The following is a 57,671-nucleotide window of genomic DNA, read 5'->3' as shown; positions in this document are numbered from 1 at the left end:
TTACGGCCACATCCGGCACAATGTGAAGGCGATCTATCAGAAATATCTCGGCTGGTATGATGCCAACCCCGCCAACCTCGATCCTTTGCCGCCGGTCGAGGCCGGGCGGAAATATGTCGAATACATGGGCGGCGCGGCAAGCCTGCTGGCGCGGGCGCGCGAGGATTTTGCAAGAGGCGAGTTCCGCTTCGTAGCGCAGGCGGTCAGTCATCTCGTCTTTGCCGAGCCCGACAATGCCGCGGCGCGCGCGCTGCTGGCCGATACGCTGGAGCAGCTCGGCTACGCGGCCGAAAGCGCAACCTGGCGCAATGCCTATTTGTTCGGTGCGCAGGAGCTGCGCCACGGCATGCCGGACGTCCCGGCGCGCCCGGGCATGCCGCGCGAGACCCTGGCGGCCTTGCGCACGGAGCAATTATGGGACGTGCTCGGCGTCCGGCTGAACGGGCCGAAGGCCGAGGGCAAGCACATCGTGCTGAACTGGACCTTCACCGATACCGGCGAGCGCTTCGTGCTGACCCTGCAGAACTGCGCGCTGACCTATGCGGTGGGCGTGCAGGCCTCTACGGCGGACGCGGGATTTACGCTGGCGCGCTCCACGCTCGACGACATCATCGCGAAAGCTGTGACCTTTCCGGACGCGGTCGCGGCCGGAAAGATCAGCTTCGCTGGCAATCCGATGCGGCTTGCCGAGCTGATGTCCTTGATGGACGAGTTCCCGCGCATGTTTGAGATCGTCGCGCCGAAACGGACGAAGGTGACTTAGGAAGCCTGAATTAGATCGAGGCGGAGACCGGGGGCAATCGCCCGGTCTCCATGCTGCTATTCCGCGCTGCTGACCAGCCTGATGCGCGGCTCGGCGCGGTCGATCAGGCCGCGATAGGCGGCGAGATAGTCGAGCGCCATGCGCCGCGCGGTGAAGCGCCTCTCGAATTGCTCACGCACGCGGGCGCGGCTGAGACCGGCGAGACGATTGACCGCGGCGACGGCGCTGAGCTCGTCCTCGACGATGAAACCGGTGATGCCGTCATCGATCACTTCGGGGACCGAGCCGCGATTATAGGCGATCACGGGCGTTCCGCAGGCCATCGCTTCGATCATCACGAGGCCGAACGGCTCCGGCCAGTCGATCGGCAGCAACAGGCCGACCGCGCCCGATAGGAACTCCGGCTTTTCATCGTCGCCGATCTCGCCGATATATTCGACCAGCGGGTTGCCATTGATCAAGGGATAGATCAGCTGATCGTAATAGTCCTGGTCGGCGCGATCGACCTTGGCCGCGATCTTGAGCGGCACGCCGCAGCGCATGGCGATCTTGATGGCGCGGTCGACGCCCTTCTCTGGCGCGATCCGCCCGAGCACAGCGAGATAGCTCGGCGTTACCGGCTTCGGCATCAGCAGCTTTCCGGGCAATCCGTGCAGGACGGTGCGGACCCAGTTGGCATTCGGAACGGGACGGCGCTGCGCGTCCGAAATCGAGACGACGGGAACATCCTTGAACATGGAGAACACCGGCTGGTGCTCGGGCAGATCGAGGCGGCCGTGCAACGTGGTCAGGAACGGCGTCGGCTGGCGCTGGAAGAGGGAGAACGGATAATAGTCCAGATGGAAATGGAGGATGTCGAACTCCTCATCGTCGCATTTCCGCCGTACGCCTTCCAGCATCACCATGTGCAGCGCGTTGGGATCGCGCACCGAACCATCGAGGCGCAGCGCCTTCGGCCACGTCGGCGAGAGCTTTGCCGAGGTCTGGGAATCGCCGCTGGCGAACAGCGTGACGTCGTGTCCGAGGGCAACGAGCTCTTCGGTCAACCAGTGCACGACCCGCTCAGTGCCGCCGTAGAGCTTCGGAGGCACGGCCTCCGTCAATGGAGCAACCTGCGCAATGCGCATCTCATCGTCTCCTATTTGTGATGTTCGCTGACGTCCCCGATCGAAGGCACCGGCACAGCCGTAGCTGGAACGTTGTCGCATCTGCGAAGTTCCCCTCAGGCGATCACTCTTTATTCGAGACAACGTGTTCCTCCGCGTCTCAATGATGCCATCCACGATCTCCAACGCTGTCACCGCATGAACTTGACGGCCGGTATGCCGGAACCGGAGAAACCGTTCATCGTTCATTGGCCGCAACAGGTGTCGCCACCACCAGCTCACTGCACAGGAAGACAATGGATCAGCTCTCAGGCTACGCGCACCGGCCGTTTCCGTTCGTCATGCGCTATCTGCGCATGCGTCCGGTATCCCATCTCGTCATTCTCTTATCCGTGATCGGCGCAGTGGCCTGCTCGGTGGGCACGCAATACGGCGTCAAGGCGCTGGTCGACAGCCTTTCCGCGGGACCAGGTGGCAATGGCCGCGTCTGGGCGGCATTCGCCTTGTTGATGGCGCTGATCGCGACCGACAACATCCTCTGGCGTGTCGCCAGCTGGATCGCGAGCTTCACTTTCGTGCGCGTCACAGGCGATCTTCGGCGCGATATCTTCCGGCATCTCACCGGCCATTCGCCGAGCTATTTCGGCGACCGTCTGCCGGGCATGCTGTCGAGCCGCATCACGGCGACATCGAATGCGGTGTTCACGGTCGAGAACATGTTCGTCTGGAACGTGCTGCCGCCATGCCTCGCGACGGTGGCGGCGATCGCCCTGATCGGAACCGTCAGCGGAGCGATGGCGATCGCGCTGCTGCTGATCGCGGCCATGATGGTGCTGGCGATGTTCCGGCTTGCGGCGGCGGGCAAACCGCTGCACGATGATTTCGCAGACAAGGCAGCGATGGTCGACGGTGAGATGGTCGATGTGATCTCGAACATGCCGCTGGTCCGCGCATTCTGCGGTCTGCGTCACGAGCACGACCGATTCGACGCGACCGTGAACAAGGAGCTCGAGGCCCGCGGGCGCAGCCTGCGTTATCTCGAGAAGCTGCGGATCCTGCACGCCACGGTGACGATCGTGCTGACCGTGGCGCTGATGGCCTGGGCGATCTCGCTGTGGCAGCGGGGCGGGGCGACCACCGGCGACGTCGTTCTGGTGTGCACGCTCGGCCTGAGCATTCTCAACGCCACCCGCGATCTGGCGGTGGCGCTGGTCGATGTCACCCAGCATGTCGCGCGCATGAGCGAGGCGATTGCGACTTTGCTGCAGCCGCATGAGCTGCGCGATCACCCGGACGCCGAGCCGCTGGTCAAGAGCGGTGCGGCCATCGCCTTCGACAACATCACCTTCCACTATCCCGGCGGCAACAAGCTGTTCGAGAACTTCTCGCTGCGGCTGCAGCCGGGCCAGCGCGTCGGCCTCGTCGGACAGTCCGGCGGCGGCAAGTCGAGCCTGTTCACCCTGCTGCAACGGTTCTATGATCCGCAAGCGGGCCGCATCATGATCGACGGCCAGGACATTGCCCGGGTGACGCAGCAGAGCCTGCGTGAGGCGATCTCGGTGGTTCCGCAGGACATCTCGCTGTTCCACCGCTCCATCCTGGAAAACATCCGCTACGGCCGTCCCAGCGCGACCGATGACGAGGTGTTGCGGGCCGCGATCGCTGCGCGTTGCGATTTCGTCGAGACGCTGCCGGAGGGACTGCAGACCATGGTCGGCGATCGCGGCGTCAAGCTCTCTGGCGGCCAGCGCCAGCGCATCGCGATTGCGCGCGCGTTCCTCAAGGACGCGCCGATCCTGCTGCTCGACGAGGCGACCGCCGCGCTCGACAGCGAGTCGGAAGAGGCGATCCGCGAGGCGCTGAGCCGGCTGATGCGCGGGCGCACGGTGATCGCGATCGCGCATCGGCTCGCGACGTTGCGGAATTTCGATCGCGTGGTGGTGCTCAGATCGGGCAGGATCATCGAGGACGGCGCGCCCGACCGGCTCATGCAGGGAGAGGGACCCTATCGGGACCTCGTCACCCAGGAGATGAACCGGCTGGCCAAGGTCGCGGCCTGATCGTTGCGTCGCTTCCCGCGCCGGCCATGGCCGGCCGCGCGGACACTCCAACATCGCACGAGGTCAACATGTCGGCCGAACCCGCAACCGCATTCGCATCGAGCGCCCGAACCGACGAGCCCGCCGAGCAGCCATTCTACATTCCGATGACGGGACCGGCGGCGCGGCCACGGCGCTCGCTCAAGCACGACGACACCTTCATCGTGCTCGACGGCCATGGCGACATCGGCGCGTCGGCCGGCGGGCCGGACGGCCTGTTCAATGCCGATACGCGCTATCTCGCGCGGCTGGAACTGACGCTCGACGAGGTCCAGCCGCTGCTGCTCGGTTCCAGCCTGCGCGACGACAATTCGGGGTTGACCGTCGACCTTACCAATCCCGACATCTATGAGCAGGGCCGGCTGGTGCTGCCGAAGGACGTGCTGCACATCGTGCGCACGATCTTCCTGTGGCGCGGGACCGCCTATCAGCGCATCGGCGTGCAGAACCATGGCGACCGGCGCGCCAGCTTCGATCTCAAGCTCGCTTTCGATAATGATTTCGCTGATCTGTTCGAGGTGCGCGGCGCCGTCAGGACGCGGCGCGGCAAGGGCGCCAGCCGGCTGATCGGTCCGTCCGATGTCGTGCTGGACTATCGCGGGCTCGACAATGTCACGCGCACGACGGCGTTGCATTTCGATCCGCGACCGACATCGCTTGCGGTCGATGTCGCGACCTATCATTTCGATCTCGCGCCGCAGGAATCGACGTCGCTGTTCGTGGCCGTGAGCTGCAATGCGAAGGCCGGCGAACGGCCGGGCCGCTTCTTCCGCAGCCTGCTCGCGCATCGCCGCGAGATGCGCCGCTGCACCCATGGTGCGACCACGATCGAGACCTCCAACGACATCCTCAACGAGGTGCTGTGCCAAGCTGCGGCCGACCTCAACATCCTGATGACCGACACGCCGGAGGGGCGTTATCCCTATGCCGGCATTCCCTGGTATTCGACCACGTTCGGCCGCGACGGGCTGATCACGGCGATGCAGATGCTGTGGGTCGATCCGCGCATCGCTCGCGGCGTGCTGCGCCGGCTCGCCTCGCATCAGGCGGACGCCACCGATCCGCTCGCCGACGCCGAGCCGGGCAAGATCCTGCACGAGATGCGCGGCGGTGAGATGGCGGCGCTGCGCGAGGTGCCGTTCGCCTGCTACTATGGTAGCGTCGACTCGACGCCGCTGTTCGTGCTGCTCGCCGGCCTCTATGTCGAGCGGACCGGCGACATCGACACGCTGCGCGAGCTGTGGCCGGCGATCGAGGCGGCGCTGCACTGGATCGACGGTCCCGGCGATCCCGATCGCGACGGCTTTGTCGAATATCAGCGCGCCTCGGAGCAGGGTCTTGCCAATCAGGGCTGGAAGGATTCCTACGATGCCGTGTTCCATGCCGACGGACGGCTGGCCGAGGGTTACATCGCGCTCGCCGAGGTGCAGGGCTACGTCTTCGCCGGCAAGCAGCTGGCGGCGCGGTGCGCCCGCCGGCTCGGCAAGGCCGATTTGGCCGAACGGCTGCAGGCGGAGGCCACGCGGCTGGCGCAGCAGTTCGAGGACGCCTTCTGGTGCGAGGATCTCAACACCTATGCGCTCGCGCTCGACGGCAGCAAGCAGCCGTGCCGGGTGCGCACCTCGAATGCGGGGCAGTTGCTGTTCAGCGGCATGGTGCGCGAGGACCGCGCCCGCAGGGTCGCCGCCGATCTGTTGCGGCCGCACTTCTTCTCCGGCTGGGGCATCCGCACCGTCGCCTCTGGCGAGGTGCGCTACAATCCGATGTCCTATCACGACGGCTCGATCTGGCCGCACGACAATGCGCTGATTGCGCTCGGCCTGTCGCGCTACGGCCTGAAGCACGCGGTGGAGCAGGTGTTCGGGGGCCTGTTCGAGGCGGCGTCCTACATGGATCTGCGCCGGCTGCCGGAGCTGTTCTGCGGCTTCCGCCGTGAGAAGCATCGCGGGCCGACGCTGTATCCGGTCGCCTGCGCGCCGCAGGCCTGGGCGAGCGCGACGCCGTTCACCCTGCTCGAGGCGGCCCTCGGGCTCGAGTTCGACGCCGCTCGCGGTGAGATCCGCCTGCGCAATCCGCGGCTGCCGGCATTCCTGGACTGGGTGGTGCTGCGCGACCTCCGGCTCGGCAACTCTACGATCGATCTGCGCATCCGCCGCCACGACGAGGACATCTCGATGGAGGTGCTGCGGCGGCGCGGCCAGATCCAGGTCTCGCTGGTGCTGGCGCAATGACGCGGACTGTGCATCGGTTCCGCAACGCTCGCGCGCTCGGCGGCCTCGTTGGGTTGTCGCTGCTCGCGGGCCTGCAGATGAATGCCGGCCATGCCCAGCAGGCGTCGCCGACGCCGCCCACGAAGGAGCCGGCGCCGCCGCCTTCGGTGACGATCCTCGGCGCGCGCGATGCGCATGGCGTGCTCGGCCGCGACGTGCGCAGTTCGACCGGCGAGGACATGGGTCACATCGTCGACGTCATCGTCGATCTCACCGGCACGGTGCGGGCGGCGGTGATCGATTTCGGTGGTTTTCTCGGCGTCGGCAGCCGCAAGATCGTCGTCGATTGGACTGCGCTCGATTTCAAGCACATCGCCGACAAGAGCGACCAGGTCACGCTGGATCTCACCAAGGAGCAGGTGAAGGCCGCGCCCGAATACAAGGAGGACAAACCCGTCGTCGTGCTCGGCGCCGCCGGCAAGCTGTCCCCCTGGATTTTCGATCATTGAGTTGATGCGTGAGCCCGCCGGTCCGGCACGTCAGCGTGCTCCGGACAAGGTGGGCCTATTCTGTCCCGCGACCGTCATGAATTGAGACCGTGAGAGCGATGCCGATTGCACGGCCGTCCCTACCGCCCGACCGCGAGCCCGAGCCAGATGGCACGGACGCCGGCGCGCGCGCCGGCACCGCGCAAGAGCACGGCCCTTCTGGGAAGCCGTCGCCGTCGCAGCAGAGCCTGCGCGGGCTCGACTGGTTCATCTTCTTCCTGGCCGACGTACAGACCGGCTTCGGTCCGTTCATCGCCGTCTATCTCACGACGCAGAAATGGACCCAGGCGCAGATCGGCCTGGTGCTCTCGATCGGCGGCATTGTCGGCCTGATCGGACAGATGCCGGGCGGCGCGATCATCGATGCGGCGAAATCCGAGCGGCGCGTGGCGGGGCTCGCCGTCGCCGCCATCGGATGCTGCGCGCTGGCTTATGCGGTCTGGCCGATCTTTCCGGTCGTCGCAGGCGCGGCGACCCTGCATGCGGCCGCAAGCTGCGTGCTGGGGCCCGCGATCGCCGCGATCAGTCTCGGTCTGGTCGGTCCGCGCGGCATGGCCGAGCGTCTCGGCCGCAACGCGCGCTTCGCCTCGCTCGGCAACGGCGTCGCCGCCGCCATCATGGGAACGTGCGGCTATCTGCTCTCGAGCCGTGCGGTGTTTCTCGTCACTTTCATTCTCGCTTTTCCGACCCTGATCGCTTTGTCGCGGATCCGCGAGCGCGAGATCGACATCGCGCGGGCGCATGGCCACGCCGTGCAGGAGGACAGGGAGGTCGCGCGGCTGTCGAATCTGCTCGGCCTGCTGCGCCAACGGGCGCTGCTGGTGTTCGCGTTCGGCGTGTTCCTGTTGCAATTCGCCAATGCAGCGATGCTGCCGCTGATGGCAGGGGTGGTGACCACAAAATCCAGCGAATGGGCGCCGATGCTGATCGCATTCTGCATCGTCGTGCCGCAGGCCATCGTCGCGCTGACCTCGCCGTCCGTCGGTGCGGTGGCACAACAATATGGCCGCCGGCCACTCCTGATGCTGGGATTTTCGGCGCTCGCGATTCGCGGCGCGCTGTTCGCGGTGGTGCACGACCCCTACATCCTGGTGGCTGTGCAGATCTTCGATGGCATGACTGCCGCGGTGTTCGCCGTGATGATCCCGCTGACCGTGGCCGATGTCGCCTTCGGCAGCGGTCACTTCAATCTGGCGCAGGGGATCGTGGGGACCGCGACCGGAATCGGCGCGTCGCTGTCGACCGTGGTGGCCGGATTCGTCAGCGACAGGTTTGGCAGCGCCACGGCCTTTCTGGGATTATCGGGCGTGGCGCTCACGGGGCTGGTCCTGATCGCGCTGCTGATGCCCGAGACCGGGCAGCACGCGCGCAGGGCTTGAGGCAAGGCTTAAGGGAGGGCTTGAGTCCGCTGGGCGCCTCAGGCGTCCATGCTGCGCAGGCGCTGGCGGTTGCGCAGCACGATCTGGCGGGCACCGGAGAAGCCGAGAACACCCTGGCTGTGCAGTTGCGACAGCGCGCGGGAGACGGTCTCCAGCGTCAGGCCGAGATAGTCGCCGATGTCGCGGCGGCACATCGGCAGCGCCATCATGCCGGCCACGGCCAAGCGGCGGTCCATTTCCAGCAGGAAGGTCGCGACCCGCTCCATCGCGGTCTTGCGGCCCAGCAGCAGCATGTGGTCTTCCGCATGGCGGAGGTCGCCGGCGGTCATCGTCCACAGCTTGCGGGCGACGGCCACGTCGACGCTGGCGGCCTGTTCGAGGCTGCGACGCTTTACCAAGCGCACATTGGTGTCGATGATGGCTTCGGCGGCCAGACGGTGAGAGGAGCCGAATTCCAGGCCGAACACGTCGCCCGGCAGATGGAAGGCGCCGATCTGGCGGCGACCGTCGGACAGCAGCTTGTAGCTGCGCACGGCGCCGGAGATGACCTGGTAGACATATTCGGCCGGCTCGTCCTCGCCGTAGATCTCCTCGTCCTTCTTGTACGAGAACTCGCTGGCGATCAGCCCGGCATGGCCGGTGATCTCGGCAAACGGATTGGCGGCAGGAGAGGGAAGGACGGTGGCGGTGGGGGTGACGACCGAATGTGTAACCGGCTGATTGAGCATGACCATCTCCTTGCGGCGGATGGCGATGTGGTACACGGCGGCTCCCGTTAAGGACATTTCGGCCGTTATCTTAAGGACGTTCCCTTACGTAGATATACGTAGATCGGCCCCTCAGGAGGCGCGCTGGGCGGTAGTCGAATGCTCGTTCGCGATCGCCTTGCGGATGCGCTTGACCAGATTATCGTCGAGCAACGGCTTGAGCAGGAAATCCTGGATGCCGACGGCTGCTGCGCGCGCCTCCAGCCGGTCGTCATAATGGCCGGTGATCAGCACCACTGGTGCGGTCGCACCCTGCTTGCGCAACCGTTCGGCGAGCTCGACGCCGTTGAGCTCGGGCATCTTGTAATCGACGACGAAGCAGTCGACCGGCGCATGATCCGATGCGTTGAGCAGCGCGATGCCGCTGCGGAACGTGCGGACGTCAAACCCGTCGGCCTCGAGCAGGAAGCGGAGCGAGCCGAGGACGTCGGCATCGTCATCGGCGACGTAGACCTTGGGTTTGGTGTGAACCGACATGGCACGTGCCGCGAGAATGTAATGTTGAACCGAGACACAACATTACAATCGATTCCGTCAAGGCCGCTTGATCTAGCTCAATCCTTCAAAGCGCCAGCGCGCATCGCCAGCCGCACCAGCTCGGAGAGGCTGTTCGCGCCCATCTTGGTCATCACGTTCGCGCGGTAGACCTCGATGGTGCGCGGACTGATGTCGTACTCGCGCGCGATCAATTTGTTGGAGAGGCCGGCCATCAATCCGTCCATCACCTGCCGCTCCCTGGGGCTCAGGCTGGCGATGCGGCCGAGGATGTCTTGCGTGATCGATTCGTTCTTCGCCGCCGGCTCGGCCTGCCGGATTGCCGTCTCGATCATCGCCACGAGCCGCTCGTCCTCGAACGGCTTTTCGAGGAAGTCCACCGCGCCGAGTTTCATCGCCTCGACCGCGAGCGGGACGTCGCCATGGCCGGTCATCACCAGAATCGGGAAGCTGCTGCCAGCCGCCTTCATGCGCTTCAGCAGTTCGATGCCGTCAATGCCGGGCATCCGTACGTCCGACACCACGCAACCGAAGCTGAGCGAGGGCAGGTGCTCGAGAAACGACTGCGCGTGCTCGAACAGAACCACCTCGAAGCCGGAGGAATCGAGCAGGAAGTTGAGCGAATCCCGCATCGCCTCGTCGTCATCGATCACATAGACCTTGGCCCGTTCAGCCATCATGCTCAACCCTGGTTGGAGCCGCCGGCAGGGTGAAGCGGAATGTCGCGCCACCCGCCTCGTTGTTCTCGGCCCACATGCGCCCGCCATGGGCCTCGATGATGGAACGGCTGATGGAAAGCCCGACTCCCATTCCGGTGTCTTTGGTTGTGAAGAAGGTCTTGAAAAGGTTGGGCATGACGTCGTCGTGGAAGCCTGTTCCCGTATCGGACACCGCGACCTCGATCAAGTCGTCGCTGATCCGGCGGTTTGTCGCGGCCAGTTCCCGTCGTGGAGCGTTCGACATGGCCTCCAGGGCGTTGCGGAACAGGTTCACGAGCACCTGCTGGATCTGCACGCGGTCGGCCAGAACCAGATCGGCATCCGGGTTGAGCTGGAAGCGCAATTGGACGTTCTGTTCGCGGGCGCCGGCGAGTCCGAGCGCGCCGGCCTCCTCGATCAGCTTGGACAGGCTCTCGACCCGCTTTTCCGATTCGCCGCGCGAGACGAAGTCGCGGAGCCGGCGGATGATCTGGCCGGCGCGAATCGCCTGCTCGGCAGCGCGGTCCATGGCGCTTTCGATCTTGCCGGTGTTCGGGTCGCTGCTGCCGGCGAGCAGCCGGCGCGAGCCCTTCATGTAGTTGCTGATGGCCGCCAGCGGCTGGTTCAGCTCATGCGCTAGCGCCGAGGCCATCTCGCCCATGGCGCTCAGCCGCGACACATGAACCAGCTCGGACTGCAATTCGCGTAAGCGTGCCTGGGTCTGCTGGTGCTCGGTGAGGTCATGGGCGAAGCCGGTGAAATAGGGCTTGCCGCCGGATTGCATCTCGCCGATCGACAGATGCATCGGGAAGGTCGTGCCGTCGCGGCGCCGGCCGGTCACGATCCGGCCGATGCCGATGATGTGGCGCTCGCGGGTCGAATGATAGCGGGTGAGATAGCCCGCATGACGCGACCGGTCCGGCTCCGGCATCAATTCGCTGACGTCGAGGCCGGCCGCCTCTTTCTCGGTGTAGCCGAACATGCGCTCGGCGGCGGTGCTGAAGAACTGGATGATGCCGCTGCCGTCGATCACGATCATCGCGTCGGGCACCGTGTCCAGGATCGAGCGGAAATGCTGTTCCCGCAGCCGCAGCGCCTCTTCCAGTCGCTTCTCCTGGTCGATATCGAGCGCGATGCCGCGAAGATGTCGCGGCTTGTCGGCCGCGTCGGGCACCACGCCGGCCAGCACGCGAATCCAGTGATCGCCGCCGGGCACTTTGAACGACATGTCGAAGCCGGTGCCCTGCTGGCGGGAATGCTCGATCGCCGCTTCGACAGCCGCACGATCTTCCGGCGCGAGCAGCGCAAGAAAGACCGCGAACGTGACCGGGTCATCGGCCCCCACTCCGAACAGCTTCCGGGTGGTGGCCGACCAATAGAAATCGCCGGTGGCCAGGTCGAGATCCCAGGCGCCGAAGCCGAGCGCATTGGCGTCCTCTGGCCGGGCCGCCGCATCGGGAAAAGGTTGGGTGACGCCGCGCACTTCTAGACTTTCAATCGATTCGCCATAATGGCCGAAGCTGGATTGCCGTGAACAGGCGGTGCGGGGAGGGGCCGCACCGGTATTCTACACGAGATTTAGCAGCCGCAACGCAGGGTTGGCGTAAACTTTGGATCGACAATTCAAGGGTTTCCCCGGTTTTCCGCAAGTTCCACGGTTCACCTCGACCGGCGGGCTCCGCAGCCGCACATTGATCTATCTCATCACGGCGGGGGATTTCACCTCTATGAGCTGCATGGAAGCAATGTTTGGAGACGCGGGATGACGTTCGCGACTGTCATGGTGAGCCTAGCGCTCAGCCAGCCGAATGAAGCCCGTCTCCAGGTCGCCGGCGACTTGGCGGCGCGCTTCGAGGCCGGGGTGATCGGCGTGGCGGCCGCGGAATTTACCCCGCCGCTGTATTTCACCACCGGGGAGCAGGCCCAGGATCTGATCGAGCAAGGCGAGGCCGCGCTGCAGACGCGGCTTGGTGAGCTTGAGCAGCACTTCCGCTCGGTGGTCGGGGGGCGCGCGGCGCCATTGAGCTGGCGTGCGGCGCTGGATTTCCCGGTCCGCTACGTTCTGGCGCAGGCCCGCGCCGCCGACATCCTGGTGACCGGGAGCATTCCTCCCGGGGTGTCCGATGCATTCGCGGTCGCCAGCCCCAAGGATCTCGTGATGCAAGCGGGGCGACCGCTGCTCGTGGTTCCGGACAATGCGACCTGGCTCGACCTCTCGACGGTCCTCGTCGCCTGGAAGGAGACCCCCGAGGCCCGTCGCGCGCTGGTCGATGCGCTGCCGCTGCTCGCCAAGGCGACCGACGTCGTCGTAACCGAGATCCTCGAAAACACATCAGAATACGATGCCTGCGAGGCGCGCCTGGATGACGTGGTCGCTTGGCTCGGCCGTCATCAGATCGTCGCATCGGCCCGGGTCGAGCAGCCGGGGCAGGGGCGCAACGTCGCGGCCAAGCTCGATGCCGTTGCCGCCGATGTCTCGGCCGGCCTCGTCGTTGCCGGCGCCTACGGTCATTCGCGCTTCCGCGAGCTCGTGCTCGGCGGCGTCACCGAGCATCTGGTGACGCGCACCGAGCGTTGCGTGCTGCTGTCGCACTGAAACTCAACCGCTTCATCCGAGAACAGGATCGCCGCCTTGTACAGATTTCTCGAGGAAACCGCCGGCACCTACATGACGCGGAACGTCACGACCGTGACCCGGGACACGACGATCCGCGAGCTGAGTGACATGTTCGACCGGGACGATTTCAACACCTATCCCGTCGTCGAGAACGACGAGGTGATCGGCATCGTCACCAAGTTCGACATCCTGAGATGCTTCGCGTTCACGCCGAATCAGATGCTGCCCCGCTACAGCGATCTGATGGACCGCACCGTCGCCACCGTAATGACGTCCGAGTTCATCTATGTCCGGCCGGATACGAAGCTGACGCGGGTGCTGCAATTGATGGTGGAGCATCGCATCCGCAGTCTTCCAGTGACCGACGGCAACAACCGCCTGGTCGGGATCGTCGCCCGCGAGGACATAGTTCGGGCGCTCGCGGCGGCCGCGAAGGACTGACGGCGGCCGCTCGGCTGGAACTGATACGGAAGTCTAAGACCACATCGTCCCGCACGCATGACGGCGCGCGGGACGATGCGTTTGCGTGCTTCATGCGTGCTTAATCGGTCCGCGCGCGGCCTGTTGTCGGCGAACCGGTCGCAAACTTGATTTCGATCAATTCCACGTGTGAACGATTATGGTTGCTGGGCTCGTGTTCTTTCAGCGAGATTCCGCATGAGCGCGTCCTCACCCACAAAATCAATGACCATCGGCGAAAGCGGCTTGTCGCTGACTTTCGCCGTCACCGCCTTCTTGTGCGTCTTCGCTGCGGCGAAGGCGCTGGATACGGCCTTCGCGTTCCACGCCTCGCTCGCGGCTGCCGCCAGCGCGGCGTCCGTCTTCTTCATTCTCAACCGCTATTTCGAGCGTGGCGAGCTGCCGCCGCAGGAGATCAACGGCCGGCCGAACTACAATCTCGGGCCGATCAAGTTCTCCTCCTTCATGGCCATGTTCTGGGGCATCGCCGGCTTTGCCGTCGGCCTCATCATCGCCTCGCAGCTCGCCTGGCCGGCATTGAACTTTGACCTGCCCTGGACCAGCTTCGGCCGCCTGCGGCCGCTGCACACCTCGGCGGTGATCTTCGCGTTCGGCGGCAATGTGCTGCTGGCGACGTCGTTCTACGTCGTGCAGCGCACCTGCCGCGTCCGGCTCGCCGGCGATCTCGCCCCTTGGTTCGTGGTGATCGGCTACAACTTCTTCATCCTGATCGCGGGCACCGGCTACCTGCTCGGCGTCACCGAGGGCAAGGAGTACGCCGAGCCCGAATGGTATTCGGATCTGTGGCTGACGATCGTCTGGGTGGTCTACCTGCTGGTGTTCCTGGTGACGGTCATCAAGCGCAAGGAGCCGCACATCTTCGTGGCGAACTGGTTCTATCTGGCCTTCATCGTCACGATCGCGGTGCTGCATCTCGGCAACAACCCGGCGCTTCCGGTGTCGTTCTTCGGTTCGAAGTCCTACATCGCCTGGGGCGGCGTGCAGGATGCGATGTTCCAGTGGTGGTACGGCCACAACGCGGTCGGCTTCTTCCTGACCGCCGGCTTCCTCGCCATCATGTACTACTTCATCCCGAAGCGGGCGGAGCGTCCGGTCTATTCGTACCGGCTGTCGATCATCCACTTCTGGGCGCTGATCTTCCTCTACATCTGGGCCGGCCCGCACCACTTGCACTATACGGCGCTGCCGGACTGGACCCAGACGCTGGGCATGACCTTCTCGATCATGCTGTGGATGCCCTCCTGGGGCGGCATGATCAACGGCCTCATGACCCTGTCGGGGGCGTGGGACAAGCTGCGGACTGACCCCGTGCTGCGCATGCTGGTCGTGTCGGTCGCCTTCTACGGCATGTCGACCTTCGAAGGTCCGATGATGTCGATCAAGGTGGTCAACTCGCTCAGCCACTACACCGACTGGACCATCGGTCATGTGCATTCCGGTGCGCTCGGCTGGGTCGGCTTCGTGTCCTTCGGCGCGCTGTACTGCCTCGTGCCCTGGATCTGGAACCGCAAGGGTCTCTACAGCCTCAAGCTCGTGAACTGGCACTTCTGGACGGCCACGCTCGGCATCGTGCTCTACATCTCGGCGATGTGGGTCTCGGGCATCCTGCAGGGTCTGATGTGGCGGTCCTACACGGCGCTCGGCTTCCTCGAATACTCCTTCATCGAGACCGTCGAGGCGATGCATCCCTTCTACATTATCCGTGCCGCTGGTGGCGCGCTGTTCCTGATCGGCTCACTCATCATGGCCTACAATCTCTGGATGACGGTCCGTGTCGGTGAGGAAGAGGTTCAGTCGCCCGTCGCCCTTCAGCCGGCGGAGTGAGGTATCCAACCATGTCATTCTGGCAACGACACCAAGTCTTCGAGAAGAACTCGATCATCCTGGTCATCGGCATCCTGCTGGTGATCGCGATCGGCGGCCTCGTCGAGATCACTCCGCTCTTCTACCTGAAGAGCACGATCGAGGCGGTCGACGGCGTGCGTCCTTACACGCCGCTCGAGCTGGCCGGCCGCAACATCTATGTCCGCGAGGGCTGCTATCTCTGCCACTCGCAGATGGTGCGTCCGCTGCGTGACGAAGTGGAGCGCTACGGCCACTTCTCGCTTGCCGCGGAGAGCATGTACGACCACCCGTTCCAGTGGGGCTCCAAGCGCACCGGTCCTGACCTCGCCCGCGTCGGCAACAAATACTCCGACGACTGGCATGTCACCCACCTGACCAACCCGCGCGCCATCGTTCCGCAGTCGATCATGCCCGGCTATCCCTTCCTGAAGGAGACCGAGCTGAACGCCGACAACGTCGCCGATCACTTGAAGACGTTGCGGGCGGTGGGCGTGCCCTACACCGACGACCAGATCGCCAACGCCGCCGCCGACCTGAAGGCGCAGGTCGATCCGGACGGTGCCGGTGCGGAGGCGCTCACCAAGCGCTATCCGAAGGCCGTGGTGCGCAACTTCGATGGCAAGGCGGGAGCGCCGACGGAAATGGATGCGCTGGTGGCCTACCTGCAGATGCTCGGCACGCTCGTCGACTTCAAGATCTACAACGAAAAAGCCAATCTGCGCTGAGATCGAGAGGCGAGCATCATGAAGCCCATCATTGCAGTCGAAAACATCGCGTCGTCACTCGTGACGACGCTGTGGACCCCAATCTTCTTCGCGATCTTCATTGCGATCGTGACCTATGCCCTCTGGCCTCGCAACAAGGCCGCTTTCGATGAGGCGGCGAGCATGCCGTTGCGGGAGGAGTAAACTCATCATGGCTGACCATACCGAAGTCGACAGCGTCTCCGGCACCGCCACGACGGGCCACGCCTGGGACGGCATCAAGGAGCTCAACACCCCGCTGCCGCGGTGGTGGGTGATCACCTTCTACATCACCATCATCTGGGCGATCGGCTACTGGATCGTGTATCCGGCCTGGCCGACCATCTCCAGCAACACCAAGGGCCTGTTCGGCTACTCGTCCCGCGCGGACGTGGCGGTCGAGCTCGCCAATCTCGAGAAGATCCGCGGCGCCAAGATGGCGGCGCTGGCCACTGCCTCGCTCGCCGACATCGAGAAGGACCCGCAGATGCTCGCCCTGGCGCGCGCCAAGGGCAAGACCGTGTTCGGCGACAATTGCGCCGCCTGCCACGGCACGGGTGCGGCCGGCGCCAAGGGCTTCCCGAACCTGAACGACGACGACTGGCTGTGGGGCGGCTCGCTGGAGCAGATCCAGCAGACCCTGCTGTACGGCGTGCGCTCGGGCCATCCGAAGACCCGTGAAGGCCAGATGCTCGCTTTCGGCAAGGACGGTGTCCTGAAGCCGGCGGAGATCGTCACGGTCGCCAACTATGTCCGCGAGCTGGCGGGCCTGCCGACCCGGCAGGGCTACGACGCCAAGGCGGGCGCCAAGATCTTCGCCGAGAACTGCGTCGCCTGCCATGGCGACAATGCCAAGGGTAATCCGGAGGTCGGCGCGCCGAACCTCACGGACAAGATCTGGCTCTATGGCTCGGACGAGGCGACCCTGATCGAGACCATCACCAATGGTCGCGCCGGCGTCATGCCGGCCTGGGAAGGCCGGCTCGACCCGACCACGATCAAGGCGATGGCGGTCTATGTCCACTCGCTGGGTGGAGGAAAGTAACGGAAATCCAACGGAACGTTCCCTTCAATTGAGCTGGATCAACTGAGCGGCCGGAGGTGGGCATACCTTCGGCCGCAACTGCGAGAAGACCCCAGCCATGACGCGCCTGCCATGAACCAGACGGTAAAGCCCGAAGACCTGCAACCGGTGGACGATTACGGTCCGCTCTATGCTGCGCACAAAAAGGTCTATCCGCAGAGCGTCTCGGGCACCTTCCGCCGGATCAAATGGGGCCTGATGGGCTTCTGTCTCGGCGTCTATTATTTCCTGCCTTTCGTGCGCTGGAATCGCGGCCTAGGCGCGCCGGACCAGGCGGTGCTGATCGATTTTCCCAATCACCGCTTTTACTTCTTCTTCATCGAACTGTGGCCGCAGGAGGTGTATTATTTCACCGGCCTCTTGATCATCGCCGCGATCGGTTTGTTCCTGATGAACGCGATCGGCGGCCGCATCTGGTGCGGCTATCTCTGTCCGCAGACGGTATGGACGGACCTGTTCTATGCCGTGGAGCGACTGATCGAGGGCGATCGCCGCGAGCGCATGAAGAAGGATGCCTCCAGCGATCCGATGAAGCTGGAGCGGATCTCGGAGCTGGTGCTCAAACATTCGATCTGGCTGATGATCGCCTGGTGGACGGGCGGCGCCTGGGTGCTTTATTTCAGCGACGCGCCGACCCTGGTGAAGGACCTCGTCACCTTCCAGGGGCCGATGCTGGCCTATATCTGGATCGCCATCCTGACCGCCACGACCTATACGCTCGCCGGCTTCATGCGCGAGCAGGTCTGCGTCTATATGTGTCCCTGGCCGCGCATCCAGGCGGCGCTGACCGACGAATGGGCGCTCAACGTCACCTATCGCTATGACCGCGGCGAGAGCCGCATGTCGGTCAAGAAGGCGGCCGAGCTGCGCGCGCTGGGCCAGCCCGCCGGCGATTGTATCGATTGCAAGCAATGCGTGGCGGTGTGTCCCACCGGCATCGACATTCGCGACGGCGCGCAGATGGACTGCATTCAGTGCGGCCTGTGCATCGACGCCTGCGATGCGGTGATGACCAAGATCGGCCGCCCGACGCGGCTGATCGGCTACGACAATGACATCAACATCCACCGCCGCCAGGAAGGCAAGCCGCCGGTCTACAAGCTCGTGCGCGCGCGCACCGTCGCCTATGCCGCGATCATCGCCGTGGTCGGAGGCGCGATGGTCTACAAGCTCGCGACCCGCTCGCTGCTCGAGGTCAACGTGCTGCACGATCGCAATCCGGTGGCGATCAAGCTGTCCGACGGCTCGATCCGCAACGCCTATACGGTGCGCGTCCTCAACAAGCATGGCTTCGATCGCGTCATCGCCATCGACATCGAGGGGCCGGCGAATGCGACGGTTCATGTCGTCGGCGCCGATTCGGTGACGCCGGATCGTCCGATGATCGTGGTCGGGCGCGACCAGACCGAGGAGCTTCGCCTACTGGTGACCGCGCCCGAGGAAAACAATCCCGAGAAGTCGATCCCGGTAAAGTTCCACGTCACCGATATCGGTCTCGGCGTCGTCGCCGCCGCCACCGACAATTTCGTCAGTCCCTAACGCGCCGAAGGAGCCCGCCAATGGCCAGCCGTTCCGATCGATCCAAGCCGCTGACCGGCCGCATGGTGCTCGCCATGCTCCTCGGCTTCTTCGGGACCGTGATCGGCGTCAACGTCTATATGATGAAGATGGCGATCTCGACCCTCCCGGGCACCGATGTCGACAGCGCCTATACCGCGAGCCTCGGCTACGAGAAGGAGATCGCGGCGGCGCGCGACCAGGAGGCGCGGCGCTGGCAGGTCGAGGCGCATATCGAGCGCGGCGCGAGCGGTGCCGCCGTGGTGCAGGTCAATGCGCGTGACGCCAGCGGCAATCCGCTCTCGGGCGTGAAATTCCAGGGCCGGCTCGAGCGGCCCGCCGACAAGCGCGCCGACCAGGAGGTCGAGCTCGCCGAGATCGGCATCGGCATCTATCGCGGCACGGCTGAGGCGATCGCACCCGGGCAGTGGGACCTCGTGCTCGAAGGCGATTCCAGCGGCCGACGGCTGTTCCTGTCCAAGAATCGCGTGCTGCTGAACTGAAGGACGTCCGACCATGCATGTGACGCGTGATTTCTCGCATTACGTCAAGGATCTTGGCGCCGGCCTGAAGCACATCGACCTTGCGGTCGAGGGCGTCAGCTGCGCCGGCTGCATGGCCAAGATCGAGCGCGGCTTGTCGGCGCTGCCCGACGTGACCCTCGCGCGCGTCAATCTCACCGATCGCCGCGTCGCCCTGGAATGGAAGCAGGGCACGCTGGACCCGGCCAAGTTCATCGATCGCCTCGCCGAGCTCGGCTACAAGGCCTATCCGTTCGAGAAGGCGAGCGCCGAGGCCACCGAAGCCGAGGAGTCGCGCTTTCTGTTGCGCTGTCTCGGTGTCGCGGCGTTTGCGACCATGAATGTGATGATGCTGTCGGTCCCGGTGTGGTCCGGCAATGTCAGCGACATGCTGCCCGAGCAGCGTGACTTTTTCCATTGGCTGTCGGCGGTGATCGCGCTGCCGGCCGTGGCCTATGCCGGCCAGCCCTTCTTCCGCTCCGCCTGGCGCGCGCTCAAGAGCGGCAACGTCAATATGGACGTGCCGATCTGCATCGGCGTGATCCTGGCGCTCGGCATGTCGCTCGTCGAGACCTTCCATCACGCCGAGCATGCTTATTTCGACGCCGCGATCATGCTGCTGACCTTCCTTCTGGTCGGCCGCTATCTCGACCAGAACATGCGGCGGCGGACGCGTGCGGTCGCCGGCAATCTCGCGGCCCTGAAGGCCGAGACCGCGACCAAGTTCATCGGCGCCGACGAGATTTCCGAGGTGCCGGTCGCGGCGATCCGCGCCGGCGATCTGGTGCTGCTGCGTCCGGGCGAGCGCTGCGCCGTCGACGGCGTGGTGGTCGAGGGCCGCTCCGAGATCGACCAGAGCCTGATCACCGGCGAGACGCTCTACGTGCCGGCCGAGCAGGGCACCGCCGTCTATGCCGGCTCGCTCAATATCTCCGGCACCTTGCGCGTCCGTGTCTCCGCGGCGGCCGAAGGCACGCTGCTGGCCGAGATCACGCGCCTGCTCGACAATGCGCTGCAGGCCCGCTCGCGCTACATGCGACTGGCCGACCGCGCCTCGCGGCTCTATGCGCCAGTGGTGCATGCGACCGCCGCGCTGACCGTGCTGGGCTGGGTTCTGGCTGGGGCGAGCTGGCATGATGCCATTGTCACCGGCATCGCCGTGCTGATCATCACCTGTCCCTGCGCGCTCGGTCTTGCGATCCCCACGGTGCAGACCGTCGCGTCTGGCGCGATGTTCAAGTCGGGCGTGCTGCTCAATGCGGGCGATGCCATCGAGCGCCTTGCCGAGGCTGAGCACGTCATCTTCGACAAAACCGGCACGCTGACCTTGCCCGAGCTTGAAGTGGTCAACGCGGCCGACATTCCGGCCGATGTGTTCGCTCTCGCGGGGCAGCTCGCGCTGTCGAGCCATCATCCGGTGGCCGCCGCCGTCGCCCAGGCCGCGAAGGCACGGTCGCCGCTGATGGGCGCGGTCGAGGAACCGGGGCAGGGCGTGCGTGCCGTGATCGACGGCGTCGAGATCAGGTTGGGACGGCCGGCCTTCTGCGGCGCCGAGGCGCTCGCGGTTCAGAATGCCAATCTCGATCCCGAGGCTTCCGTCGTCGCCTTCCGTCGTGGCAGCGACACCTTCCTGTTCTCGGTGCGCCAGGGGCTGCGTCCCAACGCGGCCAAGATCGTCGCCGGCCTGCAGCGTCGCGGCATCAAGGTCGAGATCCTGTCGGGCGATCGTGAGGCGGCCGTCGCCGCCGCCGCCAAGGCGCTCGGCATCGATGAGTGGCGCGCCAGCGTCACGCCGGCCGACAAGATCGCGCGGATCGAGGAGCTGAAGCGCGCCGGCGTCAAGGTGATGATGGTCGGTGACGGCATGAACGACGCCCCGTCGCTCGCCGCCGCGCATGTCTCGATGTCGCCGATCTCGGCCGCGCATCTCAGCCAGGCTACCGCCGATCTCGTGTTTCTCGGCCGTCCGCTGGCGCCGGTGCTCGCCGCTGTCGACTATGCGCGCAAGGCGCTGCATCTGATGCGGCAGAATCTGTGGCTTGCGGTCGGCTATAACGTGCTGGCCGTGCCGCTGGCGATCAGCGGTCTCGTCACGCCATTGATCGCGGCGGCGGCGATGTCGGGCTCGTCGATCCTGGTCATGCTGAATGCGCTGCGCGCCCGCAAGGTCGCCGGGGAGGCGGTGTCATGGAAGTGATGATCATTCTCGTGCCGTTGGCGCTGGCGCTCGGCCTGGCTGGCCTGGTCGGCTTCCTCTGGTCGCTGAAGAGCGGCCAGTATGAGGATCTCGAAGGCGCGGCGTGGCGCGCCATCGCCGATGACGATGAGCCGGCGCCGGCTCAGCCGGAGGCCGCTCCGGGCCGGCCCTGAGTGACGGCCACGCTTTGACCCGCAGGTGTGCCTGCAGATTCGGAGGCCGGTCGCAGGTCAACTACTGCGAGAGTTGCGTTGCGGCATCACCTAAAGTGTGGTGCGTCCTTCCCGTTCGGGCTGAGCGATCCGCTGCGCTGTGAGCTTCCCTCCTATTCGCTAAGGCCCGAAAGCCCGAAACTCCCATCAGGATACCGGCTGATCCGCTCGGCTTAAGGGATTAGTTGTAGTTTGTTCTTAATCATCAAGGCGACGCCCTTGCTGCTGCCGGTCGACCGGCCATGCGGCAGCGGAATCTTGCAGAGCTGTGCAGTCGCCCCGGTGCGCCGTGAGCCGCCGAACCATCGATGACGATTAGGAACGGCCGATGTCCGAGCGTGGAACGATGCGAAGCGAGACATTTCAAGCAGACACCGGGGCGGTCAGTCTCAAATGGAAGATCCTCGCTGGCAATCTGTTGACCGGCGTGTTTGCGATGGTCTTCGCCTGCGTCCTGGCGTGGGGCGGATGGGGCGATCTGCGCAAGCGTGAGCAGGCCGCCCGCGTCCTCAACGCCTTCGAGCTGGTGATGAAGGTGAACGCCCAGATCCCGCTGGAGCGCAGCCAATGGAATCTGCTCGCCGCCGGCGCGGCGGCCTCGGCCGACGACATCGCCAAGCTGGACAAGGCGATTGCGACCACCGACGAGGCGCTGGCGCAGGCCAAGACCGCCGCCCAGATCGCGAGCCTCTCGACCAACAACATCGACTCGGCCGAGCGGACGCTCCGTGATGTTCGATCCGCGGCGCGCGGCGCCGTTCCGTTGCCTGCCGCGCAACGTCCCGCGAATATCCAGGCGGCCACCACCGACGGACTGGGACGCGCTGCGGAAGCTCTCAATGCCTCCATCGACGAGACCGCGATCGAGCTGTCGCGCGTCGGCGGCGATGTCGAGAACCTGCTGCCGTCGGGCCAGCTGGCGCAATTGTCGCAATCGATGCGCACCGTCAACGGTGCACGCTCCGCGGTGCTGCGCTTCTTCATCCAGAACCAGAACTGGACGCCCGCCCGTCTTGCCGAGGTCACGGAGCAGAGCGGCCAGGTGACCCTGCTCTGGCAGCAGATCGAGCTCGCAGCGCGCAGCGTCCGTGACACGCCGGCGGTTGCCGCCGCGCTGGAGCATGTGCGTTCGACGCTGATGGGCGAGGGCGAGCGCCGCTATCGGCAGATCGTCACGGCCGCGCGCGACGGACAGCCGTCCCCGGTCACCGCGGAGGAGTGGGGCCGCTGGACCACGCCGATGCTGAACAACGTCATCGTGCTGCGCGACGCGGCGCTGACATCGGCGCATCAGGCGATCGACAAGGCCATCGACGCGGCGCGGCTGCGCCTGTTCGGTGCGCTCGGCATCGTGCTTCTGGTCGCGATCGTGTCCGCGGCCGTGGTCGTCGGGGTCGTGCGCGGCGTCATCGGGCCGCTGGTCGGACTGACCGGCGTGACGCTCCGGCTGGCCAATGGCGAATTGGGCGCGGATATTCCGAGCGAGTCGCGCAAGGACGAGATCGGCGCGATGGCGCGCGCGCTCAAGGTGTTCAAGGATGCCCTGATCGCCAAGAAGGAATCCGATGAGGCGGCGCAGCGCGATGCGCAGGCGCAGATCGATCGCGCCCGTCGGCTCGACACGCTGACCCGCAATTTCGAAGCGACGATCGCCGACATCGTCAATACGGTTTCGTCGGCCGCGTCCGGACTCGAAATCTCGGCGGATACGCTGACCAACACCGCGAACCGCTCCAAGGAACTCAGCACCGTCGTGGCGGCGGCCTCCGAGGAAGCCTCGTCGAACGTTCAATCGGTGGCCTCCGCCACCGAGGAGCTGTCCTCTTCCGTGACCGAGATCAGCCGCCAGGTCCAGGCCTCGGCCCGCATGGCCGGCGATGCCGTGCAGCAGGTGCGCCAGACCAACGGCCGCGTCGCCGAGCTGTCGCAGGCTGCCGCCCGCATCGGCGATGTCGTCGAGCTCATCAACACCATTGCCGGCCAGACCAACCTGCTGGCCCTGAACGCCACGATCGAGGCGGCCCGGGCCGGCGAGGCCGGCCGCGGCTTTGCAGTGGTGGCGACCGAAGTGAAGGCGCTGGCCGAGCAGACTGCCAAGGCGACCGACGAGATCTCGCAGCAGATCTCCGGGGTGCAGGCGGCCACCCAGGAATCGGTCAATGCCATCCAGTCGATCAGCACCACGATCGAGCGGCTGGCCGAGATCGCCTCGGCGATCGCTGCGGCCGTCGAGGAGCAGGGGGCCGCGACCCAGGAAATTTCCCGCAACGTGCAGCAGGCCGCCACCGGGACCCAGCAGGTCTCAGCCAACATCACGGACGTGCAGCGGGGGGCCGCTCAGACCGGCTCGGCATCGGCCGAAGTGTTGTCGTCGGCGAAATCGCTCGCCGGCGACTCCAACCGGCTCAAGCGCGAGGTTGGCAATTTCCTGGAGGCTGTCCGCGCCGCCTGAGATAGCTTCGCGGCGTCCGACAGGTCCGATCCACAAACAGAAGGCCCGGAGATCGTCTGGGCCTTCGTGCGTTACGCGGATGTCAGCATCTTTCGGTACAGCGCGTTGTAGCAGGCTGCCGACAGATCCCAGCTGAAGGAGCGCGCCATCGCCGATAGTCGCATCGCGTTCAATTGCTCCGTCCGCGTGAAAGCCGAGAAGGCGCGTTTCACGCCGCCGAGGAACGACTCCGCCGACGGCTTTTCGAACAGGAAGCCGGTCTCGCCGTCGGTGATCGTTTCAGCCAATCCGCCGGTCTGATGGCCGATCGGCAGCGAGCCGAACCGCTGCGCGTACATTTGGCTGAGGCCGCACGGCTCGAAGCGCGACGGCATCAGGGTGAAGTCGCTGCCTGCGAAGATGCGCCGCGCTTGCGCATCGTTGAACCCGATCGCAACCCCGATCGCATCCGGCCGGCGGCGATGGGCCTCCAACAATGCGCGCTCGATCGCCGGCTCGCCTGTTCCGGTGACGACGATCTGGCCTCCCGCCCCGACGATCTCGTCCGCGGCTTCCAGCACCAGATCGATGCCCTTCTGATGTACGAGACGTGCGACGATGCCGAACATCGGTCCACGCGACACCGCGAGCCCAAACTGCTTGCGGACATAGTCCGCGTTGGCCTTCTTGCCTTCCCAATCCCCGGCGGCGAAGGGCTGCGCCAGCTGCTGGCAGTAGCGCGGATCCCAGCTCTCATCGATGCCATTGAGGATCCCGGTCAGCTCATGCGCATTCGACCGCTGACGCAGCAGGCCCTCCAGGCCGCAGCCCAGCTCGGAGGTGGTGATCTCCTGGGCATAGGTGGAGCTGACCGTGGTGAGATGCGACGCATAGACCAGGCCGCCCTTGAGAAACGACAGCTTGTCGTAGAATTCGAGGCCGTCGATGTGGAACGATGATTCCGGGGCGCCGATCCTCCGCAGCGACTCCCGCGGGAACAGGCCCTGATAGGCCAGGTTGTGGATGGTCAGGATCGAGGGAACCGCGACCCCGCGCCATGCGAGATAGGCCGGCACGAGGGCCGCCTGCCAATCATTGGCGTGCACCAGGTCAGCTGCCCAGTTCTTGTCCAGGGTGCCTGCGGCGAGCTCGGCAGCCGCAGCGGCAAGGCGGCCGAAGCGGATGTCATTGTCCGCCCAGTCCTGCCCGCTCTCGTCGCCATAGGGGTTGCCGGGCCGGTCGTACAGCTCGTCGCAGAGCAGGACGTAGACCGGCAGGCCGTCGCGCGTCGATGATCGTCCGAGCGAGCAGGCCGGCATCTCCGCCAGGGCTGCGCATTGGCCGACGATCTCGATGTGAGTGAGATGTTCGATCACGTCCCGGTAGCCGGGCAGCATGATCCTGACGTCAGTGTGAGAGCGGAGTGCCCGGGGCAGTGCGGCTGAAACGGCCGCCAGTCCGCCCACCCGGACGAAATCGTCCATTTCGGTTGTAACGAACAGAACCCGCAAGAGATGTCCTCGATCAAGCCCCATGACCGTCCTATGCAAGAAAAGGTCCAAATATAGCCGTCAACGAAAGTCGTGCCGCACTGCGGCGAGAGGCGAAACGCTTTCGAGATCGAATGGTTCGATCTAGAAGCGAGGCGCACCGCGTTGCATGGCTTACGCTTCGTGAATCCGTGAGGGCGCGGCAAACTGTCCAACCGGCCATCAACGCGAAGAATCAGAACCAAGGAGCTGCGAGGGTGAGTCTAACTGGAAACGATGAGAGCCGTTTGACAGGATGCTTCGAGGGGCTCCGCGTCCTCGACTTCTCGACCACCATCGCCGGCCCGCATTGCGCCCGCATGCTTGCTGATATGGGGGCGGAGGTGATCAAGATCGAGTCAGCGGAAGGTGAAACCATGCGCACCCGCCCGCCGGTCCGGCATGGCTGCTCCACGGCTTTCGGTCAGCTCAACGTCGGCAAGAAGAGCGTGGTGCTCGATCTGAAATGTTCAGCGGATGTGGAGGCGGTGCGTCGGCTCGTCGCAACGGCCGATATCCTGGTTGAGAATTTCCGGCCCGGGGTCATGCAACGGCTCGGCCTTGCTTATGCAACGCTGAGTGAGTTGAACCCGCGGCTGATCTACTGCTCGATCTCCGGCTACGGCCAGACCGGCCCATCGGCCGAACTCCCGGCCTATGCCCCGGTGATCCATGCCGCATCCGGCTACGAGATGGCGCATCTTGCTTACCAGCCCGGCCGCAGCCGGCCGGATTATTGCGGCATCTACCATGCCGACGTGGTGACCGGCACCTACGCGTTCGGCGCCATCGCGTCCGCCCTCTATCAGCGCGAGCGCACCGGACGCGGCCAGCATATCGACTGTTCGATGCTCGAATCCATGCTCAGCCTCACCCTGAACGAGATCCAGGGCGCCCAGTTCGCGGTCGAGCCGCCGCAGCGCCCGCCGTTTGGTCCGGCTGAAACCCGCGACGGCTACGTGATGATTGCGGTTGCCAGCGAGAAGACGTTCCAGAACCTGATGGGCGTCATCGGCCGGCCCGCCTGGGTCGAGGATCCCAGATTTGCCCGCTACGCCGACCGTCGCCGTCATTGGGGGGATCTCGTGGATGGCGTCGAGGCCTGGTCCAGCGGGCTCACGACGGCCGAATGTGTCGCGGCACTGAGCGCGGGCGGGGTCCCGAGCTCGGCCTATCGAAGCGTCGCCGAGGCGCTTGCCGACCCGCAGCTCGCCCATCGTGACGCATTGGCCGAGGTGACGGACGCGGCCGGCAGCTTCAAGGTGGTCAACCTGCCGTTTCGGATGTCGGAAGCGAGGGTCGCGGCGGGAGCGCGTGCGGCGAGCCTCGGTGAGCACACGGCCGATGTTCTTCGCGAGGTCGGCGCGATCGACACCGGCCAAGGCTGAGACAAGGTCGAGCTTCATGAGACAAGGCCGAGCTTGGTGAGGCGAAAGGCTGCAGGGCAGCCATGATCGCGCGCCATGCGCGCGGCCTTGCCGCTCTGCTCGTTTCCGGCCAATGTCGCGGGATTGCAAGAACGGTGCGGACCAGCCGGACGCGCGTCTGTCGGGAGGATCTGTCGAGGCCGCGCTGCCCGCGCGAGCCGTCGCCGCTCGTCCCGTGATGGCGCTGTCCGGTCATACCGGACCACGGGAGTGAAAGATGAAGAGCTTCAAGGTCACCGATTTCAACGCGCCGCTGACCGAGGTCGACGAGCCGACGCCGCAGCCGTTCGGCAAGCAGGTGCTGATCAAGGTCAAGGCAGCAGGGGTCTGCCACAGCGATCTGCACATATGGGAAGGCGGCTACGATCTCGGCCATGGCCGCAAGCCGCTGTCGCTGAAGGATCGCGGCGTGTCGTTGCCGCGCACCATGGGACATGAGAGCGCCGGGGAGATCGTGGCGTTCGGACCCGATGTCACCGAGGCGGAGAAGGGCGGGCTGAAGGTCGGCGACGTCGCGCTGGTCTATCCCTGGATCGGCTGCGGCAAATGCGCGACATGTCTGGCCGGCGATGAAAATATGTGCCTGAAGCCGGCCTCGCTCGGTGTCTATTGCGATGGCGGCTATGCCGACCACATGACGGTGCCGCATCCGCGCCATCTGATCGATCTCAAGGGGCTCGATCCGGTGACGACCGCGCCCTATGCCTGCTCGGGCGTCACCACCTACAGCGCGCTGAAGAAGATCGAGAAGGATCTGGACACGCCGATCGTGATCTTCGGCGCCGGCGGCCTCGGCCTGATGGCGCTGTCGCTGCTCAAGGCCATGGGCGGGAAGGGAGCGATCGTCGTCGACATCGATGCCCGCAAGCGCGAGGCGGCGCTGGCGGCGGGCGCGCTCGCGGCCGTCGACGGCAAGGCGCCGGATGCGCTGGAGCAACTGACCAAGGCGGCAGGCGAGCCGATCCGGGCCGTCATCGACCTGGTCGGCAATGCCGCCACCGCGCAACTCGGCTTCGACTGTCTGACCAAGGGCGGCAAGCTCGTCATCGTCGGCCTGTTCGGCGGCGGCGCGCCATGGGCGCTGCCGCTTATTCCGATCAAGGCCGTGACGATCCAGGGCAGCTATGTCGGCAATCTCAGGGAGACAAAGGAGCTGCTCGACCTCGTCCGCGCCAAGAACATTACACCGATCCCGGTCACCCCGATGCCGCTCGCCAAGGCCAACGACGCCCTGCGCGAGCTGCAGTCGGGCAAGCTGGTCGGCCGCGCGGTGCTGACGCCTTAAGTCTCGACTCCTCTGGTCCTTGCGAGCAGCGAAGCGGCGAAGCAATCCAGCGTCTCAAGCTGGGCTCTGGATTGCGTCCTTCGCTTGCAATGACGTCGCCAACTCACTCACATTGCGAAGAAAATATGTCCTCGACCAATTCACTTCACATCGCAGTTCTGCCCGGCGACGGCATCGGGCCCGAGGTCATGGCGCCCGCTCTTGAAGTTCTGCGCAAGGTCGAGGCCAAAGCGGGCCTGGCGTTCCGCTTCACGGAAGCCCAGGCCGGCGCCGGCAATTATCTGGCGACCGGCGTGTCGATCGCCGAGTCCACGATCCGTCTCTGCGAACAGGCGGACGTGATCCTGCTCGGCGCCTGCGGCCTGCCCTCGGTGCGCTACCCCGACAACACCGAGATCGCGCCGCAGATCGAGCTGCGCTTCCACTTCGATCTCTATGCCGGGGTGCGGCCGGCGCGGCTGATCCCGGGCGTGCCGAGCCCGATCGTCGGCGCCGCGGAGCGCGGCATTGACTTCGTCGTCGTCCGCGAGTCGACCGAGGGCCTGTTCGCCTCGATGGGCAAAGGTGTGGTGACACATGAGGAGGCGCGCGAGACGCTCGTCATCACCCGCAAGACCTCCGAGCGTCTCTTCAACTTCTCCTTCAAGCTCGCCGAGCGGCGTCGGGCCCGTGGCCGTTCCGGCATTTTGGGCTGCGTCGATAAAGCGAATGTCTTCAAGGCCTTCGCCTACTTCCGCAAGATTTTCGACGAGGTCGCTGAGCTCCATCCGAACGTGAAGGCGGAGCGGCTCTATATCGACGCCTGCGCGCTGATGCTGGTGAAGCGTCCCTGGGATTTCGACGTCCTGGTCACTGAGAACATGTTCGGCGACATCCTGTCCGACCTCGCCGCCGGCCTCATCGGTGGCATGGGGATGGCGCCCTCGGCCGATATCGGCGATCGCCATGCCGTGTTTCAGCCTTGCCACGGCACCGCGCCCGACATCATGGGGCAGGGCAAGGCCAACCCGACCGCCATGATCCTGTCGGCCGCGATGATGCTGGATTGGCTGGCGGACACGCGCGGCATCGAAGGCGCGGCCGAGGCGGCGCAGCGGATCGAGCAGGCGGTCGACAAGGTGTATGCGTCCGGTCTCAAGCCGTTCGAATTCGGCGGCAGTGCCGGCACGGTCGAGGTCACCAAGGCGGTGCTGGAGGCGCTTTAGAGTATGATCCGGACAAGTGGAAACTGGTTCTCCGAAAAGATCATGCTCAAACAAGGAGGAAAGATCATGATGCGTTTCCGCGGAAACGCATCATGATCTATCGTCCCTTGAAGACCGGCTTGCGCTTGTCCATGAAGGCGCGGCGGCCCTCGCGGAAGTCTTCAGAATCCATGCAGGCGTCGCCGATCCGCTTGATGGCAGCCATGTCGCGGCCGCTCTCGTCCTTCAGCACTTCGGCGATCGTGATCTTGGCGGCCTGAACCGCCAGCGGCGCATTGCCGGCGATGGTGCGGGCGATGTCGAGCGTCGCCGGCATCAGCTCCTCATTGCCCATCATCCGGTCGATCAGGCCGATCCGCAGCGCTTCATGGGCGTCGATCCGCATCCCCGTATACAGCAGCAGCCGCGCCTGCGACGGCCCGACCAGCGAGACCAGGTTGCGCAGGCCGTCATAGCCATAGGCGATGCCGAGCCTGGCCGCGGGAATGCCGAACCGGCTGTCCTCGGCGGCGAAGCGCATGTCCGCGAGCATCGCGATCTGCAGGCCGCCACCGAGGCAGAAGCCGCGGATACAGGCGATGGTCGGCTTGGGGTAGTTCGCCAGCAATGCCCGCTGGACGGCGCTTCGCTGCGCATAGGCGTCGGAGGCCGCGGCGTTGTGCCGGCTCTGTTCGAATTGGCTGATGTCGGCGCCGGATACAAACGCCTTGTCGCCAGCGCCGATCAGCACCACAACGCGGATGTCGGTGCTGTCGCGCAAGGCGATCAGGGCCTGGCCGAGCCCGTCCCACATCTCCAGCGACATCGCATTGCGCTTGTCCGGATGGTTGAAGGTGACGACGCCGACGCCATCTCCCGCATGGGTCATCAGGATCTTGCCTTCGGCGAAGGCAATGGAGTCCCCGGCGGCGATCGGCATGGCGTTTCCAGCACATTGGCGGCGGGCAGCCGCCTTCGGGACGCGACAAGATCAGTCGCGACAAAATCGGGCCGCCATTTCCTATGACGGCAGGGATGAAAAAGGTAAGACCGCACGGCTCTCGCCGAGCGGAGATAAGGGCCGGATCATCCGGCCGCGTCGATCAGTCATCGCACTCAATCGACGTTACACGTAATCGACGTTGCACTCAGCTGACATTAACCACTGAGGCAATCCTCGGAAAGGCAGTGAACCCGCCCGAGCTGGCTGACCGCCTGGCGCCCCCAAGTTGCGCCCTCGAGCGATGATGGCCCACGTCGACCAGCAGGCGCGTCTGACCCGGTCAGACGGCTGTGCCTATTCTTCGTTCGCTGCAATCGATTCCATAAGGGCAACGAGCTGACGCTGCACCGTCTGATCCTTGATCTTGCTGTAAGCGCGCAGCAGACGCAGGCTGAAGGCGCTGTCCAGGAAGAGCAGGCTCTCGACCTCACGGGCCTTGTTGTCGCCATCGTAGAAGAAGGTCACGGGCACATCGAGCGCCGTCGCGATCTGCTGCAAGCGTGCCGCGCCGACGCGATTGACGCCCTTCTCGTACTTCTGCACCTGCTGGAAGCTCACGCCGAGCTTTTCACCGAGCTCTGCCTGCGAAATCTTCTGTTCAACCCGGCGCAGGCGAATGCGCTTGCCAAGCTCAATGTCCGGCTTGCCGGCACTGCGCTGCTTCATCTTCTTTGCCGCTGATTTGTTCATACTAGTCTTGCCGTCCTTCCATCGGAAAGCCCCCGAATAAATGGGTCAGGGGTTCACCCATATATACTGTTTTAAGTTGCCGTGGATGGATGAATTCGTCTTTAAACCACGGGTATTTGCCAGGGTTAAAAGCCTCCACCAACCAGTCAATCATATGGCGCACCCTCGGGATGCGGCCGGTGGTGGCATGGTAGGACAGCCAGATATCGTAAGACCACTTCAACTCAACCTCAAGCGGTATCATCTTTCCGCCGAGCGCGCTCGCATAGGTTGGGAATACCCCGATACCGGCACCGTGGGCGACGGCCCAGTAGTTGGCGCTCGAGACGTTGGTGGTCATCGCGATCAGGTCCCGCTGCTCGAAGCCGGGAAAGATGCTGGCAAATGCTTCGTTCGCAGCGGCTTCATCGGCGACCTGCAGAACCAAGCGATGTTTCATCAAGTCGTCAATCGTGTTCGGAACGCCATACACGTCTAGATATTTCTCGCTCGCGAAACACATCAGATGCATGCGGCCAAGCCGCACCAGCTTGACATCGAGCGCGGACGGCCGCGAGAGGTGGATGGCCACGTCGGCCTCGTGTCGCGAGACATCCGCCGAGCGCATCGCGCAATACAGGTCGACCAGCACATTCGGAAAGCTCTGCTGAAATTCGACCAGGCGCGGCGCCAGCCAGAATGTCCCAAGCCCCTCGGTGACCGCGACGCGGACCTCGCCGGACGCCGCACCGGCCAGCCCGTCGCCGGCGCGCAGCAATTCGAACGCGGCGGTCTCCATGCGCTCGACAGCGGAGACGACCAGCGCGCCTTCATCCGTCAGCCGCGCCCCGTGGACGTCGCGCGTGAACAACGTGGCGCCGATCTGCCGCTCGAAATCGTCGATCCGTCGGCGCACCGCGTTGATCGACAGCGTGAGACGTTCGGCGGCGGAACGGAAGCTGCCGGCCCGGACGACCTCGAGGAAGATCCGGGCCGCGTCCCAGTCGGTCAGGCTCGCCAGCGCCGGCTTGCCTGCTACGGCTTTCGCCGGGGCTGCCCGCCCAGACGGGCTTCGCGCAGCCGGCTTCACCGCCCGAGCGGCTGGTGCGCCCACCGCACCGGCATCACCGATCTGGTCGCCACCCGGCCCCTGGAGCGCAACCGAGGCGTCGCTGATCTCTGCCGGCACGTCCGTCGCATGAGATCCCGCTTCCTCCTGGCGTTCCTTTTGAGGAACGCCCCGTTCCGCTGCAGCGCGCATACAAGCTTTCCTCGCCTGCTAGAGTATGACCGAGAAACTACGTGGTGGCCGGTTCGATGCCATCGGTTGGTTGAGACATTGGCGATTCATGATCCCTGCGACGTGCAGTCTCTGCAGCATGGTTTTACCAGCAGCAGAAGCTTGGCAGGAACTGCCGAGTATCACGCGGGCACGCGCAGCGCGAGTCGACCGGAGCATCGACGGTTTTTGCCTCGGCCGCAATGAAATGGTAATCGAAGATGGCAAGGGGCCATGCTATCGTGGTGAACGCTGCGTGTTGTTGACTCAGCGGACTCCGATCTTCGATCATCGACTCTTGCGCGGCGATGTTGTGGAAAATCGGGGCGCCGATTGCCACAGCAGGGACGGAAGCGACGTGGAGTTCGCATACACGGCGTGGGGAGGAACGAGATGACGAATCAGGGTGCCATCCGCGGGGCGGGACTTCTCCAGCTCCATCTCGTCAGACGCTAGAACGGAACGACGCCTGTGGCCAATTCAGACGAACAAATGCTTGCCGTCCTCGCTACTCTGGAGCAGTGCCGCGCTGCGCTCACTGCTGCCGGGAATCGCGAATCGGCGCATATGGTCTCGGTTGCCATCCTCGACCTCCACATGAAGTTGAACCGCTTGAGCGAAGACGATCTCAAGTCGCTCTGCAATGAAATGGTTCAGGCTGACAACCCCGAGAAATTGCGCGATCCGAAGCCGCAGCCAGGGCAGCGCCGGCAACCTTTGCTCAGGCTGGTCAAGTAGCACGGTGCGATGCGCGCACGGGGGGCGGTTCCAAGTCGTGATCTGCCGTGATCAAGCTGTGAAGCTGGTCAGCGGTGCAAGGCTAGCCGGAGCGAATTGCTGCGGCAAGATCGGGACCGACCCTTTGTCAGGCCGATCTTCCTCAATTTGAGCGCTGAACGAAGCTCGTCAGACGATGGACCGTCTCGGCAGGGGAGATCGCCGTCGCTGCGGACGTTCGAGATGTGCGCTGGTTCTGGCCGTCACCTGCCGGCCCTGTGTTGCGTATTCCTCATAACGGCGGCATGAAGCGGAGTGCCCTGGGCACGAGGCCGCCAAGAGGGTGTATCGCGGGACCCGCATGATCCAAAACGTATCGATACCGGCTGCTTTCATTGCCGGACTGGTCAGCTTCCTGTCGCCCTGCGTCCTGCCGCTGGTTCCGCCCTATCTGGTCTATCTGACCGGCGCCACGATCGAGCATATCGAGAGCGACGAGGCGCCGGCCGCCTCGCGGCGCGCCGTCATGCTCTCGGCGGGCCTGTTCGTGCTGGGCTTCTCCACCGTCTTCGTGATGCTGGGGGCGAGCGCCTCGCTGATCGGCGGCCTGATCCGGGCCTGGTCCGAGCAATTGTCGATCCTCGCCGGCATCGTGATCATCGTGATGGGCCTTCACTTCCTGGGCCTCACCCGGATTGCGTTTCTGATGCGGGAGGGGAGGTTGCCGATCCCGAAGCCGGTCGGCCTGTGGGGGGCCTACGTGATGGGGCTTGCCTTCGCCTTCGGCTGGACCCCCTGCATCGGTCCGATCCTGGCTGCGATCCTGTCGATCGCCGCGGCCGAAGCAACGGTCGCCAAGGGCGCCGGCCTCCTGGCCATCTACTCCGCCGGGCTCGGTATTCCGTTCCTGGTCGCCGCCTTCATGATCGAGCAGTTCTCGGCGCTGTTCATGCGGATGCGTGGCCATCTGGTCAATGTCGAGCGGGCGATGGGCCTCCTGATGATCGTCACCGGCATCGGCTTTCTGACCGGCGCGGTCTCGACCTTCAGCATCTGGCTGCTCGAAACCTTCCCGGCGCTGCAGAAGTTCGGCTGAGCGGGCGCCGCTGCGGTGAGAGCATGATCCGGAAAAGTGGAAACCGGTTTTCCGAAAAGATCATGCTCAAAGAAAGAGATTCGATCATGATGCGGTCCCGCGGAAACGCATCATGATCTAATCGTCGAGCGCGCAGGTGATCGTGTAGATCACGCCCGGCGGCAGGAAGTCGACCGTGGCTTCGCCGCCGAGCTGATCGCGCGCGCTGCGCTCGATCAGGCGCGAGCCGAAGCCGCGCTGGATCGGGGCCGAGACCACCGGGCCGCCGGTCTCCCGCCATGTCAGCTTCAGCCGTGCCGGCTGCTTCTTTGCCGTATCGGCGTGGTTCAAGAGCTCCCACGACAGATCGACTGCGCCGGTGTCGTTGGACAATGCGCCGTATTTGGCGGCGTTGGTCGCAATCTCGTGCACGATCATCGACAGGACGACGGCGAGGCGCGGTGACAGCGCCACTTTGGGGCCGGTGATCCGGATGCGTTCAGGGGTGTTCAGCCGGTACGGCTTGAGCACGCGTCCGATCACGTCCTCCAGCTCGGAGCCCTGCCACTTCTCCTTGCTCAGGAGGTTGTGGGCCTCGGCGAGGGCTCCCAGCCGCCCCTCGAATTTCTCGCGCTCGAAGCGGCTGGCGCTTCGGAAGGTCTGGACGGCGATGGCCTGCAGGATGGCCAGCGTGTTCTTGACGCGGTGATTGAGTTCCTCGATGAGCAGGTCATGCAGCATCTCGGCGCGGGCGATCGTCGTCGCCATCCGCACCGCGAAGGCAAGGCCGATTGCCAGCATGATGCCGCCGATCAGGCTGGTGATGGCGAGGTTGCGCCAGAGCGGCGCCACCAGCGAGGTCTCGCTGATCCCGGCGCCGATGATCCAGCCCGTCAGGGGCGAATGGGTGAAGCTCGACAGCAGCGGCAGGCCTTCCAACGACACGCTCGACAGCGTCGCCTCGTGCTCGCTGATCATGCGTTCATAGACCGACGGCGACGCCTGCTTGCCGATCGTCTCGAGCGGATTCGGCACGCGCGCGAACACCACGGCCTGGCGGTCGAGCAGCGACAATGTCCAATCGGCGCTCGGGCGCTGCTTCTCGAGGATGGTCTGGAACATCTCGATCGGCGGACTGAAAGAGATATCGTAGATCACCTCGCCGTCGCGAAACACCGGCACCTCGACCGTGACGATCAGGCTCTTCTTCACGATGCCGTAGAACAGGTCGGAATATTGCGGCTGGCGCGTTTCGAAAACGCGTTTGGTAATCTCGCGGTTGCTGCGCAAGGGGAGATTGGCAGTGTCGGTGGTTGCCGACGAAAACAGCTGGTGTCCGTCGCGGTCAGCGACCAGGATCGTGCCGTGCTTGCCGTACTGCTCGAGGAAGCCCATCGCGATCGGGCGGAAGCGCTCGAAGTCGCCGGTCTTCAAGGCATCCGTCAGCGCCAGCACCTGCACGCCGCCCGTCATCCGCTGCATCTCCGCATCGAGCGTGAGGCGGATGGCGCGCACCGTCTCGAGCACGCGCTGCCGGGCATCGGTGCGGTCCTGCATGTAGTTGTGAAATACGATGCCGCCGGCGAATAGGATGAGCGGCAGCGTGGTCCCTGCGACCAGAAGAGCAAGCCGGACCGGCAGGGAAAGCTTTGGCACGGATGCCCCGTTGAGATGACGGTTCCAATGAGCGGTAGGACCGCAATCGGCGGCAGGAAGGCTGGGCCCGGAGACGATCGGCGATGACGGCCCGGTGGTCAGGCTGCATCGGCTGTATCCGCATGGCCCGGCGGCTGCAGCCGTTTGCATCATCAGCATAAGAGAGTGGCGCACCCGCGCCAAGCTCATTGCGCGGCGATCCCCGGTTCCATCAGCGGGCGCCGTGCCCGGTCTGGCTGCTACAGATTGCTCTCGGTGATGGCGGCATAGACCATGGTGCGCAGCTCGCGCCGGATCGGGTAGGCATTCGACGGCAGCACCTGGGTCATGAAGATCGTGATCAGCTCTTCCGCCGGGTCGATCCAGAACGCCGTGGAGGCGGCGCCGCCCCAGGCATATTCGCCGGGGCTGCCGGCAATCAATGTCTTCGCAGGATCCATCGTGACCGAGAAGCCCAGGCCGAAACCGATGCCGTTATAGGCGGCCTCGGCGAACATCGACCGCGACAGCGCCGGCAGGTCGACGCCGCCTGGCAGGTGGTTGGATGTCATCAGCTTCAAGGTCTTCGGTCCGAGCAGCCGCACGCCGCCGACCTCGCCGCCATTGATCAGCGCGCGGCAGAACGTCAGATAGTCGGCCGTGGTCGCGCACAGGCCGCCGCCGCCGGAGATGAAGTCGGGCGGGCTCAGGAACGAGCTGGTCGCGGGATCATCCTGCAAGGTCAGGCCGCCTTTGCGGTCGGCGGCGTGAAACGACAAGGCGCCGCCGGCGTCAGCCGAGTAGCAGGCCGCCAGCCGGTGCGCCTTCGTGGCCGGGACGTGAAAGTCGGTGTCGTTCATGCCGAGCGGATCGAAGATGCGCTCCTTGAGAAATTGCTCGAACGGCTTGTCCGCGATCTTGCCGACGAGATAGCCGATCACGTCGGTGGAAACGGAGTAGTTCCAGGCCTCGCCGGGCGAGAACTCCAGCGGGATCCGCGCCAGATCGTCGATCATCGACTGCAGCGTGCCGGCCTTTTCGACGGCGCCGATCTTCGCCTCGCGATAGGCCGCATCGACATTGGAGCGCTGTTGGAAGCCGTAGGTGAGGCCGGAGGTATGGCGCAGCAGGTCGACGATCAGCATCGGCCGCGTCGGCGGCCGGCTGATGAAGGCCGGCGCGGTGCCGGCGACGAACACGCCGAGATTCCTCCACTCCGGAATATATTTGGCGACCGGCTCGTCGAGCGCGACCTTGCCTTCCTCGACCAGCATCATGAAGGCGACCGAGGTGATCGGCTTGGTCATCGAATAGATGCGATAGATCGTGTCATCCTTGACCGGCACTTTGCGCTCGACATCGGCATAGCCGAGCGAACTCGCATGCACGATCTTGCCGCGGCGATAGACCAGGAACTGGGTGCCGGGAAAGCGGCCAGCCTCGACATAGCGGTCCCTGAGATGGGCGTCGATGCGGTCGAGCGCGGCTTTGGACATGCCGACGGTGTCGGGCGAGGCGGGGGTGGGGGCGAGCATCGGGCGTCTCCGCTGTCGTTCGATTTTCGTGGCCCGCGCGCGTGGCGGCCTGGCGCAAGCGAGGAGTCGGGTGATAGCGGAAAATTGCCCGGTCTCCAATGGCAGCGCTTGCCGGGCTGATGTAGCGTCAGCCGCCGGGAGGACTGCCAATGACCCAATTCAATGAAGCCGAGCTTACCGACGCGGTCGTCGCAAGCTTCGACCAGACGCCCGACAGCCGCGTGAAATTCCTGCTGCAGGAACTCGTGACCTCGCTTCACGACTATGTCCGCAAGACCCATCTGACCTTCGACGAATGGGCCGCCGCGATCGAATTCCTGACCCGGACGGGACAGACCTGCACCGCCAGCCGGCAGGAGTTCATCCTGTTGTCGGATGTGCTCGGCGTGTCCATGCTGGTCGACGCGATCAATCACCGGGAGCGCGCCGGCGCGACGGAGACCACGGTGCTCGGCCCGTTTTACGTCGGCGAGCATCGGCAGATGCCGCATGGCACCGATATCTCCGCAAACCTGAAGGGCGAGAAGATGTTCGTTCAGGGGCGCGTCACCGATCTTTCCGGCGCGCCGCTCGCGGGCGCGGCTGTCGACGTGTGGCATGCCGATGATGAAGGCTTCTACGATTCACAGCGGCCGGCCTATGCTGCGGACGGCCCGTCGTCGCGGGCGCGGTTCATCACCGATGCGGACGGACGCTTCTTCTTCCGCACCATCCTGCCCTGCAGCTATCCGATCCCGACGGATGGTCCGGTCGGCCAGCTGATCCTCGCGACCAAGCGACATCCGATGCGGCCGGCCCATGTCCATTTCCTGGTGGATGCCGCGGGCTATGAGCCGCTGATCACCCATGTCTTCATCGGCGGCGATGCGTACCTCGATAGTGACGTGGTCTTCGGCGTGAAGGACGAGTTGGTCGCGACGGTGAGTCAACAGACCGATCCGGTGATGCCCGACGGCAAGCTGGCAGCCTCTCCGTGGCACCTGATGACCTACGAATTCCGCATGAAGCCGGGCGCCGGCACCGCTCCCCAACCGATGTTGGCGAAGCCCGCAACGGCCGCAGCGGAGTAGGATAAATGAAGGCGCCCACTTTTTGTGCAACGCACAGGAAGTGGGCGAATCGCAAATTTTGCGTGCGATTGCGATGATCCGCAGGTGCTGGTGATTTTGACTAAGCTATTGTTTTCATAGAAATTCCCGCTCATTCGATTGCTGGCACAAAGCTTGAATAGATGGCTCTGACGCCATCGATGCCGTCTGCGCAAACCCCATCCGACATCTGACGCTGCCCCTCCGAGGCATCCCTCGGAACGCGCCCCTGTGCGCGATCGATCGGCGACTGGCGGACGGGCCCTTCAACCCATCGAGCGCTTTTCAGACAAAGGACGACAGCACTCATGACGAAGACTGCCAATCCTGCTCGCCGCAACGGCCTCAGCCGTCGTCAGCTTCTCAGGGCCGGCGCCGGCACGGCTGCGCTGCTCGCCGCGGCGAAGCTGAACCTGCCTGGCGGAGCGTTTGCGCAAGGCGCAGGGCCGGAAGTCACCAGCGCCAAGCTCGGCTTCATCGCCTTGAGCGATGCCGGCCCGCTGTTCGTCGCCAAGGACAAGGGCATGTTCGCCAAATACGGCATGCCCGATGTCGACGTGCAGAAGCAGGCCTCGTGGGGGACGACGCGCGACAACCTCGTGCTGGGCTCCGAAGGCAATGGCATCGATGGCGCGCACATCCTGACGCCGATGCCTTATCTGATCTCGTCGGGCAAGGTGACGCAGAACAATCAGCCGACGCCGATGTACATCCTGGCGCGGCTCAATCTCGATGCGCAGTGCATCTCCGTCGCCAAGGAATATGCCGACCTCAAGCTCGGCCTCGACACCGCGCCGTTCAAGGCCGCTCTCGAAAAGAAGAAGGCCTCAGGCAAGGCCGTGAAGGCCGCGATGACCTTCCCGGGCGGCACGCACGATCTGTGGATCCGCTACTGGCTCGCGGCCGGGGGCATCGATCCCGACAAGGACATCGAGACCATCGTGGTGCCGCCGCCGCAGATGGTGGCCAACATGAAGGTCGGCACCATGGACTGCTTCTGCGTCGGCGAGCCCTGGAATGCGCAACTCGTCAACCAGGGCATCGGCTACACCGCGGTGACGACCGGCGAGATCTGGAACAAGCATCCCGAAAAATCCTTCGCGATGCGCTCAGCCTTCGTCGACAAATATCCGAAGGCCGCGAAGGCGCTGACCATGGCGGTCATGGAAGCCCAGCAATGGTGCGACAAGATGGAAAACAAGCAGGAGCTTGCGACCATCATGGCGAAGCGGCAGTGGATCAACTGCCCGGTCGAGGACGTCGCGGGGCGCTCGGCCGGCAAGTTCGACTACGGCACCGGCAAGGTGGTCGAGAACTCGCCTCATATCATGAAGTACTGGAGCGACTTCGCCTCCTATCCGTTCCAGAGCCACGATCTCTGGTTCATCACCGAGGACATCCGCTGGGGCAAATACGAAGCGGGCTTCGACGCCAAGGCGCTGATCGCCAAGGTCAACCGCGAGGACATCTGGCGCGAGGCGGCCAAGGACATGAACGTCGCCGCCGCCGAGATCCCGACCTCCAAGTCGCGCGGCAAGGAGACGTTCTTCGACGGCAAGGTGTTCGACCCCGAAGATCCCGCCGCCTATCTGAAGTCGCTGTCGATCAAGCGCGTCGACGCCTGATCAGGACCCGCCGCGCGCGAGCTGCGCGCGGCTCCTCTCATTGCACGGAGAAAGGTTTCCGATGTCCATGCCAGCGTTGACGAGCGATAACGCGCCCAAGATCGTGCCGACGGCACCCGCGCCCACGGCCGCTTCTGCGTCCGTGGTGACGATGACGCCGAAGCAGCCGCCGAAGGCTGAGCGCTATGTGAAGATGGCCCGAGAGGCCGCCGTGCGCGTGGTGCCGCCGCTGATCGTGCTGGCGCTGTTCCTCATCGTCTGGGAGCTGTTGTGCCGCCGCGCCGGCTCGGCGCTGCCGCCGCCATCGCGCGTGTTTTCGGATACGCGCGAGCTGATCTTCGATCCGTTCTTCGACCATGGCGGCATCGACAAGGGCCTGTTCTGGCATCTCGAGGCGAGCCTCCGCCGCGTCGCGATCGGCTATGCCATCGCCGCCATCGTCGGCGTCGCGGTCGGCACGCTGATCGGCCAGTCGGTCTGGGCGATGCGCGGGCTCGATCCGATCTTCCAGGTGCTGCGCACGATCCCGCCGCTGGCCTGGCTGCCGCTGTCGCTGGCGGCGTTCCGCGATGGCCAGCCGTCGGCGATCTTCGTCATCTTCATCACCTCGGTGTGGCCGATCATCATCAACACTGCGGTCGGCATCCGCAACATTCCGCAGGATTATCGCAACGTCGCCGCGGTGGTGCAGCTGAATCCGCTTGAGTTCTTCGCCAAGATCATGATCCCCGCGGCCGCTCCCTACATTTTCACCGGCCTGCGCATCGGCATCGGCCTGTCCTGGCTCGCCATCGTCGCCGCCGAGATGCTGATCGGCGGCGTCGGCATCGGCTTCTTCATCTGGGACGCGTGGAATTCCTCGCATATCAGCGAGATCATCCTGGCGCTGTTCTATGTCGGCATCATCGGCTTCGTGCTCGATCGCCTGATCGCGACCGTCGGTAAAGTCGTCACCCGCGGCACCGCGACGAACTGAGAGGGATTGGATCATGGCCTATCTGAAGCTCGATCACGTCGACAAAACCTTCACCCGCGGCGCCACCACGACCGAAGTGCTGAAGGACATCAACCTCACGATCGAGAAGGGCGAGTACGTCTCGATCATCGGCCATTCCGGCTGCGGCAAGTCGACGATGCTCAACATCGTCGCCGGCCTCACCACCGCGACGTCAGGCGGCGTTCTGCTGGAGGAGCGCGAGGTCAATTCGCCGGGGCCCGACCGCGCCGTGGTGTTCCAGAACCACAGCCTGCTGCCTTGGCTGACGGTCTATGAGAACGTGCGGCTCGGCGTCGACAAGGTGTTCGCCAAGACCAAGACTCGCGCCGAGCGCGATGCCTGGACCATGCACAATCTCAACCTCGTGCAGATGGCGCACGCCAAGGACAAGCGGCCCAACGAGATCTCCGGCGGCATGAAGCAGCGCGTCGGCATCGCGCGGGCGCTGGCGATGGAGCCGAAAGTGCTGCTGCTCGACGAGCCGTTCGGCGCGCTCGACGCGCTGACGCGGGCGCATCTGCAGGATTCGGTGATGGCGCTGCATCAGAAGCTCGGCAACACCATCCTGATGATCACCCACGATGTCGACGAGGCCGTGCTGCTGTCGGACCGCATCGTGATGATGACCAACGGCCCGAGCGCGCATATCGGCGAGGTGCTCGAGGTCGCGCTGCCGCGGCCGCGCAAGCGGCTCGAGCTCGCGACCAACGCGACCTATGTGAAGTGCCGACAGCGGGTGCTCGAATTCCTCTATGAGCGCCACCGCTTCGTCGAGGCCGCGTGACGCAGGAGACATTCGGAGAGTGGATCGAACCACTCTCCGCGTGAGGCGACCAACAGGCTCTCGTCCATTTCAAGGAAGGCATTGCCGATGACCCCGTCTCAGATCACGCTCGTTCAGGAGAGCTTCGCCAAGGTCGCGCCGATCTCCGATCAGGCCGCCGTGCTGTTCTACGATCGGCTGTTCGAGGTCGCGCCGCCGGTGCGCGCGATGTTTCCCGAGGATTTGACCGAGCAGCGCAAGAAGCTGATGGGCACGCTGGCGGTGGTGGTCGGCGGCCTGTCGAACCTGGACACGGTGCTGCCGGCGGCAAGCGCACTCGCCAAGCGCCATGTGAATTATGGTGCCAAGCCCGAGCACTACCCGGTGGTCGGCGCCGCGCTGCTGTGGACGCTCGAAAAGGGGCTCGGCGAGGCCTGGACCCCCGAGGTCGCCGAAGCCTGGACCGCGGCCTACGGCACGCTGTCCGGCTACATGATTTCGGAAGCCTATGGCAACGCACAGGCAGCGGAGTAGGCCCGTTGAGTGAGCCGCTCGTCATCGTCGGCAACGGCATGGCCGCTGCCAAGCTGGTCGAGGAGCTGTCGCAGACCGCCCTCGGTCGCTATGCGATCGCCGTCGTCGGCGAGGAGCCTCGGCTCGCCTACAACCGCGTGCTGCTGTCGTCGGTCTTGGCCGGCGAGGCGGCATCGCACGAGATCGAGCTCAAGCCCGCGGCGTGGTGGCGCGAGCGCGGCGTGACGCTGAAATATGGCGCGCGGGTCGCGCGCATCGATGTCGGCCGCCGGGAGTTGGAGGTCGAGAACGAAGAGAACATGGTGTTCTCACGCCTGGTTCTGGCCACCGGCTCGCTGCCGCTGCGGCTGCCGGTGCCCGGCGCCGATCTGGCTGGGGTGCATACGTTCCGCGACAGCCGCGACACCGACGTGCTGTTGAGCCTGGCTGCGAAGAAGTCGCGCGTGGTCGTGGTCGGCGGTGGACTGCTCGGGCTGGAGGCGGCCTATGGCCTGGCGCGTGCCGGCGCCAAGGTGACGCTGCTGCACCTGATGGATCGGCTGATGGAGCGGCAGCTCGATGCCTCGGCGGCGGCGCTGTTGAAAGTGCTGGTCGAGCGGAAAGGCATTGAGGTTCTGCTGCAGGCGAGCACGGCGGCGATCCATGGCGAGCTCCGCGTCGAGCGTGTCGAACTCGCCGACGGGCGGAGCCTGGCTGCGGATGCGGTGATCTTTGCGGCCGGCATCAGGCCCAACGTGGCGCTCGCCAGGGAGGCGGGGCTTGCGGTCAATCGCGGCATCGTCGTCGACGACGCTCTGCAGAGTTCGGTGCCCGGCATCTCCGCGCTCGGCGAATGCGCCGAGCATCGCGGCACCTGCTACGGGCTGGTCGAGCCCGCTTATGAGCAGGCGCGGGTGCTGGCGCGGCATCTCGCGGGCCGCAAGGCGGCCTATCAGGGCAGCGTGGTCGCCACCAATCTGAAGGTGTCCGGGGTCGCGGTGTTCTCGGCCGGTGACTTCGTCGGCGCCCCGGGCAGCGAGGCGATCGTGCTCAATGATGCCAGGCGCGGCATCTACAAGAAGCTCGTGATCGCCGATGGCCGCCTCACCGGTGCCGTGCTGATCGGCGACACGCAGGATGCGCTCTGGTATCGCGACCTGATCCGCAATCGCGAGCCGATTGCGTCGATCCGGACCGAGATGATGTTCGGCCGCGCGGGGGCGCGGCCAAGGGCCGCGTGAGGGGGATTCGCACGACGATGACCACTGTCGATCCGAAGCTGCGCACCGTGCGCACCGCCTGTCCTTATTGTGGCGTCGGCTGCGGCGTGCTCGCCACGCCCGATGGCAGCGGCGGCGCCGCCATCTCGGGCGATCCGGTGCATCCCGCCAATCTCGGCCGGCTCTGCTCCAAGGGCTCGGCGCTCGGCGAGACGCTCGGGCTGGAGAGCCGCCTGCTGTATCCGATGGTCCGCTGCAAGCACGGCCTGGAGCGGGTGGCGTGGAGCGATGCGCTCGATCACGTCGCGAGCCGTCTGAAGCACATCGTCGCCCGCGACGGCGAGGATGCGGTGGCGTTCTATCTCTCCGGCCAGATGCTGACCGAGGATTATTACGTCGCCAACAAGCTGATGAAGGGCTTTCTCGGTTCGGCCAATGTCGACACCAATTCGCGCCTGTGCATGGCCTCCTCGGTCGCCGGCCATCGCCGCGCCTTCGGCAGCGATACCGTGCCCGGGAGTTATGAGGATCTCGACCAGGCCGATCTGCTGGTTTTCGTCGGCAGCAATGCCGCCTGGTGCCATCCGGTGCTGTACCAGCGCATGCTCGCCAACAAGCAGGGCCGTGGCGCGAAGTTCGTCGTCATCGATCCGCGCCGCACCGACACCGCCAGCGAAGCGGACCTGTTCCTTGGCCTGAAGCCGGGCACCGATGCAGCGCTGTTCTCCGGCCTGCTGGTGAATCTCGCCGACAGCGGCGCGCTCGATCGCGACTACATTGCCCGCCACACCAGCGGCTTCGACGAGACGCTCGCGCGCGCCCGCAGCCTCGCTGGCAGCGCTGCCGCCACCGCGCTCGCGACCGGCCTGTCCGAGACGGACGTGGCCGCCTTCTTCAAGCTGTTCCGCGAGACGCCCAAGGTCGTCACGCTGTATTCGCAAGGCGTCAACCAGTCGGCGCAGGGCACCGACAAGGTCAATGCCATCCTGAACTGCCATCTCGCGACAGCGCGGATCGGCAGACCGGGCATGGGGCCGTTCTCCTTGACGGGCCAGCCCAATGCCATGGGCGGCCGTGAGGTCGGCGGCCTCGCCAACCAGCTCGCCGCCCATATGAGCTTCACGCCGCCGGAGATCGATCGGGTCCGCCGCTTCTGGAAGGCGCCAGATATCGCCACCCATGAGGGCCTGAAGGCGGTCGCGATGTTCGAGGCGATCGCGCGTGGCCAGATCAAGGCGCTGTGGGTGATCGGCACCAATCCGGCGGTGTCGCTGCCGGACGCCGATCTCGTCCGCGCCGCGCTGAAGAAGCTCGAATTGTTCGTCGTCTCCGAGAATGTCCGCTCCAACGACACGGTCGATGCCGGCGTGCATGTGCTGCTGCCCGCGCAGGCCTGGGGCGAGAAGTCGGGCACCGTCACCAATTCGGAGCGGCGCATCTCGCGGCAGCGCGCCTTCATGGCACCGGCCGGCGAGGCCAGGCCGGACTGGTGGATCCTGAGCGAGGTCGGCAAGCGGCTCGGCTTTGCACAGGCCTTCAACTACAACTCCGCGGCCGACGTATTCCGCGAGCACGCCGCGCTGTCGGCGTTCGAGAACGAGGGCAGCCGCGATTTCGACATCGGCGCGCTGGCGACGCTGACGGATGAGGAATACGAGGCGATGGCGCCGGTGCAGTGGCCGGCGCGCGCCGGCAAGCCGCCCGAGCCGCGCGTCTTTGCCGACGGCAGCTTCTTTACCAACGACCGCAAGGCCCGCTTCGTGGCGCCTGACGTGCCGGCGCTGCGCAGCGAGACGACCGCCGCGCGGCCCTTGCGGCTGAATACTGGGCGTATCCGCGACCAGTGGCACACAATGACGCGCACGGGCCTTAGCCCACGGCTCTCGGCGCATCTGCCGGAGCCGTTCGTCGAGGTCCATCCGGACGACGCGCTGCGCTACGGCCTGATGCATGACGGCTTTGCCAAGGTCACGACCGAGCATGGCCAGTGCATCCTCAAAGTCGTCGTCAGCGAGCGCCAGCAGCGCGGCATGCTGTTCGCGCCGATCCATTGGAACGCGACCAACTCCTCGCATGGCCGCGTCGGCGCGCTGGTCGCCGCGCATACCGATCCGTTCTCCGGCCAGCCCGAGGCCAAGGCGACGCCGGCTGCGATCAGTCCCTATGAGTACGTGTTCCGCGGCTTCATCCTGTCGCGCAGCGAGCTGCCACTGCCGCCGAACCTGTGGTGGGTGCGCGCGACGGTGCCGGGCGGCTTCGGTTATCTGTTCGCCGACAATGGCGACCTCATGCGCTGGCCGGCCTGGTTCAAGGCGCGCGCCAGCGACGATGTCGCCGACTACATGGATGTCGGCGGCGGCGTCTATCGCGCCGCGTCCTTTGCCGGGGATCGCATCGAGACCTGCATGTTCGTCGGCCCCGGCCATGACGCCGGCGACTGGAACGTGGTGAAGACGATGTTCGCGGCCGACAGCCTCGACGACGAGCAGCGCCGCATGCTGCTGTCCGGCCGCGCGCCGGACGGGACAGGCGGCGGGCCGATCGTCTGTGCCTGCTTCGGCGTCGGCCGCGACACGATATGCGACGCGATCGCCTCCGGTGCGCGCACGCCCGCTGCGATCGGCGCGCGGCTCAAGGCCGGCACCAATTGCGGCTCCTGCATCCCGGAGATGAAGCGGCTGATCGCGCAGACGGCGACGCAGGCTGCCGACGCGGTAAAGGTGGCGAGCTAGTTCAGCGCCGCCATTGCGAGCGAAGCGACGCCATCCAGAGTCCCGCGACGACTCTGGATGGCTTTCGTCGTATGCGGCTCCTCGCAATGACGGAAGGAGGCAATCGACGCCATCAGCGCCATCCTCTATGTTCGCTGCCATGAAGCACAAGACATTCGGAACCGGCGGGGCCAGCGTCTCCGTCATCGGGCAGGGCACTTGGCATTTCGACTTCGGTGACCGCAGCCGCGCCATCGCGGCGCTTCGCCGCGGGCTGGAGCTGGGCGCCACCCACATCGACACCGCCGAGATGTATGGCGATGCCGAACTCATCATTGCCGAGGCCATCGCCGGGCGCCGCGACGAGGTGTTCCTGGTGTCCAAGGTGCTGCCGAGCAACGCCTCGCGCAAGGGCACCATCACCGCCTGCGAGCGCTCGCTGAAGCGGCTGAAGACGGACCGGCTCGACTGCTACCTGCTGCATTGGCCGGGGTCCTATCCGCTGGAGGACACCGTCGCCGCATTCGAGGAACTCAAGGCCGCCGGCAAGATCGCCTCCTGGGGCGTCAGCAATTTCGACGTCGACGATCTCGACGAATTGCTGGAGGTTGCCGGCGAGGGCAAGATTGCCTGCAACCAAGTGCTCTATCATCTGCAGGAGCGCGCCATCGAGCACGCGGTCATTCCCTGGTGCGGTCAGCACGGCGTCGCCGTGGTGGCCTATTCGCCGTTCGGCCATGATGATTTTCCGGAGCGCCGCAGCGCCGGCGGCGAGGTGCTGCAGCGCATCGCGGAGCAGCACGGGGCCACGCCGCGCCAGATCGCACTCGCCTTCCTGACCCGCGCCTCCTCGCTGCTCGCCATCCCCAAGGCCTCGCGCCCAGACCATGCCGAGGAGAATGCCGCTGCCGGGGACATCGCACTGACCGCCGCCGACATTGCTGCGATCGATCGTGCTTTTCCGCGCGGGCCGAAGCCGCGCGGTCTGCCCATGTTGTAGTGCAGCATCACGGAAAATTACGGATGTTTGCGACCTGGGCGCGTGGGCAATGCATAGATGCTGCCCGCTTTCAATGGGTTGTCGCGACGGCCTGATTGGCGTTTTGTCGCCACTCACCGATTCGTTTCGCCTTGAGATCCCCGAGTTCGACCGTGACCCCGCCACCGAGCGCGGCAGCCGCCGCGCGTCTCGACGACGTGCCGACGTCCCTGCCACAGAAGCCGCCAGTGGCGCGCAAGCGTGCGCCCGCGCGCACGGACCGGCCGTTCCGCGGGATTGCGCTGATCCTGCTGTCGACCGTGTTCCTCGGCACCTCCGACGTGACCGCCAAATATCTGTCGAAGACGCTGCCCGCGATCGAAATCACCTGGATCCGCTTCACGGTGTTCGCGCTGATCATGGTGCCGGCGATGATCCCGGGCTCGCCGCTGTTTGCGATGCGCACCGAGCGGCTGCCATTCCAACTCCTGCGCGGCGTCGCTTTGCTCGGCTCGTCGATCTTCTTCATCACCGGTCTCGGCTATCTGCCGATCGCGGAAGCCTCCGCCACCGGCTTCGTCGCGCCGCTGTTCGTCACGGCGCTCTCGATCATCTTTCTCGGCGAGAAGGTCGGCCTGCGCCGCTGGATCGCGACCGCGGTCGGCCTGTGCGGCGTGCTGATCATCCTCCGGCCCGGCACCGGCGCGTTCCATCTCGCCGCTCTGTTCCCGATCGCCTCCGCCTTCTCCTGGGCCTGCACCCTGATCATGACGCGGATCATGAGCGGCCGCGAGCACGCCATCACCATCATGACCTATTCGTCGATTGCCGGCCTGTGCCTGCTGTCGGCGATGGTGCCGTTCGTGTGGATCACGCCGTCATGGCAGGACATCGGCTTCGGCGTGCTGGTCGGCGTCGCCTCGACGATGGGGCAGTGGATCGTTGTGCTCGCGTTCCGCTACGCCGATGCCTCCGTGCTGGCGCCGTTCTCCTACACCCAGCTGCTGTGGGTCAGCCTGCTCGGCTTCTTCGTGTTCGGCGAGGTGCCGAGCATCTGGACCGTGGTCGGCGCCGCCTTCATCGTCTCCAGCGGTCTCTACACCGCCCATCGCGAGCGCGTGCGCCGCTCGCAATTGCTGCAGGTTGCCGGCGAGAGTTCGCCGAATCCCTGAGATCGTGACGATCCTTTCCGGCGCGAGGTCGAGCGGCTTGGAGCCGGCTTCCGCCGATGCTAGGTGTGCCCCGGACGAACAAGAACAACAGGGAGCACGCCGCCATGATCGATCTGACGCCCGAGTCCATGCTGCCCGACGATGGCACCAGCGGCACGCTGGTCGGCCGCATCTGGCGCCCCGACGTGGATGGCCCGGCGGTGGTCGCCGTCCGCGACGACGGCGTGTTCGACGTCACCTCGGCATTCCCGACCGTCAGCGCGCTGTGCGAGCAGGACGATCCCGCGACCGCGCTCCGCTCCATGGGCGGTCATCGGATCGGCGATCTCGCCGATATCCTCGCCAACACGCCGCCGGACCGCCGCGATCCCGCAAAGCCCTGGCTGCTGGCCCCGGTCGATCTCCAGGTGCTGAAGGCGGCCGGCGTCACCTTTGCGATCTCGATGCTGGAGCGCGTCATCGAGGAACGTGCGCGCGGCAATCCGGCCTCGGCCGACGCCATCCGCAAGGAGGTGGTGCGGCTGGTCGGCGACGACTTCTCCAAGCTCAAGCCGGGATCGGAGCAGGCGATGCACCTCAAGCAGGTGCTGATCGAGCAGAACGCCTGGAGCCAGTATCTCGAGGTCGGCATCGGCCCCGATGCCGAGGTCTTCACCAAGGCGCCGACGCTGTCGTCGGTCGGCACCGGCATGGATGCCGGGCTGCATCCGAAATCGACCTGGAACAATCCGGAGCCGGAGGTCGTGCTGGCGGTGTCGAGCCGCGGCAAAATCGTCGGCGCCACGCTCGGCAACGACGTCAATCTGCGCGACTTCGAGGGCCGCTCGGCGCTGCTCTTGTCCAAGGCCAAGGACAACAACGCCTCCTGCGCCATCGGCCCGCTGCTGCGCCTGTTCGACAAGGGCTTCACGCTGGATGATGTCCGCAAGATGGATGTCGCGCTCACCGTGACCGGCAGCGATGGCTTCGTGCTCGATGGCCATTCCTCGATCTCGAAGATCAGTCGCGATCCGACGGATCTCGTCGCCCAGACCATCGGCGCCGTGCATCAATATCCCGACGGCTTCGCGCTGTTCCTCGGCACGATGTTCGCGCCCGTGAAGGATCGCGACGCGCCAGGCCAAGGCTTCACCCATAAGCGCGACGACATCGTCACCATCTCCGCTCCGCAACTCGGCCGCCTCGTCAACCGCATGCGCAACAGCGACGAATGCGAGCCCTGGACCTTCGGCTTGGGCGCCCTGATGCGCAACCTGGCAAGGCGGAAGCTGATCTGAGGCACGCCGCCTCCACACACACGATGTCATTCCGGGGCGCGCGATAGCGCGCGCCCGGAATCCATACGCCGCGGCGGTGGTGAGTCCGCCGAGCTGAGTGGCGATCGTGCTTCACTACGCAGGGGCGTGGTTATGGACTCCGGGCTCGCGCTGCGCGCGCCCCGGAGTGACGTCAGAGGATGGCGAAACATCGCCGGGCCTCATGGTTCGAGACGCGCCGCAAGCGGCCCTCACCATGAGGGGTGAGAGGATCTCAGGCTCGAGCTCGCGCCACGCAATCAGCCCTCGTCCTGAGGAGCCCGCCGGGCGTCTCGAAGGACCGATGCAGGGCTCTGCCGGCCCGATGTCCGCTCATGCTCGCGCCAGTGTCACGGAGTGACGGCGGACGTCGAGCTGCCGCCGTCGGCCCGTCACACAAGCCCTGACGCCGTCTGCCCGGCGGCGCGACGGGGGCGCTCCTGCAATTGTGCGGGATCGGCCAGCGCCCGTTCGCGCACCAGCGACAGCGCATGGTCGCGCTCGGCGGCCGTGCTACGCCGCGGTTCGGGACGGCGCAGGCCCAGATCGTCGTCGATCGGGTCCTTGGGCACCAGCGACAGCGCGCGCTCGAACGGATCGACCGAGGGTTCGCGGCCTTTGCCGCTGTCGCGGCTCGGCTCCGCCTCGGCCGGACGCCGTGCCACCAAGGTCTTGATGCGGCCGATCAGGCCGGACGGCGCCTCCGGCGGGGCGGAGTCGAACGGGTCGGCATAGAACGTCGCGCCGGCCTTCTCGACCATGCCGGCGAGCGCCGTGACCATGCGCGGCGAGCCGCAGGCATAGACGACATCGGAGGCCGTCAGTGTCGGCATCTGCGGCTCGATGCGCCCGGTGCGGATCGAGGGATGGTTGATCGGGCCTTCCTCCACGGTCGGAATGATCGTGACATTCGGCAGCCGCGCCAGCTGCGCCAGGATCGGCGTCATGTAGAGCTGCGGCAGCTTCTTGGCGCCGGCGATGATCACCATGGGCCGATTGCGGTTCTCGCGCAGCGCCATGGCGGCGATGGCCCAGATCGGCGCGAAGCCGGTGCCGCTGCCGGCGAGGATCAGCCGGCCGGCGCCGCCTGGACGCAGGAACGCATGCCCATAGGGCCCCTGGATGCGCAGCCGGTGCCCCGGGCGGATGCCGCTGCCGAGCGCGGTCGTCACGCGGCCGCCGCGCACCTTCTTGATGTTGAGATGGATGACGCGGCCGCCGATGCGGCCGTCGAACGACGCCGTCGGGCTGTAGGCGCGCGCCGGATAGCCGGCGAAGGTGAACTTGAAGTACTGACCCGGCAGATAGCTGATGCTCTTCTCGGGTGCGATCATCAGCTCCATGATGTCGGGCGCGACCTCGCGCAGGCCCACCAGCCGTGCCTTGCTGATGTCGATCTCCGGCACGTCCTCCACCTCGACGTCGAGGTCCGACACCACGCGGGCCTGGCACGCATAGATCATGCCCTGCGTATGCGTCTCCCCGCACACGGTCTGGCCCTTGGCGACGTGAACCATGCAGGTGCCGCAGGTGCCGGCGCGGCAGTCGAACGGAATTTCGACGCCGTTGGCCAGCGCGCCGTCGAGCAGCACGTCACCCGCGCGGACGCGGAACTGGCGGCCTTTGACGGTGACGGTCCTGAAGTTCGACATGGGCTACTCCTCGATCGATGACGCTGAGACTGTGGGAAGGCTTTAAGCCGCGGGATCACGCCTTGCCGGGTGAGACGCGGATCAGGTTCTTGTTGGCGGTGCTCTCGAACCGGCTCGACCAATAGTTCGAGGCCATCACCGGCCGCTTCAGCCAGCTCACCTTCGGGTTACGCAGCACCAGGAACCAGAAGAAGAACGGCGTCGTGACGAGATGTGAGACCAGCGGAAACCAGTCCGGCAGCAGCGAGGCCGGGCCGGGCAGGCGATACCAGTAGTAGGTGCTGATCGCGGCCGCCGCGAAGATGCGATGCATCCTGGTGCGGCTGGCCGGCTTGTAGCGCAGCACATGCTCGCCAATCTTGAAGAGGATGTAGCTGATGATGGCCGCGCCGAACGGCCAGACATAGGCGGTGATGATCTCGGCATGTCCGACCTGCTGCGGCGGATAGTCCGGCACCTGGAACCAGCCCCAGACGAAGCCCGGAAAACTGCCGATCAGGAAGTTGCCGAGGAACTGCTGCACCTTGGTCGGGACGCCCGCCGTCGGCGTCAGCTCGGGCGTCGAGTCCGGGCACGGATTGCTGCAGGCCTCGCAGATATTGCAGCGGGCGTTCTTGAAGGTGAGCGCCGGGTTGGTGCCATAGAGACGCTCGACCGGGTGGATGGGGCAGAGCGAGGTGCACCAGCCCGAACGCATCTCGAACACCGATCCCATTGCGAACGCCATGAACGCAGCCGACAGCAGCATCAGCGCCGTCAGCGGACCGTCGACATTCAGCCCGATGCGCCGCATCGGCACGACGATGAACAGCAGGGTCACGCCGATCACCGCCAAGGTCGCCGCGCCCCATTCCGGCATCCGGATGTTCTGCGAGATGCCCATCTTGTTCGGCAGCAGATGGAAGGTCGCCATCGGGCAGATGTTGCGCCAGAGGCCCGGCGAGATCGTCACCAGCGCCGGCGCGATCGGAATCAGGAGATTCCACATCAGCGCGATGCCGAGCGGAGGAAAGAACAGCAGCAGATTCACCAGGAGCACGCCGACGATCAACATGACCGTCTGCATCGTCAGCCAGAACCGTCGCTCGGCCCGTCCGGTGCTGCGGCTGCCGGGCTGTGCCGCCGGCTGATACCGCGCGGGAGCCACTTTCACGGCCACATAAGCGAGCGGCCGGGCGTTTCCATGATGCGAAGTGTAGTCGTGTCGGGACGAACGTTGGGCGCTGTTGTTTGGCATTGCTTTCCAGGACGCGTGTTGTTCTTCACGATCGCGCCGACCGCACGAGCCCCGGATCTGGACTTGTTAGTCCGGCGATCCCGTTCGCTCGTGTCTCAGCGCATGCTGTGGTGCAGAATCTGACGGCGAGATGTGGCGCTTTTTGACGGCCAATATGGACGTGTCTGGGCCATGCTGCGGTTGGCTTGCGGCCGTTTGATCTGGATCAAATCCAGGAACATCAAGCATTTGATCGATATCGATGTGCATTTCCGCGGGCGTTTGATCTGGATCAATGACGACCCTTGCTGTGACACGCCTCCGGCAAGATCAAGGCAGCGCCTGCGTGCTCCCGGCAACGACGGCAGAGATTGCGGAGGTGGCGCGGCTCACACCGGCAGGGCGATCGAGTACTTCACCTGGCTGAGCGCAAAGCTGCTTTCGATCGAGGCGATGCCGTCGAGCCGCGTCAGCTTCGATTTCAGGAACGCCTCGTAAGACGACAGATCGGCCGCGACTACGCGCAGCAGATAGTCCCGATTGCCGGTCATCAGATAGCATTCCAGCACCTCGGGCCAGGCGGAGATCGCCTTTTCGAAGCGCTTGAGATCCTCCTCCTTCTGCCGAGCCAGCTTGATCGAGATGAAGACGGAGACGTGCAGCCCGAGTGCCTTCTGGTCGACGGTCGCGAGATAGCGGGTGATGACGCCGCGCTCCTCCAGCAGCTTGACGCGGCGGTGGCACGGCGAGACCGAGAGGCCAACCTTGTCGGCGAGCTCCTGCATGGTGATGCGGCCGTCGGCCTGGAGATGGCCGAGGATCTTGCGGTCGATGGCGTCGAGATCGGGCATTGGGATCATTTTGGTAAAACTGGCAGATTGATGGGAAAATATCCCAATAATGTCGGATCGTGCGCGAAAAATTGAGAATTTCGGCCGGGCCGGCGGGATTAAGCTTGACGAATCCACCACGACCCGCCGGGAGCAGCGCCATGGCCAAGCCATCCGCCTCGTCAGACCGTCTCGACATCCTGAACGCGCTGACCCGCAAGGTGCTCTGGCTGTCGTCCTGGACCATCCACCACGCCAACCATATCAGGCCCAACATCGACGGCCTGAAGGTCGGCGGACACCAGGCATCCTCGGCCTCGCTCGCGACCATCATGTCGGCGCTGTATTTCTCGGTACTGCGCCCCGAGGACCGCGTCGCGGTGAAGCCGCATGCCAGCCCGGTCTTCCATGCCATCCAATATCTGTTCGGCCGGCAGAGCCGCGAGAAGCTGGAGAATTTCCGCGGCTTCAAGGGCGCGCAGTCCTATCCGTCACGGACCAAGGACGTCGACGATGTCGACTTCTCGACCGGCTCGGTCGGCCTCGGCGTGGCGCAGACGCTGTTCTCGTCGCTGGTGCAGGACTATGTGCAGGCGCATGGCTGGATGAAGGACCGCCGCGAAGGCCGCATGATCGCGCTGGTCGGCGATGCCGAGATGGACGAGGGCAACATCTTCGAGGCGCTGGCCGAAGGCTGGAAGCACGGCCTGCGCAACACCTGGTGGATCGTCGACTACAACCGCCAGAGCCTCGACGCCGTGGTGCGCGAGGGCCTGTGGGAGAAGTTCGAGACCATGTTCCGCAATTTCGGCTGGGACGTGGTGATCGTAAAATACGGCCGCTTGATGCGTGAGGCCTTCGCCGAGCCCGGCGGCGAAGCGCTGCGGCGCTGGATCGACAACTGTCCCAATGCGCTCTACGCCGCGCTGTGCTTCCAGGGCGGCGCGGCCTTTCGCAAGCACATCCAGGACGACATCGGCGACCAGGGCGACGTGACGCGGCTGCTCGACCGGCGCAGCGACGACGAGCTGCTGGCGCTGATGTCGAATCTCGGCGGCCACGACATGGCGAGCATGCTGGAGGCGTTCGAGTCCATCGACCACGACCGCCCGGTCTGCTTCATCGCCTACACCATCAAGGGCGTCGGCCTGCCGTTCCAGGGCCACAAGGACAATCATGCCGGGCTGATGACGGTCGCGCAGATGGAGAGATGGCGCGCCCAGCAGAACATCCGCCCCGGCCACGAGTGGGACAAGTTCGAAGGGCTGAAGCAGGATACGGCGATGCTGGAGTCGTTCCTGGCGTCGGTGCCGTTCAACCGTGATGGTCGCCGCCTGAGCGATGCCGTGCTCGACGTGCCGGGGCGACTGACCTTCACGGCCGCGGCGCAGATGTCGACGCAGCAGGGCTTTGGCCTCATCCTCAACGATCTCGCCCGCAGCGATAGCGCGATGGCCTCACGCATCGTGACCTCGTCGCCCGACGTCACCGTTTCGACCAATCTCGGCGCCTGGGTCAACCGCCGCGGGCTGTTCGCACGCGCCGAGAAGGCCGACCTGTTCCGCAGCGAGAAGATCCCGTCGACCTTCAACTGGGCGGCCTCGCCGAAGGGCCAGCACATCGAGCTGGGGATCGCCGAGATGAACCTGTTCATCATGGCCTCCGCGCTCGGCCTGTCGCATGCCATCAACGGCGCGCGGCTGCTGCCGATCGTTACGCTCTATGATCCCTTCATCGAGCGCGGCCTCGATGCGTTGAACTACGCCTGCTATCAGGATGCGCGCTTCATGGTGGTGGCGACGCCGTCGGGCGTGACCTTGGCACCGGAGGGCGGCGCGCATCAGTCGATCGCAACGCCGCTGATCGGCATGGCGCAGGACGGACTGTCGTCGTTCGAGCCGGCCTTCGTCGACGAGCTCGCCGCGATCATGAAATGGGGCTTTGCCCACATGCAAGCCGCGCCGGGCGAGGGCGGTTCGGTCTATCTGCGGCTGTCGACCCGCACCATCGACCAGCCGCAGCGGATCATGTCGCCGGAGCTGGAAGCCGACATCGCCGCCGGCGCCTATTGGCTGCGCAAGCCGGGCCCGAATGCGGAGGTGATCGTCGCCTATACCGGCGCGGTTGCGCCGGAGGCGATCGAGGCGACCGGGCTGATCGGCGAGTCGCGGCGCGACGTCGGCCTGCTCGCTATCACCTCGGCCGACCGGCTGCATGCCGGATGGACCGCGGCGCGCAGCCTGCGGCGGCATCGCCGAGGTGTGCAGCATCTCAGCCATGTCGAGCAGCTGCTGGCACCGCTGCCGCGCGATTGCGGCATTGTCACCGTCATCGACGGCCATCCGGCGACGCTGGGCTGGCTGGGCTCGGTCCGTGGCCATCGCGTCGAGGCGCTGGGGGTCGAGAAGTTCGGCCAGACCGGCACGATCGACGATCTCTATCGTCACAACGGCATGGATGCGAATGCCATCATTGATGCGGCGGAAAGCCTGACCGGCGCGCCGGTGCGCCATCGGAAAATGGCGGTGTAGCGGCGCGCGGCACAAACAGATGCGCCGTCTCCCTCACCTGGATGAAGGAGACGGCGTCGCAACTTGGGTTAAAAGGGCTAGGTGCTAAAAAGCGGCTTCAATAAAACCTGACGAAGTCATTCGTCATGAAAGCGTTTCCGGCAGCGTCTCGGTGAGCCGGCGTGTCCGATGGGGAGAGATTAGCCGGGACGATCGGGCCCGGTTGTGAACCAGTTCACACATCGCAAAATGAATCTGCGGTTTGTTCGGCGACCGGCCGCGGTTGAACTGGAATTCTGGGAGCCGGAAAACCTTCCGGTCAGGCCGTGTTTTGCTGCAGCGCAAAAGGAAATGGCGTCAAGATGCAGCGGGCGCTTGGCTTGCGCCGGTCGTGGCGTTGATCCTATATCCGAGCCATCCGCAACCCCGGTCCCCGCATGTGGCGGGTTCAACCTGCGGACCGTTCGTGCCAGGGTGCTGGCCCGCACGCTCCCGCCCCTCCCATATGCTTCCGACGTGAAGAGGTTTTCCGATGGTCAATCGCCTGCAATTCTACATCGATGGCGCCTGGGTCGATCCGGTCGTCAAGAAGTCCACGCCGGTGGTCAATCCGGCGACCGAAGAGTCGATGTATGAGGTTGCGCTGGGCTCCAAGGCCGATGTGGACAAGGCGGTCGCCGCCGCCCGCCGCGCGTTCGAGACCTTCTCGCTGACCTCGCGCGAGGAGCGGGTCGCACTGCTCGAGAAGATCATCGCGATCTACAAGGGCCGCATGAAGGAGATCGGCGCTGCCGTCTCCGACGAGATGGGCGCGCCGCTGCCGATGGCCGAGAAGCTGCAGGCCGGCGCCGGCCTCGGCCACTTGATGTCGACGCTCGACGTGCTGAAGAAGTACGAGTTCGAGGAGACGCTGCCCGCCTCCGTGGTGGTGCGCGAGCCGGTCGGCGTGGTCGGCATGATCACGCCCTGGAATTGGCCGCTCAACCAGATCGCCTGCAAGGTGGCGCCGGCGCTGGCCGCGGGCTGCACCATGATCCTGAAGCCGTCGGAGTTCACCCCGACCTCGGCGCTGATCTTCGCCGAGATCCTGCATGAAGCAGGCGTGCCGAAGGGCGTGTTCAACCTGATCAACGGCCTCGGCCCGGAGGTCGGTGCCGCGATGAGCGAGCATCCGGACATTGACATGATCTCGTTCACCGGCTCGACCCGCGCCGGCATCGACGTCGCCAAGCGCGCCGCGCCGACGGTGAAGCGCGTCAGCCAGGAGCTCGGCGGAAAGTCGCCGAACGTGATCCTGGAGGGCGCCGATCTGGTCAAGGCGGTGACCGGCGGCGTCATGCACATGTTCAACAACTCCGGCCAGTCCTGCAACGCGCCGTCGCGGATGATCGTGCCGGCCGCGCGCATGAAGGAAGTGGCCGCGATCGCCAAGGGTGTCGCCGACAAGACCAAGGTCGGCGATCCCCGCGGGGAGGGCACCACGATCGGTCCGGTCGTCAATCGTGGTCAGTGGGAGAAGATCCAGGCGCTCATCAACAAGGGCATCGAGGAGGGCGCCACCCTCGTCGCCGGTGGTCCGGGCCTGCCCGAGGGCGTCAACAAGGGCTTCTATGTGCGTCCGACCATCTTCGCCGACGTCAAGCCCGACATGACCATCTCGCGCGAGGAGATCTTCGGACCGGTGCTCGTGATCATCGGCGCGCAGGACGAGTCTGAGGCGGTGAAGATCGCCAACGACACGCCCTATGGTCTCGCCGGCTACGTCTCCGCCCCGACCATCGAGAAGGCCCGCGAGGTCGGCCGCAAGATCCGTGCCGGCAACGTCAACCTGCAGGGCGTCCCGAACGACCGCACCGCGCCGTTCGGCGGCTACAAGCAGTCCGGCAACGGCCGCGAATGGGGCAAGTTCGGTCTTGAGGAGTATCTCGAGGTCAAGGCGGTCGCCGGCTACAACGCGGCTTGATCGGTCTCCGTCATTGCGAGCGCAGTGTTCAGCCCGGGGACATGGCT

The 57,671-nt window shown here is 65.3% G+C and carries 47 protein-coding genes (1 of these 47 running past the window's edge); 33 read left to right on the top strand and 14 right to left on the bottom strand.

Annotation, left to right across the window (positions count from 1 at the left end; all coding sequences use genetic code 11):
• Positions 1 to 763, top strand: the 3' end of a protein-coding gene (locus tag HL671_RS14670; RefSeq protein ID WP_172236895.1) for an alkyl/aryl-sulfatase. 1,103 nt of this gene lie to the left of the window's left edge; the window shows 763 of its 1,866 coding nt (coding positions 1,104-1,866); its start codon lies off the left edge, out of view; its stop codon occupies positions 761 to 763.
• A 56-nt stretch (positions 764 to 819) separates the two neighbouring features.
• Here HL671_RS14670 and HL671_RS14665 read toward each other — a convergent pair whose 3' ends face one another.
• Positions 820 to 1,890, bottom strand: a complete 1,071-nt coding sequence (locus HL671_RS14665; protein WP_012042937.1) for a glycosyltransferase family 4 protein — start codon at positions 1,888 to 1,890, stop codon at positions 820 to 822.
• 275 nt (positions 1,891 to 2,165) lie between these two features.
• Between HL671_RS14665 and HL671_RS14660 the strand changes: the two genes are divergently transcribed.
• The 4 genes from HL671_RS14660 (at position 2,166) to HL671_RS14645 (ending at position 8,105) form a co-directional block, all read left to right on the top strand.
• The gene (locus tag HL671_RS14660) at positions 2,166 to 3,929 is read left to right on the top strand and encodes an ABC transporter ATP-binding protein (RefSeq protein WP_012042938.1); all 1,764 of its coding nucleotides are present in this window, start codon (positions 2,166 to 2,168) and stop codon (positions 3,927 to 3,929) included.
• Between the two features lie 68 nt (positions 3,930 to 3,997).
• Positions 3,998 to 6,199: an amylo-alpha-1,6-glucosidase gene (locus HL671_RS14655; protein WP_172236803.1), complete on the top strand. Its 2,202-nt coding sequence runs from the start codon at positions 3,998 to 4,000 to the stop codon at positions 6,197 to 6,199.
• Positions 6,196 to 6,687 carry a PRC-barrel domain-containing protein gene (locus tag HL671_RS14650; protein WP_049795354.1) on the top strand — a complete coding sequence of 164 codons (492 nt, stop codon included), beginning with the start codon at positions 6,196 to 6,198 and terminating at the stop codon, positions 6,685 to 6,687. The genes HL671_RS14655 and HL671_RS14650 overlap by 4 nt, the downstream gene beginning before the upstream one ends.
• Before the next feature lie 98 nt (positions 6,688 to 6,785).
• Positions 6,786 to 8,105 carry an MFS transporter gene (locus HL671_RS14645; protein WP_012042941.1) on the top strand — a complete coding sequence of 440 codons (1,320 nt, stop codon included), beginning with the start codon at positions 6,786 to 6,788 and terminating at the stop codon, positions 8,103 to 8,105.
• Between the two features lie 38 nt (positions 8,106 to 8,143).
• Here HL671_RS14645 and HL671_RS14640 read toward each other — a convergent pair whose 3' ends face one another.
• From HL671_RS14640 to fixL, 4 genes are all read right to left on the bottom strand, one after another.
• Positions 8,144 to 8,833: a helix-turn-helix domain-containing protein gene (locus HL671_RS14640; RefSeq protein WP_012042942.1), complete on the bottom strand. Its 690-nt coding sequence runs from the start codon at positions 8,831 to 8,833 to the stop codon at positions 8,144 to 8,146.
• A 111-nt stretch (positions 8,834 to 8,944) separates the two neighbouring features.
• The gene (locus HL671_RS14635) at positions 8,945 to 9,349 is read right to left on the bottom strand and encodes a response regulator (RefSeq protein WP_012042943.1); all 405 of its coding nucleotides are present in this window, start codon (positions 9,347 to 9,349) and stop codon (positions 8,945 to 8,947) included.
• 77 nt (positions 9,350 to 9,426) lie between these two features.
• On the bottom strand, positions 9,427 to 10,044 hold the full coding sequence (fixJ, locus tag HL671_RS14630) for a response regulator FixJ (protein ID WP_012042944.1): 618 nt from the start codon (positions 10,042 to 10,044) through the stop codon (positions 9,427 to 9,429).
• Positions 10,037 to 11,548 (bottom strand): sensor protein FixL, encoded by a 1,512-nt coding sequence (fixL, locus tag HL671_RS14625; protein WP_172236802.1) that lies wholly within the window; start codon positions 11,546 to 11,548, stop codon positions 10,037 to 10,039. The genes fixJ and fixL overlap by 8 nt, the downstream gene beginning before the upstream one ends.
• 279 nt (positions 11,549 to 11,827) lie before the next feature.
• Here fixL and HL671_RS14620 point away from each other — a divergent pair, with 279 nt between their 5' ends.
• The 11 genes from HL671_RS14620 to HL671_RS14570 all read left to right on the top strand — a co-directional run bounded on the left by HL671_RS14620 (position 11,828) and on the right by HL671_RS14570 (position 23,773).
• A complete protein-coding gene (locus tag HL671_RS14620; protein ID WP_012042946.1) occupies positions 11,828 to 12,661 on the top strand; it encodes a universal stress protein in 834 nt (277 codons plus the stop codon).
• Positions 12,662 to 12,697: 36 nt separating this feature from the next.
• Positions 12,698 to 13,123 (top strand): CBS domain-containing protein, encoded by a 426-nt coding sequence (locus HL671_RS14615; protein ID WP_012042947.1) that lies wholly within the window; start codon positions 12,698 to 12,700, stop codon positions 13,121 to 13,123.
• A gap of 216 nt (positions 13,124 to 13,339) precedes the next feature.
• Positions 13,340 to 14,986: a cytochrome-c oxidase, cbb3-type subunit I gene (gene ccoN, locus HL671_RS14610; RefSeq protein WP_041750606.1), complete on the top strand. Its 1,647-nt coding sequence runs from the start codon at positions 13,340 to 13,342 to the stop codon at positions 14,984 to 14,986.
• Between the two features lie 11 nt (positions 14,987 to 14,997).
• Complete coding sequence (ccoO, locus tag HL671_RS14605) at positions 14,998 to 15,732, top strand: cytochrome-c oxidase, cbb3-type subunit II (RefSeq protein WP_172236801.1); 735 nt, start codon at positions 14,998 to 15,000, stop codon at positions 15,730 to 15,732.
• 18 nt (positions 15,733 to 15,750) lie between these two features.
• Complete coding sequence (locus tag HL671_RS14600) at positions 15,751 to 15,915, top strand: CcoQ/FixQ family Cbb3-type cytochrome c oxidase assembly chaperone (protein WP_041750607.1); 165 nt, start codon at positions 15,751 to 15,753, stop codon at positions 15,913 to 15,915.
• 7 nt (positions 15,916 to 15,922) lie between these two features.
• Positions 15,923 to 16,795, top strand: a complete 873-nt coding sequence (gene ccoP / locus HL671_RS14595; RefSeq protein WP_012042950.1) for a cytochrome-c oxidase, cbb3-type subunit III — start codon at positions 15,923 to 15,925, stop codon at positions 16,793 to 16,795.
• Positions 16,796 to 16,906: 111 nt separating this feature from the next.
• The gene (ccoG, locus tag HL671_RS14590; RefSeq protein WP_172236800.1) at positions 16,907 to 18,373 is read left to right on the top strand and encodes a cytochrome c oxidase accessory protein CcoG; all 1,467 of its coding nucleotides are present in this window, start codon (positions 16,907 to 16,909) and stop codon (positions 18,371 to 18,373) included.
• A 20-nt stretch (positions 18,374 to 18,393) separates the two neighbouring features.
• The gene (locus HL671_RS14585; RefSeq protein WP_172236799.1) at positions 18,394 to 18,894 is read left to right on the top strand and encodes a FixH family protein; all 501 of its coding nucleotides are present in this window, start codon (positions 18,394 to 18,396) and stop codon (positions 18,892 to 18,894) included.
• Positions 18,895 to 18,907: 13 nt separating this feature from the next.
• A complete protein-coding gene (locus HL671_RS14580; protein ID WP_172236798.1) occupies positions 18,908 to 21,109 on the top strand; it encodes a cation-translocating P-type ATPase in 2,202 nt (733 codons plus the stop codon).
• Entirely contained in the window at positions 21,100 to 21,282 is a 183-nt protein-coding gene (ccoS, locus tag HL671_RS14575) for a cbb3-type cytochrome oxidase assembly protein CcoS (protein WP_041750608.1), read from the top strand. Before HL671_RS14580 ends, ccoS begins: the two co-directional genes overlap by 10 nt.
• Before the next feature lie 367 nt (positions 21,283 to 21,649).
• Complete coding sequence (locus HL671_RS14570; RefSeq protein ID WP_172236797.1) at positions 21,650 to 23,773, top strand: methyl-accepting chemotaxis protein; 2,124 nt, start codon at positions 21,650 to 21,652, stop codon at positions 23,771 to 23,773.
• Between the two features lie 71 nt (positions 23,774 to 23,844).
• Here HL671_RS14570 and glgA read toward each other — a convergent pair whose 3' ends face one another.
• Positions 23,845 to 25,263, bottom strand: a complete 1,419-nt coding sequence (glgA, locus tag HL671_RS14565; RefSeq protein ID WP_172236796.1) for a glycogen synthase GlgA — start codon at positions 25,261 to 25,263, stop codon at positions 23,845 to 23,847.
• Between the two features lie 338 nt (positions 25,264 to 25,601).
• Between glgA and HL671_RS14560 the strand changes: the two genes are divergently transcribed.
• From HL671_RS14560 to HL671_RS14550, 3 genes are all read left to right on the top strand, one after another.
• Entirely contained in the window at positions 25,602 to 26,669 is a 1,068-nt protein-coding gene (locus HL671_RS14560) for a CaiB/BaiF CoA transferase family protein (protein WP_246579516.1), read from the top strand.
• 256 nt (positions 26,670 to 26,925) lie between these two features.
• Positions 26,926 to 27,993 carry an alcohol dehydrogenase gene (locus tag HL671_RS14555; RefSeq protein ID WP_172236795.1) on the top strand — a complete coding sequence of 356 codons (1,068 nt, stop codon included), beginning with the start codon at positions 26,926 to 26,928 and terminating at the stop codon, positions 27,991 to 27,993.
• 125 nt (positions 27,994 to 28,118) lie between these two features.
• Entirely contained in the window at positions 28,119 to 29,198 is a 1,080-nt protein-coding gene (locus tag HL671_RS14550) for an isocitrate/isopropylmalate dehydrogenase family protein (RefSeq protein ID WP_172236794.1), read from the top strand.
• Between the two features lie 97 nt (positions 29,199 to 29,295).
• Here HL671_RS14550 and HL671_RS14545 read toward each other — a convergent pair whose 3' ends face one another.
• The 3 genes from HL671_RS14545 to HL671_RS14535 form a co-directional block, all read right to left on the bottom strand.
• Positions 29,296 to 30,117: an enoyl-CoA hydratase gene (locus HL671_RS14545; RefSeq protein ID WP_172236793.1), complete on the bottom strand. Its 822-nt coding sequence runs from the start codon at positions 30,115 to 30,117 to the stop codon at positions 29,296 to 29,298.
• A gap of 357 nt (positions 30,118 to 30,474) precedes the next feature.
• Entirely contained in the window at positions 30,475 to 30,870 is a 396-nt protein-coding gene (locus HL671_RS14540) for a helix-turn-helix domain-containing protein (RefSeq protein ID WP_012042961.1), read from the bottom strand.
• Position 30,871: 1 nt separating this feature from the next.
• A complete protein-coding gene (locus HL671_RS14535; protein ID WP_172236792.1) occupies positions 30,872 to 32,110 on the bottom strand; it encodes a LysR family transcriptional regulator in 1,239 nt (412 codons plus the stop codon).
• A 489-nt stretch (positions 32,111 to 32,599) separates the two neighbouring features.
• Here HL671_RS14535 and HL671_RS14530 point away from each other — a divergent pair, with 489 nt between their 5' ends.
• Both HL671_RS14530 and HL671_RS14525 read left to right on the top strand, forming a co-directional pair.
• Positions 32,600 to 32,866 carry a hypothetical protein gene (locus HL671_RS14530; RefSeq protein WP_312010723.1) on the top strand — a complete coding sequence of 89 codons (267 nt, stop codon included), beginning with the start codon at positions 32,600 to 32,602 and terminating at the stop codon, positions 32,864 to 32,866.
• Between the two features lie 340 nt (positions 32,867 to 33,206).
• Positions 33,207 to 33,941 (top strand): cytochrome c biogenesis CcdA family protein, encoded by a 735-nt coding sequence (locus HL671_RS14525; RefSeq protein ID WP_012042964.1) that lies wholly within the window; start codon positions 33,207 to 33,209, stop codon positions 33,939 to 33,941.
• A 117-nt stretch (positions 33,942 to 34,058) separates the two neighbouring features.
• Here HL671_RS14525 and HL671_RS14520 read toward each other — a convergent pair whose 3' ends face one another.
• Positions 34,059 to 35,576: a sensor histidine kinase gene (locus HL671_RS14520; RefSeq protein ID WP_012042965.1), complete on the bottom strand. Its 1,518-nt coding sequence runs from the start codon at positions 35,574 to 35,576 to the stop codon at positions 34,059 to 34,061.
• Positions 35,577 to 35,815: 239 nt separating this feature from the next.
• Entirely contained in the window at positions 35,816 to 37,090 is a 1,275-nt protein-coding gene (locus HL671_RS14515) for a serine hydrolase domain-containing protein (RefSeq protein ID WP_172236791.1), read from the bottom strand.
• Positions 37,091 to 37,239: 149 nt separating this feature from the next.
• On the opposite strand from HL671_RS14515, the gene HL671_RS14510 reads away from it, so the two are divergent.
• The 10 genes from HL671_RS14510 to HL671_RS14465 all read left to right on the top strand — a co-directional run bounded on the left by HL671_RS14510 (position 37,240) and on the right by HL671_RS14465 (position 49,435).
• Positions 37,240 to 38,160, top strand: coding sequence for an intradiol ring-cleavage dioxygenase (locus HL671_RS14510; RefSeq protein WP_172236790.1), 921 nt, complete (start codon positions 37,240 to 37,242; stop codon positions 38,158 to 38,160).
• 326 nt (positions 38,161 to 38,486) lie between these two features.
• Positions 38,487 to 39,803, top strand: coding sequence for a CmpA/NrtA family ABC transporter substrate-binding protein (locus tag HL671_RS14505; protein ID WP_172236789.1), 1,317 nt, complete (start codon positions 38,487 to 38,489; stop codon positions 39,801 to 39,803).
• 61 nt (positions 39,804 to 39,864) lie between these two features.
• A complete protein-coding gene (gene ntrB / locus HL671_RS14500) occupies positions 39,865 to 40,779 on the top strand; it encodes a nitrate ABC transporter permease (protein ID WP_172236788.1) in 915 nt (304 codons plus the stop codon).
• Between the two features lie 10 nt (positions 40,780 to 40,789).
• Positions 40,790 to 41,584, top strand: a complete 795-nt coding sequence (locus HL671_RS14495) for an ABC transporter ATP-binding protein (protein WP_085972607.1) — start codon at positions 40,790 to 40,792, stop codon at positions 41,582 to 41,584.
• 87 nt (positions 41,585 to 41,671) lie between these two features.
• Positions 41,672 to 42,097, top strand: a complete 426-nt coding sequence (locus tag HL671_RS14490) for a globin family protein (RefSeq protein ID WP_012042971.1) — start codon at positions 41,672 to 41,674, stop codon at positions 42,095 to 42,097.
• Positions 42,098 to 42,102: 5 nt separating this feature from the next.
• On the top strand, positions 42,103 to 43,317 hold the full coding sequence (locus tag HL671_RS14485) for an NAD(P)/FAD-dependent oxidoreductase (protein ID WP_172236787.1): 1,215 nt from the start codon (positions 42,103 to 42,105) through the stop codon (positions 43,315 to 43,317).
• A gap of 17 nt (positions 43,318 to 43,334) precedes the next feature.
• Positions 43,335 to 46,028 (top strand): nitrate reductase, encoded by a 2,694-nt coding sequence (locus HL671_RS14480; RefSeq protein ID WP_172236786.1) that lies wholly within the window; start codon positions 43,335 to 43,337, stop codon positions 46,026 to 46,028.
• A gap of 139 nt (positions 46,029 to 46,167) precedes the next feature.
• Entirely contained in the window at positions 46,168 to 47,007 is an 840-nt protein-coding gene (locus tag HL671_RS14475) for an aldo/keto reductase (RefSeq protein ID WP_012042974.1), read from the top strand.
• Between the two features lie 197 nt (positions 47,008 to 47,204).
• Entirely contained in the window at positions 47,205 to 48,158 is a 954-nt protein-coding gene (locus HL671_RS14470) for a DMT family transporter (protein ID WP_012042975.1), read from the top strand.
• A 104-nt stretch (positions 48,159 to 48,262) separates the two neighbouring features.
• The gene (locus HL671_RS14465) at positions 48,263 to 49,435 is read left to right on the top strand and encodes a fumarylacetoacetate hydrolase family protein (RefSeq protein WP_012042976.1); all 1,173 of its coding nucleotides are present in this window, start codon (positions 48,263 to 48,265) and stop codon (positions 49,433 to 49,435) included.
• Between the two features lie 410 nt (positions 49,436 to 49,845).
• Here the strand turns inward: HL671_RS14465 and HL671_RS14460 are convergent, their stop codons facing one another.
• The 3 genes from HL671_RS14460 to HL671_RS14450 all read right to left on the bottom strand — a co-directional run bounded on the left by HL671_RS14460 (position 49,846) and on the right by HL671_RS14450 (position 53,172).
• The gene (locus HL671_RS14460) at positions 49,846 to 51,105 is read right to left on the bottom strand and encodes a 2Fe-2S iron-sulfur cluster-binding protein (RefSeq protein ID WP_012042977.1); all 1,260 of its coding nucleotides are present in this window, start codon (positions 51,103 to 51,105) and stop codon (positions 49,846 to 49,848) included.
• Positions 51,106 to 51,160: 55 nt separating this feature from the next.
• A complete protein-coding gene (locus HL671_RS14455; protein ID WP_210263903.1) occupies positions 51,161 to 52,342 on the bottom strand; it encodes a ferredoxin family protein in 1,182 nt (393 codons plus the stop codon).
• 368 nt (positions 52,343 to 52,710) lie between these two features.
• A complete protein-coding gene (locus HL671_RS14450) occupies positions 52,711 to 53,172 on the bottom strand; it encodes an Lrp/AsnC family transcriptional regulator (RefSeq protein WP_012042979.1) in 462 nt (153 codons plus the stop codon).
• 140 nt (positions 53,173 to 53,312) lie between these two features.
• Between HL671_RS14450 and HL671_RS14445 the strand changes: the two genes are divergently transcribed.
• Positions 53,313 to 55,682 carry a transketolase gene (locus tag HL671_RS14445; RefSeq protein WP_172236785.1) on the top strand — a complete coding sequence of 790 codons (2,370 nt, stop codon included), beginning with the start codon at positions 53,313 to 53,315 and terminating at the stop codon, positions 55,680 to 55,682.
• 511 nt (positions 55,683 to 56,193) lie between these two features.
• A complete protein-coding gene (locus HL671_RS14440; RefSeq protein WP_172236784.1) occupies positions 56,194 to 57,624 on the top strand; it encodes an aldehyde dehydrogenase family protein in 1,431 nt (476 codons plus the stop codon).
• The last annotated feature ends 47 nt before the right edge of the window (positions 57,625 to 57,671 follow it).

Source organism: Bradyrhizobium denitrificans (assembly GCF_013179005.1).
GTDB lineage: Bacteria > Pseudomonadota > Alphaproteobacteria > Rhizobiales > Xanthobacteraceae > Bradyrhizobium > Bradyrhizobium denitrificans.
Note: the sequence above shows the minus strand (reverse complement) of the source record. Positions and strands in the feature narration are given on the sequence as shown.

Bases quoted from the DNA above. Each gene is read 5' to 3' on its own strand.
- HL671_RS14440 (WP_172236784.1), top strand. From the start codon at position 56,194: ATGGTCAATCGCCTGCAATTCTACATCGATGGCGCCTGGGTCGATCCG.
- HL671_RS14525 (WP_012042964.1), top strand. From the start codon at position 33,207: ATGATCCAAAACGTATCGATACCGGCTGCTTTCATTGCCGGACTGGTC.
- HL671_RS14540 (WP_012042961.1), bottom strand. From the start codon at position 30,870: ATGAACAAATCAGCGGCAAAGAAGATGAAGCAGCGCAGTGCCGGCAAG.
- ccoG (WP_172236800.1), top strand. From the start codon at position 16,907: ATGAACCAGACGGTAAAGCCCGAAGACCTGCAACCGGTGGACGATTAC.
- HL671_RS14460 (WP_012042977.1), bottom strand. From the start codon at position 51,105: ATGTCGAACTTCAGGACCGTCACCGTCAAAGGCCGCCAGTTCCGCGTC.
- HL671_RS14515 (WP_172236791.1), bottom strand. From the start codon at position 37,090: ATGCTCGCCCCCACCCCCGCCTCGCCCGACACCGTCGGCATGTCCAAA.
- ccoN (WP_041750606.1), top strand. From the start codon at position 13,340: ATGAGCGCGTCCTCACCCACAAAATCAATGACCATCGGCGAAAGCGGC.
- HL671_RS14560 (WP_246579516.1), top strand. From the start codon at position 25,602: ATGCTTGCTGATATGGGGGCGGAGGTGATCAAGATCGAGTCAGCGGAA.
- HL671_RS14635 (WP_012042943.1), bottom strand. From the start codon at position 9,349: ATGTCGGTTCACACCAAACCCAAGGTCTACGTCGCCGATGACGATGCC.
- HL671_RS14585 (WP_172236799.1), top strand. From the start codon at position 18,394: ATGGCCAGCCGTTCCGATCGATCCAAGCCGCTGACCGGCCGCATGGTG.
- HL671_RS14455 (WP_210263903.1), bottom strand. From the start codon at position 52,342: ATGCCAAACAACAGCGCCCAACGTTCGTCCCGACACGACTACACTTCG.
- HL671_RS14660 (WP_012042938.1), top strand. From the start codon at position 2,166: ATGGATCAGCTCTCAGGCTACGCGCACCGGCCGTTTCCGTTCGTCATG.
- HL671_RS14600 (WP_041750607.1), top strand. From the start codon at position 15,751: ATGAAGCCCATCATTGCAGTCGAAAACATCGCGTCGTCACTCGTGACG.
- HL671_RS14640 (WP_012042942.1), bottom strand. From the start codon at position 8,833: ATGCTCAATCAGCCGGTTACACATTCGGTCGTCACCCCCACCGCCACC.
- ccoO (WP_172236801.1), top strand. From the start codon at position 14,998: ATGTCATTCTGGCAACGACACCAAGTCTTCGAGAAGAACTCGATCATC.
- HL671_RS14655 (WP_172236803.1), top strand. From the start codon at position 3,998: ATGTCGGCCGAACCCGCAACCGCATTCGCATCGAGCGCCCGAACCGAC.
- HL671_RS14445 (WP_172236785.1), top strand. From the start codon at position 53,313: ATGGCCAAGCCATCCGCCTCGTCAGACCGTCTCGACATCCTGAACGCG.
- HL671_RS14645 (WP_012042941.1), top strand. From the start codon at position 6,786: ATGCCGATTGCACGGCCGTCCCTACCGCCCGACCGCGAGCCCGAGCCA.
- ccoP (WP_012042950.1), top strand. From the start codon at position 15,923: ATGGCTGACCATACCGAAGTCGACAGCGTCTCCGGCACCGCCACGACG.
- HL671_RS14450 (WP_012042979.1), bottom strand. From the start codon at position 53,172: ATGCCCGATCTCGACGCCATCGACCGCAAGATCCTCGGCCATCTCCAG.
- HL671_RS14535 (WP_172236792.1), bottom strand. From the start codon at position 32,110: ATGCGCGCTGCAGCGGAACGGGGCGTTCCTCAAAAGGAACGCCAGGAG.
- HL671_RS14490 (WP_012042971.1), top strand. From the start codon at position 41,672: ATGACCCCGTCTCAGATCACGCTCGTTCAGGAGAGCTTCGCCAAGGTC.
- HL671_RS14650 (WP_049795354.1), top strand. From the start codon at position 6,196: ATGACGCGGACTGTGCATCGGTTCCGCAACGCTCGCGCGCTCGGCGGC.
- HL671_RS14570 (WP_172236797.1), top strand. From the start codon at position 21,650: ATGTCCGAGCGTGGAACGATGCGAAGCGAGACATTTCAAGCAGACACC.
- ccoS (WP_041750608.1), top strand. From the start codon at position 21,100: ATGGAAGTGATGATCATTCTCGTGCCGTTGGCGCTGGCGCTCGGCCTG.
- HL671_RS14580 (WP_172236798.1), top strand. From the start codon at position 18,908: ATGCATGTGACGCGTGATTTCTCGCATTACGTCAAGGATCTTGGCGCC.
- HL671_RS14505 (WP_172236789.1), top strand. From the start codon at position 38,487: ATGACGAAGACTGCCAATCCTGCTCGCCGCAACGGCCTCAGCCGTCGT.
- HL671_RS14620 (WP_012042946.1), top strand. From the start codon at position 11,828: ATGACGTTCGCGACTGTCATGGTGAGCCTAGCGCTCAGCCAGCCGAAT.
- HL671_RS14510 (WP_172236790.1), top strand. From the start codon at position 37,240: ATGACCCAATTCAATGAAGCCGAGCTTACCGACGCGGTCGTCGCAAGC.
- HL671_RS14550 (WP_172236794.1), top strand. From the start codon at position 28,119: ATGTCCTCGACCAATTCACTTCACATCGCAGTTCTGCCCGGCGACGGC.
- ntrB (WP_172236788.1), top strand. From the start codon at position 39,865: ATGTCCATGCCAGCGTTGACGAGCGATAACGCGCCCAAGATCGTGCCG.
- HL671_RS14475 (WP_012042974.1), top strand. From the start codon at position 46,168: ATGAAGCACAAGACATTCGGAACCGGCGGGGCCAGCGTCTCCGTCATC.
- fixJ (WP_012042944.1), bottom strand. From the start codon at position 10,044: ATGGCTGAACGGGCCAAGGTCTATGTGATCGATGACGACGAGGCGATG.
- HL671_RS14465 (WP_012042976.1), top strand. From the start codon at position 48,263: ATGATCGATCTGACGCCCGAGTCCATGCTGCCCGACGATGGCACCAGC.
- HL671_RS14555 (WP_172236795.1), top strand. From the start codon at position 26,926: ATGAAGAGCTTCAAGGTCACCGATTTCAACGCGCCGCTGACCGAGGTC.
- HL671_RS14545 (WP_172236793.1), bottom strand. From the start codon at position 30,117: ATGCCGATCGCCGCCGGGGACTCCATTGCCTTCGCCGAAGGCAAGATC.
- HL671_RS14665 (WP_012042937.1), bottom strand. From the start codon at position 1,890: ATGCGCATTGCGCAGGTTGCTCCATTGACGGAGGCCGTGCCTCCGAAG.
- HL671_RS14480 (WP_172236786.1), top strand. From the start codon at position 43,335: ATGACCACTGTCGATCCGAAGCTGCGCACCGTGCGCACCGCCTGTCCT.